The 53,626-nt window shown below is 72.3% G+C and carries 58 protein-coding genes and 2 tRNA genes (1 of these 60 running past the window's edge); 27 read left to right on the top strand and 33 right to left on the bottom strand.

The window, feature by feature from the left end:
• Positions 1 to 25: 25 nt before the first annotated feature.
• The 3 genes from ACOWU6_RS08975 to galU form a co-directional block, all read right to left on the bottom strand.
• A complete protein-coding gene (locus tag ACOWU6_RS08975) occupies positions 26 to 586 on the bottom strand; it encodes a hypothetical protein (protein ID WP_421075464.1) in 561 nt (186 codons plus the stop codon).
• 66 nt (positions 587 to 652) lie between these two features.
• Positions 653 to 1,282 carry a GNAT family N-acetyltransferase gene (locus ACOWU6_RS08970; protein ID WP_421075463.1) on the bottom strand — a complete coding sequence of 210 codons (630 nt, stop codon included), beginning with the start codon at positions 1,280 to 1,282 and terminating at the stop codon, positions 653 to 655.
• 34 nt (positions 1,283 to 1,316) lie between these two features.
• Positions 1,317 to 2,204, bottom strand: coding sequence for a UTP--glucose-1-phosphate uridylyltransferase GalU (gene galU / locus ACOWU6_RS08965; protein WP_271173541.1), 888 nt, complete (start codon positions 2,202 to 2,204; stop codon positions 1,317 to 1,319).
• Between the two features lie 77 nt (positions 2,205 to 2,281).
• Here galU and ACOWU6_RS08960 point away from each other — a divergent pair, with 77 nt between their 5' ends.
• Genes ACOWU6_RS08960 through mscL form a run of 3 tightly spaced genes read left to right on the top strand, consistent with a single transcriptional unit; the run spans position 2,282 to position 3,633 of the window.
• A complete protein-coding gene (locus ACOWU6_RS08960; protein WP_421075462.1) occupies positions 2,282 to 2,869 on the top strand; it encodes a 5-formyltetrahydrofolate cyclo-ligase in 588 nt (195 codons plus the stop codon).
• A gap of 31 nt (positions 2,870 to 2,900) precedes the next feature.
• On the top strand, positions 2,901 to 3,173 hold the full coding sequence (locus ACOWU6_RS08955) for an FmdB family zinc ribbon protein (RefSeq protein WP_282979386.1): 273 nt from the start codon (positions 2,901 to 2,903) through the stop codon (positions 3,171 to 3,173).
• 55 nt (positions 3,174 to 3,228) lie between these two features.
• Positions 3,229 to 3,633, top strand: a complete 405-nt coding sequence (gene mscL / locus ACOWU6_RS08950; protein ID WP_421075461.1) for a large conductance mechanosensitive channel protein MscL — start codon at positions 3,229 to 3,231, stop codon at positions 3,631 to 3,633.
• Positions 3,634 to 3,706: 73 nt separating this feature from the next.
• Here the strand turns inward: mscL and ACOWU6_RS08945 are convergent, their stop codons facing one another.
• Positions 3,707 to 3,904: a hypothetical protein gene (locus ACOWU6_RS08945; RefSeq protein ID WP_421075460.1), complete on the bottom strand. Its 198-nt coding sequence runs from the start codon at positions 3,902 to 3,904 to the stop codon at positions 3,707 to 3,709.
• Entirely contained in the window at positions 3,904 to 7,584 is a 3,681-nt protein-coding gene (locus ACOWU6_RS08940; RefSeq protein ID WP_421075459.1) for an AAA family ATPase, read from the bottom strand. Before ACOWU6_RS08940 ends, ACOWU6_RS08945 begins: the two co-directional genes overlap by 1 nt.
• A gap of 177 nt (positions 7,585 to 7,761) precedes the next feature.
• On the opposite strand from ACOWU6_RS08940, the gene ACOWU6_RS08935 reads away from it, so the two are divergent.
• A complete protein-coding gene (locus tag ACOWU6_RS08935) occupies positions 7,762 to 8,274 on the top strand; it encodes a methylated-DNA--[protein]-cysteine S-methyltransferase (RefSeq protein ID WP_282979389.1) in 513 nt (170 codons plus the stop codon).
• An 82-nt stretch (positions 8,275 to 8,356) separates the two neighbouring features.
• Here ACOWU6_RS08935 and ACOWU6_RS08930 read toward each other — a convergent pair whose 3' ends face one another.
• Both ACOWU6_RS08930 and ACOWU6_RS08925 read right to left on the bottom strand, forming a co-directional pair.
• Positions 8,357 to 9,964 carry a solute symporter family protein gene (locus tag ACOWU6_RS08930; protein WP_271173548.1) on the bottom strand — a complete coding sequence of 536 codons (1,608 nt, stop codon included), beginning with the start codon at positions 9,962 to 9,964 and terminating at the stop codon, positions 8,357 to 8,359.
• Positions 9,961 to 10,311, bottom strand: coding sequence for a DUF485 domain-containing protein (locus ACOWU6_RS08925; protein WP_271173549.1), 351 nt, complete (start codon positions 10,309 to 10,311; stop codon positions 9,961 to 9,963). The genes ACOWU6_RS08930 and ACOWU6_RS08925 overlap by 4 nt, the downstream gene beginning before the upstream one ends.
• 133 nt (positions 10,312 to 10,444) lie before the next feature.
• Here ACOWU6_RS08925 and ACOWU6_RS08920 point away from each other — a divergent pair, with 133 nt between their 5' ends.
• The 4 genes from ACOWU6_RS08920 (at position 10,445) to ACOWU6_RS08905 (ending at position 12,288) form a co-directional block, all read left to right on the top strand.
• A complete protein-coding gene (locus ACOWU6_RS08920; protein WP_282979390.1) occupies positions 10,445 to 11,311 on the top strand; it encodes a LuxR C-terminal-related transcriptional regulator in 867 nt (288 codons plus the stop codon).
• Positions 11,312 to 11,371: 60 nt separating this feature from the next.
• Positions 11,372 to 11,725 (top strand): histone-like nucleoid-structuring protein Lsr2, encoded by a 354-nt coding sequence (locus tag ACOWU6_RS08915; RefSeq protein ID WP_271173551.1) that lies wholly within the window; start codon positions 11,372 to 11,374, stop codon positions 11,723 to 11,725.
• Between the two features lie 132 nt (positions 11,726 to 11,857).
• A complete protein-coding gene (locus ACOWU6_RS08910) occupies positions 11,858 to 12,139 on the top strand; it encodes a Fe-S cluster assembly protein HesB (RefSeq protein ID WP_271173552.1) in 282 nt (93 codons plus the stop codon).
• 76 nt (positions 12,140 to 12,215) lie between these two features.
• Positions 12,216 to 12,288, top strand: a tRNA-Arg gene (locus tag ACOWU6_RS08905).
• Between the two features lie 5 nt (positions 12,289 to 12,293).
• On the opposite strand, the gene ACOWU6_RS08900 is transcribed toward ACOWU6_RS08905, so the two are convergent.
• From ACOWU6_RS08900 to ACOWU6_RS08890, 3 genes are all read right to left on the bottom strand, one after another.
• Positions 12,294 to 12,791 carry an HNH endonuclease gene (locus ACOWU6_RS08900; RefSeq protein WP_271173553.1) on the bottom strand — a complete coding sequence of 166 codons (498 nt, stop codon included), beginning with the start codon at positions 12,789 to 12,791 and terminating at the stop codon, positions 12,294 to 12,296.
• Between the two features lie 366 nt (positions 12,792 to 13,157).
• On the bottom strand, positions 13,158 to 14,078 hold the full coding sequence (locus ACOWU6_RS08895) for a M23 family metallopeptidase (protein WP_271173554.1): 921 nt from the start codon (positions 14,076 to 14,078) through the stop codon (positions 13,158 to 13,160).
• Between the two features lie 198 nt (positions 14,079 to 14,276).
• Positions 14,277 to 14,978 carry a metal-dependent transcriptional regulator gene (locus ACOWU6_RS08890; protein ID WP_271173555.1) on the bottom strand — a complete coding sequence of 234 codons (702 nt, stop codon included), beginning with the start codon at positions 14,976 to 14,978 and terminating at the stop codon, positions 14,277 to 14,279.
• 98 nt (positions 14,979 to 15,076) lie between these two features.
• On the opposite strand from ACOWU6_RS08890, the gene serC reads away from it, so the two are divergent.
• Complete coding sequence (gene serC, locus ACOWU6_RS08885; RefSeq protein WP_421075458.1) at positions 15,077 to 16,186, top strand: phosphoserine transaminase; 1,110 nt, start codon at positions 15,077 to 15,079, stop codon at positions 16,184 to 16,186.
• Positions 16,187 to 16,248: 62 nt separating this feature from the next.
• Here serC and ACOWU6_RS08880 read toward each other — a convergent pair whose 3' ends face one another.
• Together ACOWU6_RS08880 and ACOWU6_RS08875 are read right to left on the bottom strand one after the other, a co-directional pair.
• Positions 16,249 to 16,950 carry a DUF3027 domain-containing protein gene (locus tag ACOWU6_RS08880; RefSeq protein ID WP_421075457.1) on the bottom strand — a complete coding sequence of 234 codons (702 nt, stop codon included), beginning with the start codon at positions 16,948 to 16,950 and terminating at the stop codon, positions 16,249 to 16,251.
• Positions 16,943 to 17,326 carry a cold-shock protein gene (locus ACOWU6_RS08875; protein WP_271173558.1) on the bottom strand — a complete coding sequence of 128 codons (384 nt, stop codon included), beginning with the start codon at positions 17,324 to 17,326 and terminating at the stop codon, positions 16,943 to 16,945. Before ACOWU6_RS08875 ends, ACOWU6_RS08880 begins: the two co-directional genes overlap by 8 nt.
• A 96-nt stretch (positions 17,327 to 17,422) precedes the next feature.
• Here ACOWU6_RS08875 and ACOWU6_RS08870 point away from each other — a divergent pair, with 96 nt between their 5' ends.
• The 6 genes from ACOWU6_RS08870 (at position 17,423) to ACOWU6_RS08845 (ending at position 24,054) form a co-directional block, all read left to right on the top strand.
• Entirely contained in the window at positions 17,423 to 17,689 is a 267-nt protein-coding gene (locus tag ACOWU6_RS08870) for a multidrug ABC transporter ATPase (protein ID WP_271173559.1), read from the top strand.
• Positions 17,690 to 17,693: 4 nt separating this feature from the next.
• Positions 17,694 to 19,385 (top strand): helicase-associated domain-containing protein, encoded by a 1,692-nt coding sequence (locus tag ACOWU6_RS08865; RefSeq protein WP_421075456.1) that lies wholly within the window; start codon positions 17,694 to 17,696, stop codon positions 19,383 to 19,385.
• A 49-nt stretch (positions 19,386 to 19,434) separates the two neighbouring features.
• Positions 19,435 to 21,078, top strand: a complete 1,644-nt coding sequence (locus ACOWU6_RS08860; protein WP_421075455.1) for a DNA repair helicase XPB — start codon at positions 19,435 to 19,437, stop codon at positions 21,076 to 21,078.
• An 81-nt stretch (positions 21,079 to 21,159) separates the two neighbouring features.
• The gene (locus ACOWU6_RS08855; protein WP_271173562.1) at positions 21,160 to 21,855 is read left to right on the top strand and encodes a response regulator transcription factor; all 696 of its coding nucleotides are present in this window, start codon (positions 21,160 to 21,162) and stop codon (positions 21,853 to 21,855) included.
• Positions 21,856 to 21,916: 61 nt separating this feature from the next.
• Complete coding sequence (locus ACOWU6_RS08850; RefSeq protein WP_421075454.1) at positions 21,917 to 23,719, top strand: sensor histidine kinase; 1,803 nt, start codon at positions 21,917 to 21,919, stop codon at positions 23,717 to 23,719.
• A 47-nt stretch (positions 23,720 to 23,766) separates the two neighbouring features.
• On the top strand, positions 23,767 to 24,054 hold the full coding sequence (locus ACOWU6_RS08845) for a WXG100 family type VII secretion target (protein ID WP_421075453.1): 288 nt from the start codon (positions 23,767 to 23,769) through the stop codon (positions 24,052 to 24,054).
• An 82-nt stretch (positions 24,055 to 24,136) separates the two neighbouring features.
• On the opposite strand, the gene groL is transcribed toward ACOWU6_RS08845, so the two are convergent.
• The 5 genes from groL to ACOWU6_RS08820 all read right to left on the bottom strand — a co-directional run bounded on the left by groL (position 24,137) and on the right by ACOWU6_RS08820 (position 28,076).
• On the bottom strand, positions 24,137 to 25,756 hold the full coding sequence (gene groL / locus ACOWU6_RS08840) for a chaperonin GroEL (protein ID WP_271173565.1): 1,620 nt from the start codon (positions 25,754 to 25,756) through the stop codon (positions 24,137 to 24,139).
• Between the two features lie 179 nt (positions 25,757 to 25,935).
• Positions 25,936 to 26,139: a cold-shock protein gene (locus ACOWU6_RS08835; RefSeq protein ID WP_271173566.1), complete on the bottom strand. Its 204-nt coding sequence runs from the start codon at positions 26,137 to 26,139 to the stop codon at positions 25,936 to 25,938.
• Between the two features lie 103 nt (positions 26,140 to 26,242).
• Positions 26,243 to 26,782, bottom strand: coding sequence for a LytR C-terminal domain-containing protein (locus ACOWU6_RS08830; protein WP_282979401.1), 540 nt, complete (start codon positions 26,780 to 26,782; stop codon positions 26,243 to 26,245).
• Between the two features lie 29 nt (positions 26,783 to 26,811).
• The gene (locus tag ACOWU6_RS08825) at positions 26,812 to 27,057 is read right to left on the bottom strand and encodes a DUF3263 domain-containing protein (RefSeq protein WP_271173568.1); all 246 of its coding nucleotides are present in this window, start codon (positions 27,055 to 27,057) and stop codon (positions 26,812 to 26,814) included.
• A gap of 35 nt (positions 27,058 to 27,092) precedes the next feature.
• Positions 27,093 to 28,076 carry a DUF2332 family protein gene (locus ACOWU6_RS08820; RefSeq protein ID WP_421075452.1) on the bottom strand — a complete coding sequence of 328 codons (984 nt, stop codon included), beginning with the start codon at positions 28,074 to 28,076 and terminating at the stop codon, positions 27,093 to 27,095.
• A gap of 72 nt (positions 28,077 to 28,148) precedes the next feature.
• Between ACOWU6_RS08820 and msrB the strand changes: the two genes are divergently transcribed.
• Together msrB and ACOWU6_RS08810 are read left to right on the top strand one after the other, a co-directional pair.
• Complete coding sequence (gene msrB, locus ACOWU6_RS08815) at positions 28,149 to 28,550, top strand: peptide-methionine (R)-S-oxide reductase MsrB (RefSeq protein WP_271173570.1); 402 nt, start codon at positions 28,149 to 28,151, stop codon at positions 28,548 to 28,550.
• An 11-nt stretch (positions 28,551 to 28,561) separates the two neighbouring features.
• Positions 28,562 to 29,110: a nitroreductase family protein gene (locus ACOWU6_RS08810; protein ID WP_421075465.1), complete on the top strand. Its 549-nt coding sequence runs from the start codon at positions 28,562 to 28,564 to the stop codon at positions 29,108 to 29,110.
• A gap of 1 nt (position 29,111) precedes the next feature.
• Here the strand turns inward: ACOWU6_RS08810 and ACOWU6_RS08805 are convergent, their stop codons facing one another.
• Together ACOWU6_RS08805 and ACOWU6_RS08800 are read right to left on the bottom strand one after the other, a co-directional pair.
• Positions 29,112 to 29,405, bottom strand: a complete 294-nt coding sequence (locus tag ACOWU6_RS08805; RefSeq protein WP_271173571.1) for a DUF4287 domain-containing protein — start codon at positions 29,403 to 29,405, stop codon at positions 29,112 to 29,114.
• Entirely contained in the window at positions 29,405 to 29,737 is a 333-nt protein-coding gene (locus tag ACOWU6_RS08800) for a cupin domain-containing protein (RefSeq protein WP_282979406.1), read from the bottom strand. Before ACOWU6_RS08800 ends, ACOWU6_RS08805 begins: the two co-directional genes overlap by 1 nt.
• 65 nt (positions 29,738 to 29,802) lie before the next feature.
• Here ACOWU6_RS08800 and ACOWU6_RS08795 point away from each other — a divergent pair, with 65 nt between their 5' ends.
• The gene (locus ACOWU6_RS08795) at positions 29,803 to 30,783 is read left to right on the top strand and encodes an ArsR/SmtB family transcription factor (protein ID WP_421075451.1); all 981 of its coding nucleotides are present in this window, start codon (positions 29,803 to 29,805) and stop codon (positions 30,781 to 30,783) included.
• 4 nt (positions 30,784 to 30,787) lie between these two features.
• Here the strand turns inward: ACOWU6_RS08795 and ACOWU6_RS08790 are convergent, their stop codons facing one another.
• Both ACOWU6_RS08790 and ACOWU6_RS08785 read right to left on the bottom strand, forming a co-directional pair.
• The gene (locus tag ACOWU6_RS08790) at positions 30,788 to 31,738 is read right to left on the bottom strand and encodes a DMT family transporter (RefSeq protein WP_421075450.1); all 951 of its coding nucleotides are present in this window, start codon (positions 31,736 to 31,738) and stop codon (positions 30,788 to 30,790) included.
• Positions 31,739 to 31,838: 100 nt separating this feature from the next.
• Positions 31,839 to 32,138, bottom strand: coding sequence for a hypothetical protein (locus ACOWU6_RS08785; RefSeq protein WP_271173575.1), 300 nt, complete (start codon positions 32,136 to 32,138; stop codon positions 31,839 to 31,841).
• Between the two features lie 306 nt (positions 32,139 to 32,444).
• Between ACOWU6_RS08785 and ACOWU6_RS08780 the strand changes: the two genes are divergently transcribed.
• Positions 32,445 to 33,215: a metal-dependent hydrolase gene (locus ACOWU6_RS08780; protein ID WP_271173576.1), complete on the top strand. Its 771-nt coding sequence runs from the start codon at positions 32,445 to 32,447 to the stop codon at positions 33,213 to 33,215.
• A 77-nt stretch (positions 33,216 to 33,292) separates the two neighbouring features.
• Positions 33,293 to 36,187, top strand: a complete 2,895-nt coding sequence (locus ACOWU6_RS08775) for a glycosyl hydrolase (protein WP_421075449.1) — start codon at positions 33,293 to 33,295, stop codon at positions 36,185 to 36,187.
• Positions 36,188 to 36,247: 60 nt separating this feature from the next.
• Here the strand turns inward: ACOWU6_RS08775 and ACOWU6_RS08770 are convergent.
• Positions 36,248 to 36,323 (bottom strand) — tRNA-Thr (locus ACOWU6_RS08770).
• 53 nt (positions 36,324 to 36,376) lie between these two features.
• On the bottom strand, positions 36,377 to 37,366 hold the full coding sequence (locus tag ACOWU6_RS08765; protein ID WP_271173578.1) for a DsbA family protein: 990 nt from the start codon (positions 37,364 to 37,366) through the stop codon (positions 36,377 to 36,379).
• A 270-nt stretch (positions 37,367 to 37,636) separates the two neighbouring features.
• On the opposite strand from ACOWU6_RS08765, the gene ACOWU6_RS08760 reads away from it, so the two are divergent.
• Together ACOWU6_RS08760 and ACOWU6_RS08755 are read left to right on the top strand one after the other, a co-directional pair.
• On the top strand, positions 37,637 to 38,734 hold the full coding sequence (locus ACOWU6_RS08760; RefSeq protein ID WP_271173579.1) for an ABC transporter ATP-binding protein: 1,098 nt from the start codon (positions 37,637 to 37,639) through the stop codon (positions 38,732 to 38,734).
• Between the two features lie 78 nt (positions 38,735 to 38,812).
• Entirely contained in the window at positions 38,813 to 40,096 is a 1,284-nt protein-coding gene (locus ACOWU6_RS08755) for a DUF4032 domain-containing protein (protein ID WP_421075448.1), read from the top strand.
• 64 nt (positions 40,097 to 40,160) lie between these two features.
• Here ACOWU6_RS08755 and rlmB read toward each other — a convergent pair whose 3' ends face one another.
• Entirely contained in the window at positions 40,161 to 41,135 is a 975-nt protein-coding gene (gene rlmB, locus ACOWU6_RS08750) for a 23S rRNA (guanosine(2251)-2'-O)-methyltransferase RlmB (RefSeq protein WP_271173581.1), read from the bottom strand.
• Entirely contained in the window at positions 41,128 to 42,519 is a 1,392-nt protein-coding gene (gene cysS, locus ACOWU6_RS08745) for a cysteine--tRNA ligase (RefSeq protein ID WP_324014131.1), read from the bottom strand. Before cysS ends, rlmB begins: the two co-directional genes overlap by 8 nt.
• Positions 42,520 to 42,605: 86 nt before the next feature.
• Between cysS and ACOWU6_RS08740 the strand changes: the two genes are divergently transcribed.
• Entirely contained in the window at positions 42,606 to 43,517 is a 912-nt protein-coding gene (locus ACOWU6_RS08740; protein ID WP_336619512.1) for a DMT family transporter, read from the top strand.
• Position 43,518: 1 nt separating this feature from the next.
• Positions 43,519 to 43,980, top strand: a complete 462-nt coding sequence (locus ACOWU6_RS08735) for a GNAT family N-acetyltransferase (protein ID WP_282979420.1) — start codon at positions 43,519 to 43,521, stop codon at positions 43,978 to 43,980.
• Between the two features lie 10 nt (positions 43,981 to 43,990).
• Here the strand turns inward: ACOWU6_RS08735 and ispD are convergent, their stop codons facing one another.
• A complete protein-coding gene (gene ispD, locus ACOWU6_RS08730; protein WP_421075447.1) occupies positions 43,991 to 45,172 on the bottom strand; it encodes a 2-C-methyl-D-erythritol 4-phosphate cytidylyltransferase in 1,182 nt (393 codons plus the stop codon).
• A 76-nt stretch (positions 45,173 to 45,248) separates the two neighbouring features.
• Positions 45,249 to 45,734, bottom strand: coding sequence for a CarD family transcriptional regulator (locus tag ACOWU6_RS08725; RefSeq protein ID WP_271173585.1), 486 nt, complete (start codon positions 45,732 to 45,734; stop codon positions 45,249 to 45,251).
• Between the two features lie 174 nt (positions 45,735 to 45,908).
• Between ACOWU6_RS08725 and ACOWU6_RS08720 the strand changes: the two genes are divergently transcribed.
• Positions 45,909 to 46,436: a DNA modification methylase gene (locus ACOWU6_RS08720; protein ID WP_324014128.1), complete on the top strand. Its 528-nt coding sequence runs from the start codon at positions 45,909 to 45,911 to the stop codon at positions 46,434 to 46,436.
• Between the two features lie 71 nt (positions 46,437 to 46,507).
• Here ACOWU6_RS08720 and ACOWU6_RS08715 read toward each other — a convergent pair whose 3' ends face one another.
• Both ACOWU6_RS08715 and ACOWU6_RS08710 read right to left on the bottom strand, forming a co-directional pair.
• Positions 46,508 to 47,191: a response regulator transcription factor gene (locus ACOWU6_RS08715; protein WP_271173587.1), complete on the bottom strand. Its 684-nt coding sequence runs from the start codon at positions 47,189 to 47,191 to the stop codon at positions 46,508 to 46,510.
• Between the two features lie 28 nt (positions 47,192 to 47,219).
• Positions 47,220 to 48,410, bottom strand: coding sequence for a sensor histidine kinase (locus tag ACOWU6_RS08710; RefSeq protein WP_271173588.1), 1,191 nt, complete (start codon positions 48,408 to 48,410; stop codon positions 47,220 to 47,222).
• A 190-nt stretch (positions 48,411 to 48,600) separates the two neighbouring features.
• Here ACOWU6_RS08710 and phoU point away from each other — a divergent pair, with 190 nt between their 5' ends.
• Positions 48,601 to 49,290, top strand: coding sequence for a phosphate signaling complex protein PhoU (phoU, locus tag ACOWU6_RS08705; protein WP_271173589.1), 690 nt, complete (start codon positions 48,601 to 48,603; stop codon positions 49,288 to 49,290).
• Positions 49,291 to 49,344: 54 nt separating this feature from the next.
• Here phoU and ACOWU6_RS08700 read toward each other — a convergent pair whose 3' ends face one another.
• Positions 49,345 to 50,088, bottom strand: coding sequence for a phosphoglyceromutase (locus ACOWU6_RS08700; protein ID WP_271173590.1), 744 nt, complete (start codon positions 50,086 to 50,088; stop codon positions 49,345 to 49,347).
• A 71-nt stretch (positions 50,089 to 50,159) separates the two neighbouring features.
• Between ACOWU6_RS08700 and ACOWU6_RS08695 the strand changes: the two genes are divergently transcribed.
• The gene (locus ACOWU6_RS08695; protein WP_421075446.1) at positions 50,160 to 50,978 is read left to right on the top strand and encodes a class I SAM-dependent methyltransferase; all 819 of its coding nucleotides are present in this window, start codon (positions 50,160 to 50,162) and stop codon (positions 50,976 to 50,978) included.
• Between the two features lie 13 nt (positions 50,979 to 50,991).
• Here the strand turns inward: ACOWU6_RS08695 and ACOWU6_RS08690 are convergent, their stop codons facing one another.
• The 3 genes in view from ACOWU6_RS08690 to ACOWU6_RS08680 are tightly spaced (at most 17 nt apart) and all read right to left on the bottom strand, a layout consistent with a single transcriptional unit that may run on beyond the window.
• Entirely contained in the window at positions 50,992 to 52,116 is a 1,125-nt protein-coding gene (locus ACOWU6_RS08690) for an FUSC family protein (RefSeq protein ID WP_421075445.1), read from the bottom strand.
• A gap of 17 nt (positions 52,117 to 52,133) precedes the next feature.
• On the bottom strand, positions 52,134 to 53,231 hold the full coding sequence (locus ACOWU6_RS08685) for a YgfZ/GcvT domain-containing protein (RefSeq protein WP_421075444.1): 1,098 nt from the start codon (positions 53,229 to 53,231) through the stop codon (positions 52,134 to 52,136).
• Between the two features lie 15 nt (positions 53,232 to 53,246).
• Positions 53,247 to 53,626 carry the 3' portion of an FABP family protein gene (locus ACOWU6_RS08680; protein WP_421075443.1) on the bottom strand. 226 nt of this gene lie beyond the right edge of the window, so 380 of the gene's 606 nt are visible here — the last part of the coding sequence; its start codon lies off the right edge, out of view; its stop codon occupies positions 53,247 to 53,249.

Raw genomic sequence — 53,626 nt, 5'->3', positions numbered from 1 at the left:
CCCTCGTTCACGATCGGCTCCCAGCTCATCGAGACCCGGCTCCGCCCTGCGCGAGGGCCGCGACGCCGACGGCGATGGCCGCGAGGCCAGCGAGCAGGACGACGGTGGCGGCCATCCGCACGGCGCGACGGGCGCGCGCCTGGCGCGCGCGAAGCACCTCAGGAGCGCGGCGCGCGGCGTCGAGCTCCCGTCGGCGGCGCTCCGCCTCGAGCTCCAGCTCACGGCGCCGGCGTTCGCGACCGGCCGCGGCCTCGTCGCGCTCGCGCTCGAGGCGCGCCTGCACCTCCATCCGCTTGCGCTCGAGCTCGAGGCGGTCGCGCTCGGCGCGCAGCCGCTCGTCCTCGGCGCGCAGCTGGCGCACGAGCTTCTCCTGCGCGCGTGCCTCGCGCGCGCTCAGCTCGACGCGGATCTCGTCGGGCGTCTCGCTCGTCTCCGCGAGCACGCGCAGAGCCTGGTTGAGCCGGACCGCGTTGCGCTCGGCGGCGTTGTAGCGCATGCGCGCCTGCCAGGTCGGGAGGAGGTAGACGATCCAGAGCAGCACGGCGACCGCGATGATCACGCCGCCGCCCAGCATCTGCCCGCCCATGAAGACAAAGGTAGGCGACGACGGTGCGCGGCCCGCGCTCGCGCCCGCGTGTCGCGCGCGGAGCGGTCAGGAGGCGAGTGTGTCGCTCGGCGGGATGGCCGCGGCGTCGGTGGGCGCGCGACCGCTGACCCACCGGGCGAGAACGCCTTCCGGCACCTCCTCGCGGACGAGCGCGAAGGCGTAGTGGTCGCGCCAGTCGCCGTCGATGTGGATGTACCGACGGCGCAGCCCCTCGTACCGGAATCCGAGCTTCTGGACCACGCGCAGGCTCGGCACGTTCTCGGGCCGGATGCAGATCTCCATGCGGTGCAGACGGAGATCGGTGAAGCAGAGGTCGGTCGCGAGCGCGACGGCTGTCGGGGTGATGCCGCGGCCTGCGAAGCGCTCACTCACCCAGTAGCCGATCGTCGCGGACGAGAGGGAGCCGCGGGCGATCCCCCACACGTTGAGCTGACCGCAGACGACGCCCTCGTACTCCATGACGAGGGGCACGCCGACGCCGTCGCGGTACTGCTGCAGCAGGCGCCGGATGCCGGCGCGCATGTCGAAGGAGATGGCGCCGTCGGGGTTCGTGGCCTCCCACGGGCGCAGCCACGAGCGGTTCGCGAGCAGCTCCTGCTGGAGCGTGCGCGCGTCCCGCGGACGCACGAGTCGGATGGACACCGCGCCGTGCTCACGCCACGCCTGGGTATCCATCCGACTCCTCGGCAGATGTCTCGAGCGACCGGGCTCAGAGAGTGGTCGCGAACTCCTTGAACCAGGGTCGCAGGTCCGGGCCGAGGTCGGCGCGGTCCGCGGCGAGCTGGACGATGGCCTTGATGTAGTCGAGGCGGTCGCCCGTGTCGTAGCGGCGCCCGCGGAAGATGACGCCGTAGACCCCGGGGCCCGCTTCGTCGGCCGCGACCTCCTGCAGCGCGTCGGTCAGCTGGATCTCGCCGCCCTTGCCGGGCTCCGTGCGCTCGAGCACATCGAAGATCGCGGGGGTCAGCACATAGCGGCCGATGATCGCGAGGTTCGACGGCGCGTCCTCCTTGGCGGGCTTCTCGACGAGGCCCTTCACGCGGACGACGCCCTCGGTGTCGGTCGGCTCGACGTCGGCGCAGCCGTACATGTGGATCTGGTCGGGGTCGACCTCCATGAGGGCGATGACCTGCGCGCCGCGCTTGGCCTGCTCGTCGATCATCGTCGTGAGCAGCTCGTCGCGCTCGTCGATGAGGTCGTCGCCCAGGAGGACGGCGAACGGCGAGTCGCCCACGTGAGCCTGGGCGCGCAGCACCGCGTGACCGAGGCCCTTGGGGTCGCCCTGGCGGACGAAGTGGATGTCGGCGAGGTCGCTGGATGCCTGGACGCGCTCGAGACGGCCCGTGTCGCCCTTCTTCTCGAGGTTGCGCTCGAGCTCGGGGACCGAGTCGAAGTGGTTCGCGAGCGCGTTCTTGTTGCGCCCGATGATCATCAGCACATCGCGGATGCCGGCGGCGACAGCCTCTTCGACGACGTACTGGATCGCCGGCTTGTCGACGACCGGCAGCATCTCCTTGGGCGTGGCCTTCGTCGCCGGAAGGAAGCGCGTGCCCAGCCCGGCGGCGGGGATGACCGCCTTGATCTTCGGTGAATCCATGCTGACAGCCTAGGCGATGCCCCGTTATCCGCCTGTGATCGCCCTGCGACACGGGGCGCGTCTCCTAGGATCGGGACATGCCCGGAGAGCTCGATCAGGCCAAGCGCGCCCTGCGCGCGGAGATCCGCGAGCGCCGCCAGCTGCTCTCGCCCGCGCAGCGCGAGGCGGCGGGAGTGGGCATCCACCGCGAGCTCGACGCGCTCGTCGCGCGTCTGGGCGCGCGCTCCCTGTCCTGCTATCTGTCAGGCCCGACCGAGCCGGACACGCGCCCGTTCATCCGCTCCGCCCTCGAGCGCGGCCTCCGCGTGCTGCTGCCGATCACGCGTGCAGACGGCCTCCTGGACTGGACGGCCGCGAGCGCGGACGGCGACGAGATCGAGAGCGCGTACGGCGTTCCCGAGGCCGTCGGCGAGGTGCTCGGGCCGATCGCGGTCAACGACGTCGACCTCCTCGTCGTGCCCGCGTCGGCCGTGGACGGCGAGGGGCTCCGGATGGGCTGGGGCCGGGGCTTCTACGACAAGACGCTCGGCTCGATGGCGCACAGGCCGCCCGTATACGCGGTGATCTATGATTCCGAGTTGGTCGATCGCGTTCCGCGCGATCTCCATGATCAGTCCGTCGACGGCGTCGTGACCCCGACGCGCACCGTCGCGTTCCGCGGCTGACGACTCCGCTCCATCATCCGAACGAGGACCCATGCCCACATACGCCTACGCCTGCAAGTCCTGTGGCCACCGGTTCGACGCCGTCCAGGCCTTCAGCGACCCGTCGCTCACCGAGTGCCCCGAGTGCGGGGGCGAGCTGCGCAAGCAGTACGGCTCGATCGGCGTGACGTTCAACGGCGCGGGCTTCTACCGCACGGACTCTCGGAATACTGCGTCCTCCTCCGGCGCGGGTGCTGGATCCGCGTCCTCGTCTGCGCCATCATCGGGGTCGGGAGCCTCCGCTCCCGCCGCGGCCGGCGCCTGACGCCCCGCGGTTCGACTTCTCGCCGGCGTCGTCGGCAGATGGGGGAACCACCACCATGATCCAGGGCTTCAAGGAGTTCATCTCCCGCGGCAACGTCATCGACCTCGCGGTCGCGGTCATCATCGGCGCCGCGTTCGCCGCGATCGTCACGGCCGTCGTCGACAACCTCGTCAACCCGCTCATCGGCGCCTTCGTGCCCTCGGGCGACCTCGCCAGCTGGGTCATCCCGATCCCGGGCCTCTTCGCCACGGCGAACCTCGGCATCGGCGGCATCATCTCGGCGATCATCAACTTCCTCGCGGTGGCCGCCGTCGTGTACTTCGCGCTCGTGCTGCCGATGAACAAGCTCGCCGAGCGCCGCAAGGCCAAGCTCGGCGTCACCGAGGACGTCCCCGCTCCCACGCAGGAGGAGCTCCTCGCGGAGATCCGCGACCTGCTCGCGAAGCAGGGCTCCCGCTGACCCGCGCGCACATGACGAAGGGCGCCTCCCGTTCGGGAGGCGCCCTTCTCCGTCGGAGGGCCGGATGGCCGCGTCACCAGTGCGGCGGACGATCCCTCCGGAGCCGCTCGTCGTTCGGGCCCTTCTCCCCCGCGGCGGGGCGAGCGCCCGCGTCCGCGCCGCGCAGGGTCGCCTCCGCATCCGCGTCGGCGAGCGTGCCCTCCACGCGCGTGAGACGGGCTCGACGCGCGCCGGCGACGCGCTCGACCCGCTGACGAGGCTCGTCCGACATCAGAAGGCGAGCGGCTCGGTGTCCGGGTCGACGCGGGGCGTGTCGGCGGAGACGCCCAGCACGGCCGCGATGCGCTCGGCGACCGCGGCAGGGTCGCTGTAGAGGTCGAAGGCGTGCACGCGGACGTAGTGCCAGCCGAGCCGCCGCAGGGCGTGCGGGCGCAGCCGGAGCGACTCGCGCAGCGACGCGTCCTGCGATTCGGGGTCGCTCTCCACGACGACGGCCTTGCCGCTGCGCTGCGCGACGAGCGGGAGCATCCCGTGGTAGTCCACGTCGACGGCGACGCCCAGTCGGCGCAGCTCGCGCGCGAGCACGCGCGTGAGCGGATCCGCGTCGTCCTCGCGCCGCGCCTCGCGGCCTCGCCCGTCGATGCTCGCGAGGATGCCCATGAGGATGGCCGCGCCGTGCTCGAGGCGGCCGTCGTCGGCCGCGGGGCGGATCGACGACACGATCACCATCGAGCGCCGCGCGCGGGTCATGCCGACGGTCAGGAGCCTCTCGCCGTCCGGCGTGGAGAGGTCGCCGAAGTCGCTCAGCACGCGGCCGTGCTTGGTCACGCCGTACCCGAGCGAGAAGATCACGCGGTCGCGGCTCTCGGCGACCGACTCCTCGAGCGTGAGCACCGTGAGCGGCTCGGTCGTGTCGCGCGCGACGAAGTCCGCGACATCCGAGCGGCCCGCGAACGCGGTCGTCACAGCGGAGCGGATGCGCTCGGCGTGCCGACGGCTCGCGGTGATCACCATGAGCGACTCGTGCGGGCGGTTCACGGCGTGCTCGACGACGAGCGTCACGACGCGCTGGACCTCGGCATCGGGGCTCTCGACGGCGCCGCTCTCCGGGTCGGGCGCGCCGTAGCCGCCCTCGACGTAGTCGACCGACAGGCTGCCGCGGCCGAGATACGACCCGGCCCAGGGCAGCGACACGATCTCGCCGCCGTAGAACGCATCGTTCACGAGCTCGGCGAGGTCCTCGCCGCCCGCCCGGTAGCTGCGGGTCAGCGTCTCGACCGGGAGCACGTCGGCGAGGCGCTCGAACGCACTGGCCTGCTCGCCGCCCGCGGGAGGGCTCTCGAGCACCGCGACGGAGAAGGGCAGGGGCCGCTGCGTCACAGGATCGCCGAAGGCGACGACCTGCCGTGCGCGGCGGATGGCCGGGGCCGCCTCCGCGAGGCCGATCGCCCCGGAGTCGGCGATGAGCACGACGTCGAAGCCCGGCGCGTCGGGGATGAGGGGCACGTCGTAGGGCGACGCGATCCAGACCGGCGCGATGACGCGCGACAGGGTCGGCGCGATCGCTGCGAGCGCCTCAGCGCTCACGTCGCCGCGCGTGAGGGAACGCTTGAGGGCCTCCGCCTCGCCCGGCTCGTCGACGATGCCGATCTTCCACTGCGTCGCGAGCTGCCAGGCGAGCAGCGGGCCGGATGCCGCGGCGTGCGCCTCGTCGACGAGGCGGAAGTCGCGCTCGAGCCGGTCGACGACCGATGTGTTGGCGCCCAGCAGCGCGCGGTCGCTCTGCAGAAGGTGCTCGAGGGCCGACTGCCACCACGCGAACTCGAGCTCCTCGCCCACGCGCTCCTCGTCGACATGGCGGACCGACAGCTCGGTCAGGAGCGGCTCGAGGCCGAGGCGCGACAGCTCCGCGCGCAGCTCGGCGCGCTCGACGATGTTGTCGAAGACGTCGGAGTCGGCGGCGAGCCCGGCGAGCGTGCGCACGAGACGCTCCACGGGCATCGATGCGAGCCGCGACCCGCGCCCGAGGGCCGCGTCGAGCTCGCTCAGCTCGGCCTCCACGCGCTGCCACTCGACCTGCACATCGGCGAGTCCGAGCGGCAGCTCGGGGATCGTCCCCACGTCGACGAGCTGCTGCCACTGCTGACGCTGGTGCTGGATCCGCGACAGCGCGGCGTGCATGTCGGTGACGTGCACACCAGGGCGCAGGTACTCCTTCGAGAGGCGCTTGAGGCGCCGGCGCTGCGCGCCGGGCAGGCCCGACTCACGCCGCGGACCGAAGGCCTTGATCATGTCGCCGAGCGGGCGCTCGAACACCGACGGCGTGAACCGGTCGAGCGAGTCGCGGATCCCGTGCAGAAGCCGCAGGTACTCCCCCAGCTCGTCGATCGTCGTGAACGGGCGCATCCGCGTCTGCGAGATGAGCTCGTATCCGCGCTCGAGGAGGTTCGGCACGCTCGTGCGGTGCAGCTTGCCGGCCATCCGATGCGCCGCCCGGGCGTCGTCGGTCGACGAGAAGGAGACGCCGTACCACGGCGAGTCGTCGGGGCCCACGCGGAACTCGCCCAGGCGCGCGGCGAGCGCCAGGGTCGATGCGGCCTTCGAGCGGTCGCCCGCGAGCTGCTCGAGGGCCCGGGTGCCGAGGCGGGCGGATGTCGACGGCGGGGTCGGCAGGGCCGCGAGCCGCGTGAGGGTGCGCGTCGCCTCGAGCACCGAGATGCCGAGCCCGGCGTGCACGCGCGTGAGAGCGTGGCGGTAGTCGCGCAGCACCGAGCGGAGACGCACGAGGGCGTCGTCGATGTCGGAGACCTTGGGCTGCGTCGCCTTCTCGTTGCGGCCGATCGCGCGGATGAGGTCGCGCCGCAGGTCGGTCGGCGACACCGCGAGGGCGTCGAGCCCGATGCCCGCGAGACGATGGCGGATGCCTTCGAGGGTCGAGCGGCGCGCGCTCACGACGAGGACCCGCTTGCCGTCGCGCACGAGCGCGCCCACGGCGTTGATGATCGTCTGCGTGCCGCCCGTGCCGGGCAGGGTGTGCACCGCGAGAGACTGTCCGGCCGTGATGCGCGCCAGCACGCGCTCCTGCTCGGCATCCGCATCGAGCAGGAGCATGTCGGATGCCGGCGCGCGCTCATCGGGGTGCGGCACGGCGGGTGCCGGGCGCTGGGCGCCCAGGGCAGCGAGGTCGTCGGGGTGGCCGGCGAGCGCGTTCAGGACCGGATGGTTGAGCTCGCGCATATCGCGCGCCATGACCTCGCCGACCTCCGCGAACGTCGAGACGATGAGCCGCGGCTTGACGCTGAAGGTGTCGACGTGCGCGACGAGGCCGCGCAGGCGGTCGATCACGGGCTGGGGCTTGAACACACCCTCGTCGTAGGCGAGCTCGGCGAGCGCGTCGCCGTCGATGTCGATCCCGAAGTGATCCTGCGCGATGCGGACGAGCTCGGGGTTCACGGCGAAGCGGCCGTGGAGCTTCAGCTCGAAGTCGGAGTGATGGCGGCGGATGGCGAGCGGGCGCAGGAGGACCGGCGCGACGAACTCCTCGTCGCCGACGCGCCACGTCGCGAGGCCGACCGCGAGGCGCACGGCGTCGATGCCGCGCACGGTGCGCAGCTCGAGGTTCTTCGCCGTGATCCGCTCCGCGGCCAGGCGGGCGGTGCGCAGCGCGACCTCGTCGCGGAAGAGGTTCGACAGCAGCGTCGACCGTCCCGTGATGAACTGCGGGAGGCTGCCGGGGTGCGCCTTCGTGATCTCGATGCCCGACTCGGGCGCCGGCCGATAGCGCAGGAGCGGCGACCGTCCGCCGAGCGCCCCGGCCAGAGACCGCAGCTGCTCCCGTTCGGAGGACGCGACATGCGCGACCGACACGTCGGGGTCGGCGACGCGGAGGTCCGCGGGCGTCACGGGCACGAGCCTCGTGGTCTCCACGGCGTCGTCTTCAGCGGGCAGCACACCAGTCAGGGTAGGCGGACGCGCCTCAAAGTCACCCGCGTGCCGCGGAGTTTCGCCGGATTACCCGGGCGCACGGCCCCTGCGACGCCGTCTGCACAGGCGCTCTCCATCGGCGCGTCGGCTCCCGGCCGCTCCGCGCGAGCGCCGCACGGCCGTCCGCCCCTTCAGGATGGACGCATGACCTACCGGTACGCGATCCTCCCCACGCCCGTCGGCGACGCGGTCTCGGCGTTCTCCGACGAGGGCCTCGTCGCGCTGCGTCTCGCCGCCGAGCCCGAGTGGGCGCTCGAGTCCGTCTCCCGCGAGCTGCGCGGCGCCCTCCTTCCCGACGACGGCTCGGACGCCGCCGAGGAGCTCGCCGCGCAGCTCGAGGGCTACTTCGCGGGCGAGCGCCGGCGCTTCGACCTCGCGCTGGACTGGCGCCTCGCGACGGGCTTCACGCGAGAGGCCCTCGAGGCGGTGCGCGAGATCCCCTACGGCACCACGGCGAGCTACGGCGAGGTCGCCGCCATGGCGGGGCGCCCGCGCGCCGCCCGCGCGGTCGGCACGGCCTGCCGCACGACGCCCTACTCGCTGATCGTCCCGGTGCACCGGGTCATCCGCGCCGACGGGACGATCGGCGGCTACGGCGGCGACATCGAGCTGAAGCGCCACCTCATCGAGCTCGAGCAGGACGCGCTCGGCGCGTGAGGCCATCCGCCCGCCGCACACGGGAGCGCCGACCCGCGAGTAGGCCGCGGGTCGGCGCTCCTTCCGCCTCAGTGGACGCCGCTCAGTGCTCGACCGCCTTCTCGGCACCGAACCCGGTGAGCGAGCGCACCTCCATCTCGGCCGCGAGACGCGGGTCCTCCGCCGAGCGCGAGGTCAGCGAGCCGATCCATCCGAGGAGGAACCCGACCGGGATCGAGACGATCCCCGGGTTGCTCAAGGGCCAGATCGCGAAGTCGGCGGCGGGGAACACGCTCGTCTCGGTGCCCGAGAACACGGGCGAGAAGATGATGAGCACCAGGGCCGTGCCGAGGCCGCCGTACATGCTCCACACCGCGCCACGCGTCGTGAAGCCGCGCCAGAACAGCGAGTAGAGGATCGTCGGCAGGTTCGCCGACGCCGCGACCGCGAACGCGAGCGCCACGAGGAACGCCACGTTCTGCCCCTGCACGCCGATGCCGCCGACGATCGCCAGCGCGCCGATCACGAGCACCGTGATGCGGGCGACCCGCACCTCGCCGTCGCCCTCCACGCGCCCGTTCTTGATGACGTTCGCGTAGATGTCGTGGGCGAACGAGGTCGCGGCCGTGATCGTGAGGCCCGCGACGACCGCGAGGATCGTCGCGAACGCGACCGCGGAGATGAACCCCATCAGCACGGGGCCCCCGAGCGCCTGCGCGAGCAGCGGAGCGGCCGAGTTCACGCCGCCCGGCGCGGCCGCGATCGTCTCCGCGCCCACGAGCGCTCCCGCGCCGTAGCCGAGCACGAGCGTGAGCAGGTAGAACAGCCCGATGAGCCAGATCGCCCACACGACCGAGCGACGCGCCTCTTTCGCCGTCGGCACCGTGTAGAAGCGCATGAGCACGTGCGGCAGGCCGGCCGTGCCGAGCACGAGCGCCATCCCGAGCGACAGGAAGTCGAGCGGCTTCGCGCCGTACTGGAGGCCGGGCGCGAGGATGGCCTCGCCTGCCGACGCGTTCGCGACCGCGGCGCCGAGAAGGCCGTTGAAGTCGAACCCGTGCTGCGCGAGCACCCAGATCGCCATCGCGATGGCGCCGCCGATGAGGAGGAAGGCCTTCACGATCTGCACCCAGGTCGTGCCCTTCATCCCGCCGATGAGCACGTAGACGACCATGAGGACGCCCACGACCGCGATGACCACCGACTGGCCGACACGGTCGCCGACCCCGAGCAGAAGCGACACGAGGCCGCCCGCTCCCGACATCTGCGCGAGGAGGTAGAACAGGCACACCGCGAGGGTCGTGATCGCAGCGGCCATCCGCACGGGACGCTGCCGCAGGCGGAACGACAGCACGTCGGCCATCGTGAACTTGCCCGTGTTGCGCATGAGCTCGGCGACGAGCAGCAGCGCGACGAGCCACGCCACGAGGAAGCCGATCGAGTACAGGAACCCGTCGTACCCGTTCAGCGCGATCGCGCCGACGATGCCGAGGAACGACGCGGCGGAGAGGTAGTCCCCCGCGATCGCGAAGCCGTTCTGCGGCCCGCTGAACGAGCGCCCGCCAGCGTAGAAATCCGCCGCGGTCTTGTTGTTGCGACTCGCCCTGATGACGATGAACAGCGTGACCGCGACGAAGGCGCCGAACACGCTGATATTGAGGATCGGGTTGTTCTCCATCTGCGCCGGTGCCGCTGCCATCCATGCGCTCATGCGCCGGCCGCCTTCCGCTCGAGTTCAGACCGGATCTCGGCGGAGATCGGGTCGAGTCGGCGATTCGCGAAGGCCACGTACCCCATCGTGATCGCGAATGTCGTGACGAATTGGCCCAATCCGAAGAGCAGGCCGACGGTGATATCTCCCCACACCCTCTGCCCCATGAACTCGGGGAAGAAGCCCGCGAGGACGACGTAGAGGAAATACCAGACGAGGAAGAATGCCGCCAGCGGGAAGATGAAGCTCCGCTGGGTGCGCTTCAGTTCGCGGAAACGCGGTGAATCCTCCACCGCCGCATAGTCGATCGACGTCGTCGGGGCGACGCCGCCCGGAGAGTCAGTCATGAGGCCTCCTTGCCGCATGGTCCCTGCCGCACTGCGTGTTCGCAGAGCCGGTGTTCCGGCACGTCGCCGGTGATATCTTCGACGCTACGGAAAGCGACAGAGCGGTCGTCACCCCCGAAAGTAGGTATCCCCGGTGCAGACAGTGTTGCCGTCTCGCGGAGCCGATGAGCAGCGGCTCGTCGCGGGCGCCGTCGACGAGCTCGCTCGGCGCACGCGCTTCCCCGTCGCGTTCGGCGGACTCCTGGAGGACGGCCGCGTCGCGATGTCGGCCTTCCACGGCACGCGGACGTCGGCGCTCGACGGGCTCGCGGTGCGCCCCGAGCGCGGCCTCGGCGGGCGCGCGATCATGGAGCTGCGCCCCCGCTTCGCGAGCGACTACCGCACGGCGAAGCAGATCACGCACGACTACGACCCGTACATCCTCGGCGAGGGCATCGGCACCCTCCTCGCCGTGCCCGTCATCGTCCAGGGACGCGCACGAGGCGTGCTCTACGGCGCCGCCTGGGGCCAGTGGAACGTCGGCGGGGTCGCCGCGGCTCCCGCCGTCGAGGTCGCCGACCGGCTCGCGAGCCAGATCGCCGCGCTCGACGCGTCGCGGCGGCGACGGGAGGCCGCGGCGGAGTCGTCGGCCGTGCTCCCGCCCGCGCACCAGGAGGAGCTGCGGGAGACCTACGCCGAGCTGCGGCGCATCGCGGCCGCCGTCGATGACGGCGCCATCCGATCCCGTCTCGAGGAGGTCGAGCGTCGGCTCGCCGCGCTCTCCGGCGTGGCCGTGTCGGCACCGCGTCCGGCGGCCGAGCCGACCGTGCACCTCTCGCCGCGCGAGGTCGACGTGCTCGCCTGCGCTGCTCTCGGTGCGACGAATGCCGAGATCGCCGCTCAGCTGGGTCTTCGCGAGGGAACGGTGAAGGCCTATCTCGGCGCCGCGATGTCGAAACTCGACGCCTCGACGCGTTTGGCCGCGGTCGCGAAAGCGCGTCGCGCCGGTATTCTGCCCTGATATCCCCGGGCAGACGCGAATTGTGCTCGAATTGGCGCCTTCTGACGCTACATTCGAGATATGGCCCGAAAGATCATCCACCAGCTTGTTGACGACCTCGACGACACCGTTCTCGAGCCCGGAGAAGGCGAGACCGTCCTCTTCGCCCTTGACGGAAAGAGCTACGAGATCGACCTCTCCGCCGACAACGCGGCGGAATTCCGCGCGCAGTTCGAGCGCTACATCTCGGCCGGCCGCCGCGTCGGAAGCGGATCCGGCTCGACGAATTCGAGCGCATCGCGCGTGACCCGCCGGCGCTCCGGCCAGACCGATTACGGACCGGTTCGCGCGTGGGCGAAGGAGAACGGCTATTCCGTCTCCGAGCGCGGGCGCGTCCCCGCTGCCGTGCTCGAGGCCTACGAAGCGGCTCACTGAGCCCGCACGTCGCGGCGCCGATTCGCCGGATGCACATGTGCATCCCGTGTGAATCGGCGCCGTGTCGCGTCCGGGGGTTGCATCCCGGCGGCGTTCTCGGAATCGTGGCTGGCCCGACGGAAGGAGAGCCGAATGCTCACACTCACCGAGAACGCCCAGACCGCCGTCCGAACGATCGTCGACCAGTCGCCGGATCCCGCCACCGCGGGCCTGCGCATCGACGGCTCGAGCTCTTCCCCGCAGGGGTACACGCTCACGCTCGCGCCCTCGCCTGAGGCCGCCGACGCCGTGGTGGAGAGCGGCCCGGTTCGCGTCTTCCTCCCCCAGGAGGCGGCCGTCGAGCTCGACGACAAGGTGCTCGACGCCGAGGTGACGCCCGACGGCGTGCGCTTCGCGCTGGCCGTCCAGGCCTGAGAGCGTCGCACGGCGCCGCCCGGGAATCCCGGGCGGCGCCGTGTCCTGTCCGCACTGCCGATAAGCTGGTGCGGACGCCCCCGTAGCTCAGTGGATAGAGCGTCGGTTTCCTAAACCGTGCGTCGCTGGTTCGAGTCCAGTCGGGGGCACCGTCTCACGCCGCGAGCGCGAGGTACGGCTCCCAGCGCGGATCCGCGCGCTCGGCCCCGCGCACCGTCCAGGACGTGCTGCGCGGCGCGCCCGGCGCGAAGCGGAGCTCCCAGCCCATCTCCTGCGGAGTCCGGTCGCTCTTGACGTTGTTGCACCGCAGGCAGCACGCCACGAGGTTCTCCCACGTGTCCCGTCCCCCGCGCGAGCGCGGGAGGATGTGGTCGATCGTCGAGGCCGAGGCTCCGCAGTACCCGCAGCGGAAGCCGTCCCTGCGCAGCACGCCGCGACGCGTCACCGGCGTCCGGCGCGCCGTGGGCACGCGCACGTAGCGGGTGAGGACGATGACGGCGGGCCGGTCGAACACCGATCTCGTGCCCCACACGGGCTCCCCCTCGACGTGCTCGATGACGGTCGCCTTCTCGTTCATGACGAGGACGAGGGCTCTCTTGAACGAGACGACCGCGAGGGGCTCGTATCCCGCATTCAGCACCAGTGTTCGCATACTCGATCCCTTCGATACGACCCGGACGGCTTCCGGGCATTCGAACTGCGACCGCTCCGATCGACGGCGGGCGTGCGCGGGCACGAAAAAGGGCGCTGTCTCATGGACAGCGCCCTGGAGAGACCGCGGCTGCTCCGCGGCCCGTGTGCACACGATGCCGGAGGACGTAACGCCCGAGCGCATCCGTGGTGCGGATGCGAGGTATTCGTTCCATCGGCTCCCTCCGCCTCTCTCGGCGACAGGGTCAGGCTAGCGCACCCCGGGCGTGTCGAGGGCGAAGAGCGGGTGAACAGCCGGGGATTCCGTGGCCGGATGCGACAGAGCGCCCGGCACGCGACGTGCCGGGCGCTCTCTCGCGGGATCCGATCAGATCGGCAGGTAGCTCATCGGGTCGACGATCGCGCCGTTGATGCGGTACTCGATGTGGAGGTGGTTCGCCGTGGAGCGGCCGGTCGAGCCGACGTAGCCGATCAGCTGGCCCGCCTCGACGGTCTGCCCGACCTCGACCTGGCGGGTTCCGTAGGTCATGTGGCCGTAGAGGCTCGAGGTGCCGTCGCCGTGGTCGATCGCGACGGTGACGCCCCAGCCGCCGAGCGCCTCCTGCGAGGTGATGACCGTGCCGGACTTCACGGCGTAGATCGGGGTCATCGCGGGCGCGACCATGTCGGTGCCCTCGTGGCCCGACCCGACCGAGCGGCTCACGTAGTAGGTGCCGGCGGGCAGCGGGCAGATGCCGCCGTCGCTCACGACCGGGGGCTCGTACGTCTGCGGCTGCTGCTGCGGCTGCTGCGGCGCGGTCTGCGCCTGCTGCTCCTGCTGCTGGGCCTGCTGCTCGCGCTGCTGCTGGGCGAGGAGCTCTGCCTGCTCACGGGCGCGCTCGGCGGCCTCGGCCGCCGCGGCGGCCGCCTTGGCCTCCTCGATCTCCTCCGGGGTCGTCGCGGAGTACGCAGCGCCGCTCAGCGGGGCGGTCTCGACCGCGGCGTCCACCGCGATCGACTGGGCCTCGCGCTCGGCTGCGTCCTGCATCGAGACGGTCTCGGGCGCCGGCTGCGTCGCCGCGTACGCAGGGATGGCGACACCGGCGAGCAGGGCGAGGACGGCGGCGATCGTGCCCGCGGCTCGGACCGGCTTCACCTGGGGGGCGCCGGCACGGCGGGCGGCCCGCTCCATGCGCCGGACGTCGCTGCGCGGCATGACGACGATTCCTCGCGTCACGGGCTGCACGGCCTTCGTCGGGGTCGTCGCGTCGGCGTCGGGGGCGCCCGCGGACGTAGGGTTCTCAGCCAAGTTGTCTCCTCCGTCGCCTCGCGCCAGGGAGCGCCGACTCGTCAGAACTGGTCGGGGCACAGTCTCACTCCGTCAGAACGACGAGCCGGGGAGGCGATTTCTCACGGAGCGCCCGGGGCTCGGAGCCGCCGGGTATCGCTCAACGGTAACGGAAGATAACGGAAATGTCACGCTCCCCGTCGGGCTCCCAGCCGAGCGTCAGCCGCGATCGTCGACGAGGAAGATGTGCGACGCGATCTCCACGGGCAGCTCGAGCGCGTCCTGCGCGCCCGCGATCTGGACCAGCACGTACCCCTCGCTGTAGCGGAAGTCGCCGTGCGCACCCGGCACGACCCCGGCGTCGCGCAGCTGCTGCAGGAGCTCGGGGTCGACCTGGGCCGACTCGGCGAGCCGCCGGACCGTGCCGGAGACGGGCCCGCCGTTCTCGTCGAGGCGGCGCACGAGGCCGACCACCCCCTGATCGGCCCGCTCGACGGAGAACTCCCCGAGCTGCTCCAGCCCGGGGATCGGGTTGCCGTAGGGCGACTCGGTCGGGTAGCCGAGCAGCTCGACGAGGCGGCGCTCGACCTGCTCGCTCATGACGTGCTCCCACCGGCACGCCTCGTCGTGGACGTAGGCCCAGTCGAGGCCGATCACGTCCGACAGCAGGCGCTCCGCGAGGCGGTGCTTGCGCATCACCTCGACGGCCTTGGCCCTGCCCTCGTCGGTGAGCTGCAGACGGCGGTCCTCGGCGACGACGACGAGGCCGTCGCGCTCCATGCGGGCGACGGTCTGCGAGACGGTCGGGCCGGAGTGGCCGAGGCGCTCGGAGATGCGCGCGCGCAGGGGGATGATCTCCTCCTCCTCGAGGTCGAGGATGGTGCGGAGGTACATCTCCGTGGTGTCGATCAGGTCGGTCATCGATCCTCCGTCTGCGTCGAAGGCAATCCTAACCGGGAGCACGGACCCCGGGCGCTGGCCGCCGTGGCCGCCCGCGCACGCGCCGTAGGATGAGCAGCATGACGCTCACGATCCCCGCCGATCTCCTTCCCTCCGACGGCCGGTTCGGCTGCGGCCCCTCGAAGGTGCGTCCCGAGCAGGTCGCCGCCCTCGCCGAGGCGGGATCGTCGCTCCTCGGGACGTCGCACCGCCAGGCGCCGGTGAAGAACCTCGTCGCGAGCGTGCGCGAGCGCCTCGCGCAGCTGCTCCGCCTGCCCGACGGCTACGAGATCGTCACGGGCAACGGCGGCTCGACCGCGTTCTGGGATGCGGCCGCGTTCGGGCTCATCGAGCGCCGCGCGCAGAACCTCGTGTTCGGCGAGTTCGGCGGGAAGTTCGCGAAGGCGGCCGCCGCGCCGTGGCTCGAGGCCCCCGATGTCCGCAAGGCGGAGCCGGGCACGCGCGCCGAGTCCGAGCCGGTCGAGGGCGTCGACGTCTACGCCTGGCCGCACAACGAGACGTCCACGGGCGTGGCCGCACCGATCCGGCGCGTGTCCGGCGACGCGGGTGCGCTCACCGTGATCGATGCGACCAGCGCCGCCGGCGGCATCGACTTCGATGTCGCCGAGACCGACGTGTACTACTTCGCGCCGCAGAAGAACCTCGGCTCGGACGGCGGGCTGTGGTTCGCCGCGATGTCGCCCGCGGCGATCGAGCGCATCGAGCGCCTGCACGCCTCCGACCGCTACATCCCGGAGTTCCTCAGCCTCTGGAATGCGGTCGACAACTCGCGCAAGGAGCAGACGCTCAACACCCCTGCCCTCGCGACGCTCCATCTCCTCGACAGCCAGCTCGGCTGGATCCTGGAGAGCGGCGGCCTCGAGTGGGCTGCGGCCCGCACGGCGGAGTCGTCGCAGGCGCTGTACACGTGGGCCGAGGCGTCGTCCTCGGCGACCCCGTTCGTGGCCGACCCCGCGCACCGCTCCCCCGTCGTCGTGACGATCGACTTCGACGAGGCCGTCGACGCGGCGGCGGTCGCCAAGACGCTGCGCGCCAACGGGATCGTCGACACCGAGCCGTACCGCAAGCTCGGCCGCAACCAGCTCCGGGTCGCGACGTTCGTCTCGATCGAGCCCGAGGACGTCCGCCAGCTCACGCGCGCGATCGACTTCGTTCTCGAGAACAGCTGATCCGTCGCCGCAGACAGGAGGAGCCCCGGCCGACCGGCCGGGGCTCCTCCTGCCTCACGCGGTCAGTCCTCCGCGTCGTCGTCATCCCACGCGTCGTCGTCCTCGTCCGCGTCGTCGTCCGCGCTGCGCGCCTCGTCGTCGTCCTCGTCGTAGTCCTCGTCGGACTCGGCCGCATCGTCGTCATCGGCCGCATCGTCGTCGCCCGCGTCGAGCTCGTCGATGTCGACGCCGTCGACGTCTCCCGCGTGCAGGATCGGCGAGCCGTCCTCGTCGAAGTCGTCCTCGTCCTGGTCGAACTCGTCGCCCTCGGGCGCGAAGTCCTCGCCCTCATCGGACTCGTCGGCCGCCGCGGCCTCGGCCGCCGCGCTCTGCGCCGCCTTGTACTCCTCGAGGCGCACCGACCACGGCACCCACTCGGGCGCGAGCAGCGCTCCATCGCCCGGCAGCAGCTCCGCCTCGAGCACGGTCGGCTCGGCGTCCTCGACGACCGCGAGGGAGACGGTCCAGTGCCATCCCGGATAGCCGCTCAGGCGGTTCTCGAAGCGCAGCGAGACGACGCCGTCGCCCTCGACGGTGTAGCCCGCCGGCTCGCCGATGGTCTGCGCGGGCGTGATCTCCCGCAGCGCGGCGAGCGCGAGATCCCGAGCCTCGAGCAGGCGAGGGTCGGGCTCGACGGGCGCGGCCTCGAGGGAGGCGTCCTCGCGGGGCGCCGCGGAATCCGCGAGCGCCTCCGCGTCCGCCGCAGGCTCGGGAGCCTCAGACATCGAGCTCGTCCGCGACCTTGCGCAGCACGGCCGCGACCTTGCGCGCGTGCGACGACGAGGGGTAGCGGCCGCGACGCAGGTCGCCGCCGATGTCGTCGAGGAGCTTCACGAGGTCCTCGACGATGACGGCCATGTCGTCTGCCTTCTTGCGCGACGCCTTCGCGAGGCTCGGCGGAGCCTCGAGCACCCGCACCGAGAGCGCCTGCGGCCCCTTGCGGCCGTCGGCGATCCCGAACTCGAGCCGCGTCCCGGCCTTCACGACCGCGCCCGCGGGGAGCGCGCTCGCGTGCAGGAACACGTCGTCCTGTCCGTCGTCCGACGTGATGAAGCCGAAGCCCTTGTCCTCGTCGTAGAACCTGACCTTGCCGGTGGGCATGTGAACCTCGCTGATACCGCTGGAACGTAGAGAGAGGGATCGATCGATCCCTCTCCGCCATCCTAGTCCGGCAGGCGTACGACTATCCTGGTCAGGATGAGTGATCAGCCCAGCGCGCAGCCCGCGGTCCGCCGCGTCGACCGCATCCTCGCGTTCATGTCCCTGGGGATCGTCGTGCTGTCGATCGGCTGCTTCCTCGCCGTGATCATCGCGACCGCCTCGGGGGTCACCGACTTCAGCGGCGGCGCGTGGCCGGTCGTGTTCCTCGTGCAGATGATCGGGCCCGTGATCGCCTTCCTCCTGCTCCTCACGCTGCTCGTCATGAGCTTCGTGCGAAGGGGTCGCGCCTCGCGCCGGAGCTGAGCGGATGAGCGGCGCGGACGCACGGGTGCTGGCGGAGCGGCTGGCCGCGATGTCCGACGCGCGGCTCGGCTCGCTCCTCGCGGCCCGCCGGGTCTCCGCCCACGTCGGCTGGCGCGACTTCTTCGACGCCGCCGACGCGCTGCTCGCCCCCGAGTCGTTGACGACGGCGCTGCGTCAGCTCCCGCGCGACGTGCTCGCCGACCTCGCCAGCGGCCGTCCGATCGCCGACGAGGGCATCGCGTCCTCACTCGTCGACGGATCCGGGTCGCCGCTGCCGTCGGTCCATCGCGCGCTCGACGGCGTGGACCTCGCGCCTGCCCGCCACGACGCCCCTCAGCCCGCCGACGAGTCGGCCGCGGCTCGGGCGGCGGAGCGCGCCTTCACGACCCTCGGGGCGCTCGCTGACGTGCTCGTCGCGGCGCTCGCGACTCCGCTGTCGCGCGTCGGCGGCGGGTCGGTCGGCGCGTCCGACCGGCGCCGGCTCGTGCAGGACGAGGTCGTGCGCGACGCCGAGGAGCTCGACGACCTCGTCGCGCTCGCCGAGGCGGCCGGCCTCGTGCGTCCGGTGGATCGCGCCTGGCTCGTGGCCGACGCCGGCGAGGACTGGACGCGCGAGCCCACGCGTCGTCGCTGGGAGATCCTCGCGACGGGATGGCGCGACGCGCTGCCCGCAGGTCTGCGCACCCGCGAGGGCGGCTGGGTGCCGCCGTCGGCGTGGGTCGACGCCTATCCGCTCGACCCGGCCTGGCCCGAGCGGGCGGCCTCGGCCCTGCGTCTGGCGGCTCTGCTCGGCCTCATCGCGCCCGACGGCACGGAGACCCCGTGGGCGACGCCGTTCCGGGCGGGCGGCGCCGCCGACGCCGGCCCCCTCGCAGAGCTCCTCCCCGGTGAGGTCGACCGCGTCTTCCTGCAGAACGACCTCACCGCGATCTCCCCCGGACCGCTCGTGCCAGCGCTCGACATGCGCCTGCGCGCGATGACCGTCCGCGAGTCGCACGCGCAGGCCTCGACCTACCGCTTCACCGAGGCGTCGCTCTCGTCGGCGATCGCGGGCGGCGAGACGGCCGAGGCCATCCGCTCGTTCCTCTCCGAGCTCTCGCTCACCGGCATCCCGCAGCCGCTCGACTACCTGCTCACCCGGACCGCCGAGCGGCACGGCCTCGTGCGGGTCTCGGTCGAGCCGGGCAGCGGCCACACGATCGTGTCGAGCCGCGACCACCATCTCGTCGAGACCATCGGCGTCGACCAGGCGCTGCGCCCGCTGGGCCTCGTGCGCGAGGGCGCGCTGCTGCGGACGCGCGCTGCACGGCAGACCGTCTACTGGGCGCTCGCCGACGCGCGCTATCCCGTCGTCGCGATCGACGACGACGGCCGCACCGTCGCGCTGCACCGCCGCCGACTCGCGCCCGCTGCCGAGGAGGATGCTCCCGAGGAGCGGTACCGGGCCGTCATCGACCGGCTTCGCGCTTCGCACGGCGAGGATGCGGAGGCCGCGTGGCGCGAGCGCGAGCTCGACGCCGCCGTCCGCGCCAAGGCCGTCATCGTCGTCGAGGTCGCGATGCCCGACGGGACGACGCGCGAGCTGACGCTCGAGGCGTCGGGGATCGGCGGAGGACGGCTGCGCGGCCTCGACCGCGCGGCCGACGTCGAGCGCACCCTCCCGGTCTCGCTCATCCGCTCGGTCCGCACCGCGTGACGCACCGCCCCGGCCCCGCGGCGGCGGCCCACCGGTAGACTGGACAGCTATGTCCGACGGCCCCCTCATCGTCCAGAGCGACCGCACGGTGCTGCTCGAGGTCGCGCACCCCGACGCGGAGGCCGCGCGCCACGAGCTCGCGGTGTTCGCCGAGCTCGAGCGGGCGCCCGAGCACATCCACACGTACCGCGTGACCCGGCTGGGCCTGTGGAACGCGCGCGCGGCCGGGCACACCGCCGACGACATGCTGGAGACCCTCGACCGATGGTCGCGGTTCCCCGTCCCGCCCTCGGTGTCGACGGACATCCGCGAGACCGTGAACCGATACGGGCGCCTCGTGATCGACCGCGACGACGAGGGCCGCCTGCGCCTCGTCTCCCAGGACGAGGCGGTGATCACCGAGGTCTCGCGCAACAAGCGCATCCAGCCGCTGCTCGTCGAGCACCCGACGCCCGACTCCTACATCGTCGACGCGTGGGCGCGCGGGCACATCAAGCAGGAGCTGCTGAAGATCGGATGGCCCGCGGAGGACCGCGCGGGCTACACGCCGGGCACGCCGCACCCCATCGCCCTCACCGAGGACGGATGGGCGCTGCGCCCCTACCAGCGGCTCGCGGTCGACACCTTCCGCGAGGACGGCTCGGGCGTCGTCGTGCTGCCGTGCGGCGCCGGGAAGACCCTCGTCGGAGCGGGCGCGATGGCCGCGACCGGGACGACGACCCTCATCCTCGTGACGAACACGGTGTCGGCGCGCCAGTGGCGCGACGAGCTGCTGCGGCGCACGACGCTCACGCCCGAGGAGATCGGCGAGTACTCGGGGCAGTCCAAGGAGATCAAGCCGGTCACGATCGCGACGTACCAGATCCTCACGTCGAAGCGGAAGGGCGAGTACGCGCATCTCTCGCTCCTCGACGCCCTCGACTGGGGGCTGATCGTGTACGACGAGGTGCACCTGCTGCCCGCGCCCGTCTTCAAGCTCACCGCCGACCTGCAGGCGCGCCGACGGCTCGGGCTCACCGCGACCCTCGTGCGCGAGGACGGCAGGGAGGGCGACGTCTTCAGCCTCATCGGGCCCAAGCGGTTCGACGCGCCGTGGAAGGAGATCGAGGCGCAGGGCTACATCTCCCCCGCGGCCTGCTACGAGGTGCGGATCGACCTGCCGGCGTCGGAGCGCCTCGAGTACGCGGCCGCGGCCGACGACGAGCGCTACCGGCTGGCGGCGACGGCGCCCGCGAAGATCGACGCCGTGCGGCGCATCCTCGCGCACCACCCCGACGAGCAGGTGCTCGTGATCGGCCAGTACCTCGACCAGCTCGACGAGCTCTCCGAGGCGCTCGACGCGCCGAAGATCACGGGCGCCACGCCCGTGGACGAGCGCGAGCGGCTGTTCTCGGCGTTCCGGGATGGGTCGCTGAAGCTGCTCGTCGTGTCGAAGGTCGCGAACTTCTCCGTCGACCTGCCCGAGGCGTCGGTCGCGATCCAGGTGTCGGGGTCGTTCGGCTCCCGCCAGGAGGAGGCTCAGCGCCTGGGACGCCTCCTGCGTCCGAAGCAGACCGACCACACGGCGAGCTTCTACACGCTCATCGCGCGCGACACGGTGGATCAGGACTTCGCGCAGAACCGTCAGCGATTCCTCGCCGAGCAGGGCTACAGCTACACGATCCTCGACGCCGAGCGGCTCGCCGCCGCATAGCGTTCGCGCTCGGCGCACGGATTCCGGGCCCGACGCGCGGATTTCCAGCCCGCGCTTACCCGGCACCGACATAATGGGGTCATGACCGCACCGCGCATCCTGGTCGTCGACGACGAGCCGAACATCCGCGACCTGCTCTCGCAGAGCCTGCGATTCGCCGGATTCCAGGTTCGGACCGTGTCCAACGGAGCCCAGACCATCTCGGCCGTGCTGGAGGAGGAGCCCGATCTCATCGTGCTCGACGTCATGCTCCCCGACATGAACGGGTTCAGCGTCACCAAGCGCCTGCGCGACGCCGGATACACCGCCCCGATCATCTTCCTCACCGCCAAGGACGAGACCGAGGACAAGATCAAGGGCCTCAACGTCGGCGGCGACGACTACGTCACGAAGCCGTTCAGCCTCGACGAGATCGTCGCGCGCATCCAGGCCGTCCTGCGCCGCACGATGCAGAACGACGAGGAGGAGTCGGTCATCCGCGCGGGCGAGCTCACGATGGACCAGGACACGCACGACGTCTACGTCGGCGACGAGCAGATCGACCTGAGCCCGACGGAGTTCAAGCTCCTCCGCTACCTCATGCTCAACCCGAACCGCGTGCTGTCGAAGGCGCAGATCCTCGACCACGTGTGGGAGTACGACTTCAACGGCGACGCGGGCATCGTCGAGAGCTACATCTCGTACCTGCGCCGCAAGATCGACCCGCACACCGCGGAGTCGCTCATCCAGACCAAGCGCGGCTTCGGCTACATGCTGAAGGTCGACAAGGTCTCCTGACAGTCGGCGGGCGCGCCCCGCCTCGCGGAAAGGCCCTGCCCTGGCACGCAAGCACGACGCCGTGACCCGGTGGTGGCGACGCGTCAGCCTGCGGGCGAAGGTCACCGGCGTGACGGTGTTCGTCCTCGCCGTCGGACTCCTCATCACGGGCGTCGTGACCGTGCCCATCCTCCAGCAGAACCTGCTCGGCAGCGTGCGCAGCACGGTCCAGGAGTACGCCGACTCGAACGTCGCCGAGCGGCTCCTCACGCCGCTCACGACGGCGTCGGGCGAGCTCATGTTCGTGCCGGCCGACAACGAGCCGCGCACCGAGTACTTCGTCGCGATGTACAACCGCGAGGGCGAGCTCATCGCGACCGCGGGCGGCTCGGAGGAGGCCGCAGAGCCCGCCTTCCCGCGCCGCCTGCCCCTCGACGAGGCGTACATCCGGCGCGGCAGCATCGTCCCCCTCGACGCGGAGACCGGGCGCGGACCCGGGTTCTACGCCGCGACGACCGTGAACACGCTCCAGTCGGAGAGCTACGACCTCCCGTACGCCACGGTCGTCGCGCTCCCCCTCGCCGACGTCGACAGCTTCGTCCGCACGTACATCGCCGTCTTCACGCTCGTCGCGTTCGCGACGGTCATCGCGGCGGCGTTCCTCACCCGCGGCCTCGTGACGCTGACGTTCCGCCGCTTCGGCCAGGTCGAGGCGACCGCCATGGAGATCGCGGCGGGCGACTTCAGCCAGCGGATGACCGACATCGAGCCCAGCACCGAGATCGGCCGCCTCAAGATCGCGATCAACACGATGCTCGACCGCATCGACGGGGCGATCGACGAGCGCGACGCCACGGTGCGGCAGATGCGCCGCTTCATCGGCGACGCGAGCCACGAGCTGCGCACGCCGCTCGTGAGCGTGCGCGGCTACGCCGAGCTGTACCGGATGGGCGCGCTGCAGGGCGAGGAGGCGACGGCCAAGGCGATGGAGCGCATCGAGGCCGAGGCCAAGCGGATGGGCGTCCTCGTCGAGGACCTGCTCGCCCTCACCCGGCTCGACGACCGCCGCGAGCTCGACATCCGCCCGGTCGACCTCCGCCCGATCGCGCACGATGCCGCGCTCGACGTCCGCGCGGCCGAGCCGGGCCGCGACGTCACGGTCGTCGATCACACCTTCGAGGCGATCACGGGCGCGGTGACGCTGCCCGAACGCGCCGAGCTCGAGGCCGCGACATCCGCCTCCGAGGACGGCCGCGCGGACGGGCCCGACGCGCCGCGGCGGCGCTGGGCGCCGGGAACCGCCGCGATCGCCCGCGCGTCGGCGGCGCTGCGTCGCCGACGCCCGGCCCAGACCGGCGAGCAGCCGCTCGTCGCGCAGCTCGACATCCCCGTGCAGCCGCCCGCGAAGCCCGTCGCGCTCCCTCCGATCGTCCGCGGCGAGGAGGACAAGATCCGCCAGGTGGTGTCGAACCTGCTCGGCAATGCGCGCCGCTACAGCCCCGCCGAATCCCCCATCGTCATCGAGGTGGGCGTGGACGCCGCGGCGCGCACCGGATGGATCGCGATCGTCGACCATGGCGAGGGCGTCCCCGAGTCGATCAGGGACAAGGTCTTCCAGCGGTTCTGGCGGGCCGACACCTCGCGCGCACGGGAGACGGGAGGCAGCGGCCTGGGTCTCTCGATCGTCGCCTCGATCGTCGACTCCCTCAGCGGAACCGTCCAGGTGACCGACACCCCCGGAGGCGGCGCGACGTTCCGCGTGGCCTTCCCGCTCGCCCGGGAGGGGTCGGATGCCGGGGCGACGCCGCGTGCACAGTCCGGCATCGCCGCGGTGTCGCCGGGCGACGCTGTGGACGGCCCGGAGGGCGGCGCGCCCCGCTCCTAGCGTGAGGACCACGCCGATCTCCGGCGGTCACACGAGAAGGAGCACCCATGCCGATCTTCGCCGTCGACAGCGACGCCCTCGTCGCGCAGTCCGCCAACGTCCGTGCCACGGGCGACCGCATCCAGGCCGATTCCGACACCATGCTCGCGCAGCTGCTCGAGCTGCAGGCGGTGTGGCAGGGATCGGCCGCCGCGGGCTTCCAGAGCGTCATGGACCAGTGGCGGGCGGCTCAGCTCGCCATCCAGGAGTCCCTCGCGTCGATCGGGCAGGCGCTCAACGTCGCGGGGATGCAGTACGCCGAGGCGGAGCAGGCCAGCGCCGGCATGTTCCGCTGAGCCCGCGTCCCGGTACGCAGAAGGGCCCCTCCGCAAGGAGGGGCCCTTCGTGTCGTTCAGCGCGACGAGCGCGCGGCGCGGATCAGAAGTCCATGCCGCCGCTGGGGTCGGCAGGAGCGGCCGCGGCCTTCTCCGGCTTGTCCGCCACGACCGCCTCGGTCGTGAGGAACAGGCCGGCGATCGACGCGGCGTTCTGCAGAGCCGAGCGCGTGACCTTGGCGGGGTCGATGATGCCGGCCTCGAAGAGGTCGACGTACTCGCCCGTGGCCGCGTTGAGGCCCTGGCCGACCGGGAGCTCGGCGACGCGGTTCGCGACGACGCCCGGCTCGAGGCCCGCGTTGAGCGCGATCTGCTTGAGCGGAGCCTCGATGGCGATCTTCACGATGTTCGCGCCGGTCGCCTCGTCGCCCGTGAGCTCGAGACCGTCGAACGCGACCTGGCCCGCCTGGATGAGCGCGACGCCACCACCGGGGACGATGCCCTCCTCGACGGCCGCCTTCGCGTTGCGGACGGCGTCCTCGATGCGGTGCTTGCGCTCCTTGAGCTCGACCTCGGTGGCCGCGCCCGCCTTGATGACGGCGACGCCGCCGGCGAGCTTGGCGAGGCGCTCCTGCAGCTTCTCGCGGTCGTAGTCGCTGTCGGTGTTCTCGATCTCGCGGCGGATCTGGGTCACGCGACCCTCGATCTGCGCGGCGTCACCGGCACCCTCGACGATCGTCGTCTCGTCCTTGGTGATGATGACCTTGCGCGCACGGCCGAGGAGCTCGAGGTCGGTGTTCTCGAGCTTGAGGCCGACCTCCTCCGTGATGACCTGGCCGCCCGTGAGGATCGCGATGTCCTGCAGCTGCGCCTTGCGGCGGTCGCCGAAGCCGGGGGCCTTGACGGCGACCGACTTGAAGATGCCGCGGATCTTGTTGAGCACGAGCGTCGCGAGAGCCTCGCCCTCGACGTCCTCGGCGATGATGACGAGCTCCTTGCCCGCCTGGATCACCTTGTCGACGACGGGCAGAAGGTCCTTGATGTTCGAGATCTTCTGGTTCGCGATGAGGATGTACGGGTCCTCGAAGACGGCCTCCTGGCGCTCCGGGTCCGTCACGAAGTAGGGGTTGAGGTAGCCCTTGTCGAAGCGCATGCCCTCCGTCAGCTCGAGCTCGGTGCCGAAGGCCTGGGCCTCCTCGACCGTGACGACGCCCTCCTTGCCGACCTTGTCGATCGCCTCGGCGATGAGCTCGCCGATCGAGGTGTCCGCAGCCGAGATCGACGCCGTCGCGGCGATCTGCTCCTTCGACTCGATCTCCTTCGCGGTGGAGAGGAGCTGGTCGGTGACCGCCTTGACGGCCTTCTCGATGCCGCGCTTGAGGCTGATCGGGTCGGCGCCCGCGGCGACGTTGCGGAGGCCCTCGCGGACGAGCGCCTGGGCGAGGACGGTGGCCGTGGTCGTGCCGTCACCGGCGACGTCGTCGGTCTTCTTCGCGACCTCCTTGACGAGCTCGGCGCCGATCTTCTCGTACGGGTCGTCGAGCTCGATCTCCTTCGCGATGGAGACGCCGTCGTTCGTGATCGTGGGAGCGCCCCACTTCTTCTCGAGCACGACGTTGCGACCACGCGGGCCGAGCGTCACCTTGACGGCGTCGGCCAGCGTGTTGAGGCCGCGCTCGAGGCCGCGACGGGCCTCTTCGTCGAAAGCGATGATCTTTGCCATGTGTTTGTCGTCCCTCCCGGACGTAGGCGTATGGGTTTAGCACTCTCTTGACGGGAGTGCTAAACGCCATTTTGGCACTCGACCCCATCGAGTGCAAGCCGGGAGGCGTCACCCGCCGACACACGCGCAGCCGCCCCGCGACCGGGGTCGCGGGGCGGCTGCGGAGAAGGCGGGAGCGCTCAGACGGGGCGGACCGCCTCGGCCTGGGGGCCCTTCTGCCCGGTGCCCACCGTGAACTCGACGGCCTGGCCCTCCTCGAGCACGCGGAAGCCGGTCATCTCGATGTTCGAATAGTGCACGAAGACGTCCTGGCCGCCGTCGGCGACGGTGATGAACCCGTAGCCCTTCTCGGCGTTGAACCACTTCACGGTGCCCTGGGTCATGGCGATCACTCCTGTTGCGGGATGGAACTGGAGCGATCGTATCCGCGTGATTCCGCGGCAGAACGTCGATCAGGCGACGTTTGACACGGTCGTCTCGTGACGTTTACGCGCCGGAAACACGGTCGAGTCCGACGACCACCGTGAGCTGTCGGCCGTCGCCGCTCTGGTACGCGTCGCTCTGCACCACCTCGGTCGCGCCGATGGCCTCCGCGACGCCGCGCGCCGCCGGCTCATCCTCGGGGCTCGCGTAGAAGACGGTCGTCTTCTCGAAGTCCGTCTCGTCCGAATCGGTGGGGGTCACGGCCCCCTCGGGGAAGCCCGCGTCGACGAGCTGCTCCGCGACCTCGTCGTCGAGTCCCTCTGTCGCCGTGCCGTTGAGGACGAGCACCGAGTACGACGTGTCGACGACGGGCGCCGTCGTCGCCGCCGGCGCCGGCGTGTTCTCGGGCGCCGGGAGCGCGCCCTGCTGCGAGAGGACGAGGAAGCCGAGGATCCCCGCGATCACGAGCACGATCGTCGCGACGATCGCCCACAGCAGCACGGCGGGTCCGCTCATGCCCGGGTTCTCCGCGCGGTGGGCGCCGACGCGCCCCGTCTCGCGCGGGATGTCGTCGAAGCGGTCCCGGGGGTAGGTGCTCGGCATCCCTCGATGCTATCCGCGGACGTCGTGGATCAGCTGGTGACGCGGAGGCGCGCCGCCTCGCGCTCGTCGCGCAGTCGGCGGAGGCGCTTGACGAGGAGCGGATCCGCGGCGAGCGCGGCCTCGGTGTCGATCAGCCGCCCGAGCAGCTGGTAGTACCGCGCCGGGGTCATCGCGAGCTCCGCGCGGATAGCCTCCTCCTTGGCGCCGCCGTGGGCGCCCCACGCCGCCTCGAAGGCGAGGATGGCGCGCTCGCGTTCCGACAGGGAGGTGGACATGCTCCGAGCGTATGGCGCGCGGCGCCGCTCGGCCGTCAGGCGCGCCAGCGGACGCGGGCCCCGAGCGGATCCGCCGCGGCGAGCACGCGGCCGTCGAGAGCGAGCGCGAAGCCACCGGGCCATTCCGCCTCGTCGACCGGCTCGGTCCATCCGCTGTGGAGCCCCGGCGCGTCGAGCGTGATCCAGCGAGCCCCGAGTGCCCGGATGGCGTCGATGAGCGCCTCACGGCGGGCACGCGGGAGGTACGGGAGCACGCCCGGCGTCGACACGACGAGCGTCGCCTCCGATGGCGCGTCCGCGGCGAGCGCGCGGAGGGCCTCGGGATCGCCGGCATCGCCTGCGATGAGAAGAGGCGGATCGGCCGCCGCGATGTCGAGCGCCCGCGCGATCCGCTCGCGCCGCCCCTCCTCGCCCGGCCACACGAGCATCTCGAGCCAGGCGCGGTCGCGCGGGTCGCGCGGATCGCGCGGCTGCAGATCGCTGCCCGCGCGCCAGACGACCTCCGGCAGCCGCAGCTCCGGCAGCGGGCCATCCCAGGTCGAGGCCAGTACGACTCCGGACGCCCCGTCGACGGGGTCGAGGTGCACGTGTCGGCCGGTCGCCGCATACCGGTAGGAGTAGCGGTCGGGGTAGAGGCACAGGCCTCCCGATGCACCGAGCTCGAGGAGGGCGATCGGGCCGTCGACGAGCGAGAGCGCGGGCAGGAGCGCCGCGCAGCGCAGCGGCTCGTTCGTCTGCAGGCCGCGGATGGCGCACTCGGCGACGATGTCGTCGGCCCGCGCGCGCACGAAGCGCGCCCAGTCGGCGGCGTCGGCGTCGTCCGCCGCGCCGAGCAGGCGCGTCACGGCGAACACGAGCGGCGGCTGGCGGTGCGCCGCCGGGATGCGGGCGAGCACGGCGGCGACCGCCCCGTCCTCGGCGGCCCTCGCCGCCCAGTCGCCGTAGACGCGAGACCGTCCCGGCGCCTCCTCCGCGGCGAACCGGGCGAAGCGTTCGGCGACCTGCGCGACCTCGTCCATCCCCGCCATTCTGCCGTCTCCCGGCGCCCCTCCTCCGGCCCCTGCCGTCCTGCGCGGCGGTAGAATCGGGGCATGTCGTACAGGGTCGAGAAGTCCGAGGCGGAGTGGCGTGCAGAGCTGACGCCTGAGCAGTACGCGGTGCTGCGCGAAGCCGGAACCGAGCGGCCGTGGACCGGCGAGCTGCTCGACGAGGAGCGCGCGGGCCTGTACACGTGCGCCGCATGCGGCGCCGAGCTCTTCCAGAGCGGCACGAAGTTCGACTCGCACTGCGGATGGCCGAGCTTCTACGAGTCGGTGCGCCCCGAGGCCGTCGAGCTGCTCGAGGACACGAGCCACGGCATGGTGCGGACAGAGGTCCGCTGCGCGAACTGCGGCTCGCACCTCGGACACGTCTTCCCGGACGGATTCGGCACGCCCACCGGCGACCGCTACTGCATGAACTCGCTCTCGCTGAACTTCACGCCCGAGGCGTGAGCGCTCCGCGCATGGGCTCCGCTCTCGAGGCCGCCCGCGCGCGGCGCTCATCGTCCAAGGTCACCGACGAGGCTCCCACGCGCGAGGAGCTGCTGCCGCTCGTGGCGGCGGCCGGTCGCGTCGCCGACCACTCGAACCTCACCCCGTGGCGGCTCATCGAGCTGCGCGGCGACGACCGTCTGCGGCTCGGCCGCGCGATCGGCGAGGCGACAGGCGACGGACCTTCGACGAAGCCGCTGCGCGCTCCCCTGCTCATCGCGATCGTGTCGAGCCCCCGCCCGTCCGAGAAGGTGCCGGAGTGGGAGCAGGAGGCCGTCGCGTCGGGCGTGGCCCACCTGCTGAGCCTGCTCCTCGACGAGGCCGGCTGGGGTGTGATGTGGCGCACGGGCGCCTTCGTGCGCTCCCCCGCGGTCGCGAAGGCGCACGGCCTCACCCGCCGCGAGAAGCTCCTCGGCTGGCTGTACGTCGGCGGACGCCCTCCGCGCGACCGCGAGGGGTTCCGGCCCGGTGTCGACCCGGACCGGATCCTCGGCAGGATGCCGGGCGGTGAGCGCTCCTAGGTCACCAGCCCGCGGGCCGGGTGTCCTTGCCGTCGAGCCACAGCCGGTCCGACGCGTCGCTGTGGGCGGTCCCGCTGCCGACGTGCTTGGCGTCGATGCGGTCGCCCTTGGTGATGACGTGCACGAGCGCCATCGCGTGGCCGCGGCCGAGGCCGTAGTCGGCGGCGAGCCACTCGATGATCGGGCCCGCCTTGGTCCCGGGGCCGAAGCCGCGCTCGGCGGCGAGGTCGACGAAGGCGCGCGGCGTGACGCCGGTCTTCGTCTCGATGTTGTCGAGGTACGCCTGGAAGGACATCAGAGGAACTCCTGGATCATCGTGTCGGATGCGTGGATGCAGAGGATGCGCAGAGGTCCATCGCCCGAGTTGACGAAGCCGTGCCACACGCCGGCTCCGACCGTCGCGGTGTCGCCCGCGTGGGCGACGATCGTCTCCTCGCCCATCGTGATCGTGGCCTCGCCCGCGAGGACATGCCAGGTCTCCGAGTAGGGATGGCGGTGCAGCCCGGGCCCCTGACCCGGCTCGTTGTCGACATGGAAGAACGACACCGCCGCGCCGTGCTCCCGCCCCTCGAAGCGCAGCGTCCTGCTGCCCGGCATGCGGATCTCATCCGCCGTCACGATGCCCATGAGCGGCTCCTCTCTCTCACGACGCGACTCTCGCAGGCTCGGTTCGGCGAGGATAAGGTTTCGACGTGCATCGAAAGCTCGTCGAGTTCCGTCTGCGCCCGGACGACGTGTCGGCCATCCGATTCGGCGTCTCCCCGGGGCACGAGCTCGTGCACGCGGTGCGCTCGCTCGCCCGCCCCGCGGAGAACCCGCTCCAGTGGGGATGGCTGCGCCAGGCCCGCGACGTCGTTCCGCGCCCCGCCTTCGAGCTGCTGCGGACCGTGGTCGGAGCAGACGGCTACGTCCCCGACTTCCTCACCTCTGAGCCGTCGTGGGATCTCGACCCTGCCGAGGAGGCGGCGCGCCGCCGCCGGGCTCCGCTGCGGGGGATGCAGGTCGACCTCCGCAAGCGCGTCGACCGCAGCGCGGGACGCGAGCGGACGGCGCTCCTCCGACTTCTCGACGACCCGAACCGCGCGCGAGCGGCGATCGCCGACGCCGCCGACGCCGTGTGGGATGCCGTGCTCGCGCCATCCTGGTCGCAGCTGGAGCGCCTCCTGCGGGCTGACATCGTGGCACGGACGCGGGTCGTCACGACGGCCGGCATCGGCGCGATGGCGACAGCGCTCCACCCGGCCGTGGACTGGTCGGCCGACTCCGTGCGCGTCGAGCTCACGCGCCACGAGGAGACCGTCGACTGCACGGGGCGCGGCCTCGTGCTCGTGCCGTCGGTGTTCGCGCGGCGGTGCTCGGTGATCACCGAGCCGCCGGCGCAGCCGACGCTGTTCTACCCCGCGCTCGGCGTCGCCGAGGACTGGCATCGCGAGGGGGTCGCGCACGCGGCCGCACTCGGCCGGCTTCTCGGCGAGGGGCGGCTCTCGGTGCTCCTGGCACTGCGGGAGCCGCTCTCGACGAGTGCCGTCGCCACGGCGACCGGGCTCGCGATCGCGACGGCATCGCATCACCTCAGCGCGCTGCGCGGGGCGAGGCTCATCACGTCGCGGCGATCCGGACAGCGCATGCTCCATGCGCGCACGCCGCTGGGCGAGGCTCTCCTCGCTGGCTGACCGGTCAGCGGCGCCCGGCGCGCACGGTCGCGACGACCACGCCGCCCGCGGCGAGCGCCACCGTGAGCGCGCGCTGCCACAGCGCGGGCGGCGCGGCGGGCGGCCAGAGGACGTCGAGGACGACGGATGCGCCGAGCATGCCGAGCACGGACCCGAGCGTCATGAGCAGGACCCCCGTGCGGGGAGTGAGCGCCGCCGAGATGAAGATGTACGCGACGCCGAGCGCTCCGCCGAGGTAGAGCCACGGCTCGCGCGGCGCGGATGCGGGCGCACCCGCCGTCGCGAGGTGCCAGACGGCGGCGACGGCGAGCACGGCCGTCCCGCCGATGAAGTTGACGAGCGTCGCCGCGAACGCGGAGCCGACGGCCTGGCGCAGCCGCCCGTTCGTCGCCGTCTGCCACGCGACGCCCGCCCCGACGAGGAACGGCAGGACGAGCATCCACAGCGGGGCCCGCGCCACGGCGTCTCCGGTCAGGGATACGACGACCGCCGAGAGCACGAGGGCGGCGCCCGCGACGCGCGGCAGCGTCACGGCGCTCACGCCCGCGGGGCTGTAGCCGATGCGGTCGAGCACGAGTCCGTGCACGGTCTGGCCTGCGACCATGCCGACCGAGAACATGGCCACGCCGATGACGGCGACCGTGAAGCTCTGCGTCGCGACGCTGAACGCCCCTGCGGCTCCGCCCACGAGCATCCACCAGGGCACGCGGCGCTCGCGCAGGGCCGATCGGAGCGCACGGACGCCGGCGCGGCCGCTCGGGAGGAGCGGCGCGAGCACGAGCAGGATGACGAGGCCCGACCCGAACGAGATGAGGGCCGCGACGAGCGCGGCGTCGAGCGCGACGCCGAGCTGTCCGTTGACGCGCGCCTGGATGGCCGTGAGGGCGCCCACGAGGACGGCGCCGCCGACGCCGATCGCGATCGCGAGCCGGTGCTTCGGCGCTCCGCGGTCCATCGCGCCTCCCCCTGCTCGTGCGACCTCGGCCATCCTACGGCGGCACCGCGCATCCGAATCCCGGCACAGCTCAGGAGCGGCAGCCCCCGGCGGCGCGCGGTCAGGCGATCGCGCGCCGTGAGAGTCGGCGCGGGCGAGGCGTGCGGGGAGGGTGCGCGGCCTTGAGGATGGGCTTCACGTCGCGGGCGCGCTCCTCGAGCGCCGCGAGGGCGGTCGCGAGCGAGGCGAACTCGCCGATCGCGACGCCGTGGCGGTCGTGCGCGAGGTGGCGCCGGCCGTCGACCGTGACGAAGCCCGCGAACTCGCCGGCATGCGTCGCGACGAAGACGTCGTCTGCCGCCTGCTTCCAGGCAAGCGGCTCGTCGGTATGGTGAGGGTCGTCCAGGTGGGTGATGGTCATGTCGTGCTCTTCTCGTCTGAGTGCGGGCGGCCGCGTGGGCATGCCCGCGATGCGGCGGCTCCGGGCGATCGCCGCTCGCATCTGTGCGAGGGGATCCGTGGATGGCCCTGAGCCGGTGAGCTGCGGCGATCGGCCGTGAGAGGCGGCGGACATCGCACTGCAAGCTCCGTCCAGTCTACCTGCAGCGGGCGGAGAAGGCCATCCGCGTGTCGCCGCGCCCGGCGATGTCGGCGCACGCGCATAGCCTGAACGTCGTCCCGACGTCGTGACGCGCCACGCCCTTCGACCTCCAAGGAGACCCCCGACATGATGGGGACCTCGCACGCCGCCAGCGGCGCCGCCGCCTGGATCGCGCTCACCGCCACGACGCTACCCGCCCTGGGAGCGCACGAGCTCGCGCCCGCCGCGGTGCTGCTCGGCGCGCCCATCGCGGCGGGCGCCGCCCTCCTGCCCGACGCGGATCATCACAGCGCGACGATCGCCCACTCCGTGCCCATCGCCGGGAGACTCGCGGCAGGTGTCGTCGGCGCCGTGTCGGGCGGGCACCGCAAGGGCATGCACTCGCTGCTCGCCGTGCTCGGCGTCATCGTCGGCATGCGCTTCCTCGGGGAGGTCGTCTGGCACCCGGACGGCTCGGCCGAGCCCTACCACCTGGGCGTCGCGATCGCGGTCGCGGCGTGCACCGCCTTCGCGCTCAAGGTGCTGCGGATCGCGCGACGGTGGCCCCTCGCGTGGGCGGGCGGCGCGGCGCTCGGCGCGGCGGCCGGCTTCCTCGCCCCCGCGCAGACCTCCTGGCTCCCCTGGTGCGTCGGGGTCGGATACCTCGCGCACCTCGCCGGCGACCTCCTCACGACCGGGGGCATCCCGCTGCTGTGGCCCATCCGCGTGCGGGCTCCCCGGTGGGCGCGGCGCACGCCGCTCCTCCGCCGGGTGTGGCTGCGCGGCGGAGGCATCGCGGTGCCGGTCCTCGGCGACACGGGATCCTGGCGCGAGCAGGCGCTCTTCGCCGCGCTCAGCTGCTACGCCCTGTGGGGTGTCGCGGCCGAGGCGACCGCTGTCCTCGCGGGAGGGATGTGAGGACGTTTGTTGACATGCGTAACTAAGTCGCGGTAGGACTTCTGTGGGCACCGACGCCCACCTGAGGAGGTTCGCCGATGAACAGCACCCCCGCGCCCGCCTGGGCGCAGCCATCCCGTCGCGTCCGACCGCGACGACGCGGCAGGCGCGCAACGGTCGCCGTCGCGCTTGCGCTCGGCCTCGCGGCTCCGCTCGCCGTGACTCCGGTCGCGCACGCCGCCCCCGTCGCGGCCGAGGTCGACCTGGTCGACCCGGACGCGACTCCCGAGACGCGCTCGCTCTTCGCGTACCTGCGCGACATCGACGCAGAGGGCGTCCTGTTCGGGCACCAGGAGGACCTGTACTTCGGGGAGTCCTTCCCCACGCAGGACGGCACGTCCTCCGACTCCCTCACCGCGACGGGCGACCATCCGGCCGTCATCGGATTCGACACGCTCGAGACCGCGGGCATGCCGCTCGCCGAACGCGAGGCGAAGGCGCAGCAGCTGGCCGCGAACATCCGCCAGGCGCACGACGTCGGGGCGATCAGCACTCTCACGATCCACATGGAGAACCTCGCGACCGGCGGCGACTTCTACGACACCTCGGGCGACGCCCTGCGCGCCGTCCTCCCCGGCGGAGCGCAGCACGATGCGCTCCGCGCGTATCTCGATCGCATCGCCGTGACCGCGCATGCCGCCGTCGCCGCCGACGGCACGGCCATCCCGATCGTGTTCCGCCCCTGGCACGAGAACGCGGGGTCCTGGTTCTGGTGGGGCGCGGCGTTCGGCCTGCCCGGCGAGTACGCCGAGCTGTTCCGGTTCACGGTCGAGTACCTGCGCGACGTGAAGGACGTGCACAACCTCCTGTACGCGTTCTCGCCCGGGGGCGGGTTCGGCGGCGACGAGGACCTGTACCTGCGCACGTACCCCGGCGACGACTTCGTGGACGTGCTCGGCTACGACGTCTACGACAGCTCGGGCGCCGCGCAGAGCTTCCTGGACGGGCTCGTCGCCGACCTCGGCATGATGGGCCGCCTCGCGCAGGCGCGCGGCAAGATCAGCGCGCTGACGGAGTTCGGCATCTCGGGCGGCGTGCGCCCCGACGGCGAGAACGCGAACCCCACCTGGTTCACCGATGTGCTCGACGCGATCATGTCGGATCCCGACGCGGCGCGGACCGCCTACATGATGACGTGGGCGAACTACGGCGGCGACTCGACGCCGTACTTCCCCGTCGAGGGCGAGATGCTGCCGGACTTCCAGGCCTACCACGACGACCCGCGCACGTTCTTCGCCGACGACCTCGCGGGCGTCTACGACGCCGAGACCGCGTCCGTCGCCTCGGCCGCTGCGCACCTCGCGTCGCCCGCCGACGGCGCGCGCGTGGTGGCCGGGCCTGTCGAGCTGCGCGCATCGGTGACGGGTCACGCGGCCGATCGCGTGACGGTCACGACCGATGCGGGAGACGTGATCGAGCTCGCGGCCCCGGCTGACGGCGGGATGTGGTGGACCGGGGCGTGGGATGTCGTCCCCGAGCAGCTCGACAACACGTCGCACGGGCTGACCCTGCGCGTGTTCGCGGGCGGCGCCGAGGTGGAGACCACGGCGTCGACCGTCGTCCTCGGTCCCGAGCCGGTCCTGCCGCTCGGCGTCGTCGACGACTTCGAGTCCTACGACGCGGACGCCGCCCTGCAGAGCAGGTGGGTGCCCCAGAACGCGAACGTCCTCGAGCTCGCCCGCGCGGCCGAGGGCGACGCGGTCGGAGGCGGAGAGGCCGCGATGCGGCTGTCGTACTCCTTCGCGACGCAGTCGTACACGGGAGTGGGCCGGCCGGTCTCGGGCGACTGGTCGTCGTTCTGGGACTTCGAGGCGTGGATCGACCCCGACGCGTCCGGCAACCGGCTCGTCCTCCAGCTCGTCGCCGACGGCGTCGCCTTCGAGGCCTATCCCTCCCTCGCCGGCGACGACCCCTACCTCGCCACCATCCCCTTCGCCGACTGGCGCCCCGCTCCCTGGGACACCGCCAACGCCGACCGCCGCCTCACGCCCGAGGCCCTCGCCCACGTATCGCAGTTCAGCGTGTTCGTCAACGCAGCCGACGCAGGCGCCGTCGAGGGCTCCATCGTCGTCGACGAGCTCCGCGCGGTCGAGGGCACGCCCCCGCCGCCGGTCTACGTCGACGTCGAACGCGACGACCCCGACTACGCCGCGATCGCGTGGCTGCACGACGAGGTCGTCGATCTCGGCGACGCGAACGGCCGCTTCCACCCCACGCGCCCCGTGACGCGTGCGGAGGCGACGCACGCACTCGCGGCGTACCGGGAGGATGCCCCGGCGGTCGACGGCACGGCGAAGGCTCCCGTCGAGCGCGCCGAGCTCGCCCACGCGCTGTGGGAGCTCGCGGGCGCGCCGACGCCCGCGGAGCCCGCGGACTTCGACGATGTGCCGCCGGCCCATCCGTCGGCCGAGGCGATCGCGTGGGTCACGCAGAACGGCATCGTCGAGCCCGCCGGTGACGGCCGCTTCGGGATGCGCGGTCCCGTGACGCGGGCGGAGCTCGCCCGCGCCTTGCGGGCCTTCGACGCGGCCCCGGGCACGGAGCCGCCGACCACCCTGTTCGACTTCGCGGACGGACGGCAGGGTTGGGCCGCGAACGGGGCCATCGACGCCGCGGACGGACGCCTCACGGTCGACCTCGCGGAGAGCGGATGGATCTGGGCGACCGGCTCGTGGGACCTCTCCGGCCGCTCGACGCTCGTCATCGACGTCGCGGAGACGACCGGCACGTCGATCGGCCTCGCGCTGCAGGTCGGCCCCTCGTGGAGCTGGTGCGAACTGCCCGCCGGCGACCCTGTCTCCGGCGGCGCGTCGGTCGCGATCGACCTCGGCGCGCTGTCATCCGAGTGCCGCGGTCAGCTCGGCGACGTCCGCGGCGTCAACCTGCGCCTCGACGCGGGGCAGCACGCGATCGACGCCATCCGCGTGCGCTGAACGTGGCTCGCGCCCGGGCCATCCGCTGATCGAGCGGATGGCCCGGGCGCGGCCGCGTGATGGTGCCGGCTGCCAGGTTCGAACTGACGACCCCCTGTTTACAAGACAGGTGCTCTACCAACTGAGCTAAGCCGGCGCGGGTCCCCGAGGGGACCTGGAAAGCATACCGTCGCGCGGCGACGGGATCCGCTACTCCGCGGGGGTCTCGGTCGGCTCAGGCTCCGCGGTCTCGCTCGGCGCGGGCTCGGGCTCCTCTGTCGCCTCGGGCTCCTCGGCGGGAGTCGGCGTCGGCGAGGCCGTCGAGTAGTAGGCCTCGCTCGAGACGGTGAGCACGAACTGCGCGAACTCGGCCGGGTCGTCGAGCTGCCCCTGATACGGACGGCCGTTCACGAGGATCATCGGCGCGCCGGTCAGGCGCACGTCCTCGGTGTCGGGGAGCGGCTCCTCGAGGACGCGCTGGGTCGTCTCGCTCGCCCAGGTCACGAAGTCCTCGTTCTCGATGCACTCGCGCACGGCCTTCGTGTCGTCGACGCCGACGGCGGCCGCGAGCGCGGCGAGCTCCTTGTCGGTGTACCCCTCGCTGTCGACCGAGGGCTGCTCGACGAGCAGCTCGTGGTTGAAGGCGAGCGCCGACTCGGGCGCGTGCGTGCGCACGCAGGCGACCGCGCCCGCTGCGCGCAGGGAGTACTTCGAGCCGTTCGACTTGGCCGTGAGCAGGGCCACGGGGTGGTACGAGAGGTCAGCCGCGCCCTGGGCGACCCACTCCGCGAGCTGGGACGAGTTCGTCTGCTCGAACTGCGCGGACCCCTCGGACAGGTAGTCGACATACACGCGGATGCTGACGGCGGACGCCGAGCTCGCGCGCTCCGCCTCGGGCGCAGCGGGCTCGGTGGCCTCGAGCGAGCTCGTCACCATGGGCGACAGGTCATCGGAGTCGGCGACGACGATGCCGTCGTCCTCGAGGTTCTCCGGTGTCAGGGTCGGGCGGTTGAGGGCGGGAACGACGACGCTCGTCACCGCGAACGCGATCGCGGCGACGCCCGCGACGATCACGAGGGTGATCCCGCCTCGACGCAGCATCTTCGCGCGCGTCTGCTTCGCCTTGACCTTCTGCGCCTTCTCCCGCACAGCATCGCGTCGCTCGCTGCCCGGGGGAACGATCGGGTTCTCGTTCGTCATCGCCTGCTCGCACTCCCCTTCGCCGCCACGGGTACCGGCGGTCGACCTCGAAGAGGCTAGAGCGTGTCACTGGGAAATGCCCCGGCAGACACGGCAGATCCGCCGTCTCCGCGCCCGCGCCATCCGCTCATCAGCAAACGATTTCCCCACGCGCGCGGATTCGATGGCATACTGAGCCGAGACCCGACGAGGGGTCTACGGCGGTTCGCACCGTCGGTTCCATTCACTACGGATCGTCCGGCACGTACCTGCCGGTGAAGGAGAAGAACCATGGCCAGTGTCACTTTCGACGACGCCACCCGCCTCTACCCGGGCGGAACCCGTCCCGCGGTCGACAAGCTGAACCTGGAGATCGGCGACGGCGAGTTCCTCGTTCTCGTCGGCCCCTCGGGCTGCGGAAAGTCCACCTCGCTGCGCATGCTCGCGGGCCTCGAAGAGGTCAACGACGGCCGCATCCTCATCGGCGACCGCGACGTCACCGACGTGCCGCCGAAGGACCGCGACATCGCGATGGTGTTTCAGAACTACGCGCTCTACCCGCACATGACGGTCGCCGAGAACATGGGCTTCGCGCTCAAGATCGCCGGCGTGAGCAAGGACGAGCGCGCCAAGCGCGTTCTCGAGGCCGCCAAGCTCCTCGACCTCGAGCAGTACCTCAACCGCAAGCCGAAGGCCCTGTCGGGTGGTCAGCGTCAGCGCGTCGCGATGGGCCGCGCCATCGTCCGCGAGCCCCAGGTGTTCCTCATGGACGAGCCGCTGTCGAACCTCGACGCCAAGCTCCGCGTGCAGACCCGCACGCAGATCGCGTCGCTCCAGCGTCGCCTCGGCGTCACCACGGTCTACGTCACGCACGACCAGACCGAGGCGCTCACGATGGGCGACCGCATCGCGGTCCTCAAGGACGGCCTCCTCCAGCAGGTGGGCACGCCGCGCGACCTGTACGAGAAGCCGAACAACGTCTTCGTGGCCGGCTTCATCGGCTCGCCCGCGATGAACCTGTTCCCCGCGGAGATCGCCGAGGGCGGCATCCGCTTCGGCACGAAGGTCGTGGGCGTCGACGCGTCGGCGCTCAACAAGGCGCACGGCTCCAAGGTGACGGCGGGCGTCCGCCCCGAGGACTTCATCGTCGGCCCCGCCGGCAGCGAGGGCCTCGCGGTCAAGGTCGACCTCGTCGAGGAGCTCGGCGCCGACGGCTACCTGTACGGCCACGTCGAGGGCTCGGACGCGCAGATCGTCGCGCGCGTCGATGGCCGCCGCCACCCGATGGCTGGCGACACCGTCTCGCTCCTGCCGACGCCCGACCACATCCACGTCTTCGACGTGGAGACCGGCGAGCGCCTGCTCGACAAGGCGATCGTCTCGGCGTAACGCTGTCACCGCGCGACGGCGCGGGCGAACCTCCGGGTTCGTCCGCGCCGTCGCCGTTTCTGGGGGAAGATCTTCTCTATGGCCGATTCGCTCCGCATCACCGCCGCCGAGATCGACCCGCAGCTGCTCACGCTGCCCTGGCGGACGAAGCTCGCCGAGTGGCCCAGCAGCGCGATCGTGAAGCTCCCGAAGGGCATCTCGCGGCACATCGTCCGCTTCAGCGAGCTGTCGGGGATGGTCATCGCCGTCAAGGAGACGACGGCGCACATGGCCCAGCGCGAGTACGAGCTCCTCGGTACGCTGCAGCGCCTCGAGGTCCCGTGCGTGCGCCGCGTCGCGGTCATCGACGGGCGCACCGACGAGCAGGGCAACCCGCTCCCCGCGGCCCTCGTGACCGCGCATCTGAAGTTCTCGATGCCGTACCGCGCGCTGTTCACGCAGACGCTGCGCCCCGACACCGCCACGCGCCTCGTGGATGCGCTCGCCCTCCTCCTCGTGCGCGTGCACAAGGTCGGCTTCCGCTGGGGCGACGTCTCGCTGTCGAACACGCTCTTCCGCCGCGACGCCGGCGCGTTCGCCGCGTACCTCGTCGACGCCGAGACCGGCGATCTCTATGAGGGCGGGCTGACGGATGGCCAGCGCGAGCACGACATCGACATCGCGCGCACGAACATCGCCGGCGAGATCATGGACCTCGAGGCCGGCGGACGCGTCGAGATCGGCGTCGACGCCGTCGAGGTCGCCGATCAGCTCGTCGCGACCTACCGCGAGCTGTGGTCGGCGCTCACGGAGGCCGAGTCGTTCGCCCTGACCGAGACCTGGCGGATCACCGAGCGCGTGCAGCGGCTCAACGAGCTCGGCTTCGACATCGACGAGATGACGATCCAGACCGACCCCGACGGCACGCGCGTCTCGATCCAGCCGAAGGTCGTCGACGCGGGGCACCACCGTCGCCGCCTGCTGCGTCTCACGGGCCTCGACGCCGAGGAGAACCAGGCCCGCCGTCTCCTCAACGACCTCGACGAGTACCGCTCGCGGATCTCGCGCTCGTCCGACGAGGAGGTCGCCGCGCACGAGTGGGTGACGCGCGTCTTCGAGCCGGTCGTCCGGGCCATCCCCTATGAGATGCGCGCGAAGCTCGAGCCCGCCGAGGTGTTCCACCAGGTGCTCGAGCACCGCTGGCATCTCTCGCAGGCGCGCGGTGCATCCGTGCCGCTCGCCGAGACGCTCACGAGCTACATCCGCGACGTGCTGCGGCACCGGCGCGACGAGGCCACGATCATGGGCCCCCTCACGGAGACGCTCACCGAGCCCCTCGCGACGGCCTCGGGAGAGGCGCGCGACTGGCGCGACCTGGTCTGACCGAACGGGGCAGGGCCCGCAGGCGCCTGCCCCGTTTCGCGGCGAACCCGCGCTGTCGCGCGGGTTACGCCTGGGCGCCGCGGATCGTCGAGACCTGGTAGAGCGCGACGGATGCCGCGATGCCCGCGTTGAGCGACTCGGTCACGTCGGAGATCGGGATGGACACGACCTGGTCGCACGTCTCCGTCACGAGGCGCGAGAGGCCCTTGCCCTCGCTGCCGACGACGATGACGACCGGGCGGTCGGCGAGCTCGATCGAGGGCAGCGACACGTCGCCGTCGCCGTCGAGGCCGAGCACGAAGACGCCCTGCTTCTTGAACTCCTTGAGCGTGGTCGTGAGGTTCGGCGCGATCGCCACGGGGATGCGCGCGGCGGCGCCCGCGCTCGTCTTCCACGCCGCCGAGTTCACGCTGGCCGAGCGGCGCTGCGGCACGATGACGCCGTGGCCGCCGAACGCGCCGGTCGAGCGGATGATCGCGCCCAGGTTGCGCGGGTCGGTGATGCCGTCGAGCGCGACGAACAGCGGAGTCGCGCCCGTGTCGACGACCTGCTCGAGGAGGTCCTGGGGGTGCGCGTACTCGTACGGCGGCACCTTGAGCGCGACGCCCTGGTGGACGCCGTCGAAGCCGGCCATGCGGTCGAGCTCGGGGCGGGTGACCTCGAGCACGGGGATCTCGCGGTTCCGGGCGATCGCGAGCATCTCCTTGACGCGGTCGTCCATCTCGACGCGCTGCGCGATGTAGAGCGCGGTCGCGGGGATCTTCGCGCGCAGGGCCTCGAGCACGCTGTTGCGCCCGGTCACGTTCTCGGTGTCGTCCTTCGGGCGCGACGAGCGCTGCTGCGGCTTCTGCGCGCTCCCGCCGCGCTTGGCGGCGAGGCGCTCGGCGGCCTGCTTGCGCTTGTGCGCGACGTGGTACGGCCGGTCCTCGGCCTTCGGGGTCGGGCCCTTGCCCTCGAGCGACCGGCGGTTCTTGCCGCCCGTGCCCTTCGTGGGGCCCTTCTTGCCCTTCGCGGCGCCGGGTCGTCCAGGCTTAGCCATTGATGCTCCAAGTGGTTCCGTGTGCGGTGTCTTCGAGGGCGATGCCCGCCGCGGCGAATGCATCGCGGATGCGGTCGGCGCTCGCCCAGTCCTTCGCCGCACGCGCCTCGGCGCGCTGCGCGATGAGCTGCTCGACGAGGGCGGAGAGGGACTCTGCCGTCGGGCCGTCTCCGGAGCTCCGCGCGAGCGCGCCGAACGGATCCAGGCCCAGGACGTCCATCATGGCGGACACGGCTGAGAACGCGCCCCGCGCCGCCGCCTCATCGCCCGCATCGAGCGCGGTGTTGCCCGCGCGGACGGTCTCGTGCACGACCGCGAGCGCCTGCGGGACGCCGAGGTCGTCGTCCATCGCGTCCGCGAAGGCGCCGGGGATCTCGGCCGCCTCGGGGCGCGGATGCACCCGCAGGAACCGCTCGAGGAAGCCGCGGATGCGCGCGAGCGCCGCCTCCGCCTCGCGCCACGACGCGTCGGTCAGGTCGAGGCTCGAGCGGTAGTGGGCTGCCGCGAGCGCGTAGCGGACCACGAGCGGATCCTCGGCCGCGAGCACGTCGGCCGCGAGCGTGAAGTTGCCGAGCGACTTCGACATCTTCTGCCCGTCGACCGTGACGAGGCCGTTGTGCACCCAGTAGCTCGCGAACGCGTCTCCGGCGGCGGTCGACTGCGCGAGCTCGTTCTCGTGGTGCGGGAAGCGCAGGTCGAGCCCGCCTCCGTGGATGTCGAAAGCCGGTCCGAGGTAGCGGCGCGACATCGCCGAGCACTCGATGTGCCATCCGGGGCGCCCCTCGCCCCACGGCGACGCCCACACCGCGCTGCGCGGCTCGTCGGGCTTGGCGCCCTTCCAGAGCGCGAAGTCGTGCGGATCGCGCTTGCCGCGCGGATCCGCGTCGGCCGCGTCCTCCATCGCGTCGACCGACTGGCGTGTGAGGGCGCCGTACGCGCGCCACGACCGCACGTCGAAGTAGACGTCGCCCGCTGACGCATACGCATGACCCCGCTCGATGAGCTCCTGGATGAGCTCCTGCATCTGCGGGATGGATGCGGTCGCGCGCGGCTCGTAGGTCGGGGGCAGGATGCCGATGGCCGCGTAGGCGGCGGTGAACTCCTGCTCCATGCGGTAGGCCAGCGCCCACCACGGCTCGGCCTCGGTCGCGTTGGCGAGCACCTTGTCGTCGATGTCGGTCACGTTCCGCACGAACGTCACGCGCGGGTAGCGGTGCGCGAGCCATCGCCTCAGCAGGTCGAAGGCGAGGGCGCCCCGCAGGTGCCCGATGTGCGGGCCGGACTGCACCGTCGGGCCGCACACGTACATCGTCACGTTCTCCGGGTCGAGAGGCGCGAAGTCGCGCAGCGTCTGAGCGCGGGTGTCGTACAGCCGGAGAGTCACCCCCTCAGACTACTGGCCGCCGTCCGCCCCGCCCCGGCGGCCCGCGTCACACGGACGTCATCCGGAGCGTGTAGAACCGAAGGGTGATGTCCGTCCTCGCCGTGCTCGCCGCGGCCGTCCTGTTCGGGACGACGGGGACGGCGCAGGCCCTCGGCCCCGACGGCACGACGCCCCTCGCGGTGGGAGCCGTCCGCGTCGCGGTCGGCGGTCTCGCCCTCGCCGCACTCGCGGCGGTCGCCGGCGCGTGGGCGCGACGCACGGGCGGCGTCCGGTCTCCGCGGCCCGAGGCGCGCCCGCTGCTCCTCATGGCGATCGCGGGCGTGTGCCTGTTCGCGTACCAGCCGCTGTTCTTCCTCGGCGCCTCGGTGAACGGCGTCGCGGTCGGCACGGTCATCGCCCTCGGCTCCTCCCCCGTGCTCGCCGGCGCGATCGAGGGAGCGCTCACGCGCCGCGCGCCGGGGCGCACCTGGATGGTCGCGACCCTCATCGCGACCGGCGGCGTGGCCCTGCTCGCCCTGGGCGGTCAGGAGGGCGCGGCGACCGCGCCCCTCGGCGTGGCCGCCTCTGTCGGAGCCGGCGCGTCCTTCGCCGTGTTCGCCGTCGCGCAACGGCGCCTTCTCGACGGCGGCTGGCAGCCCCTCACCGTGATGGGCGTCGCGGGTGGCGTCGCGGCCGTGCTCGCCGCCGCACTGCTGCCCTTTCAGGACCTGGCATGGCTCGCCCGCCCTGACGGCGCCGCGATGGCGCTGTGGCTCGGCCTCGGCGCGACGACGCTCGCCTATGCCTCGTTCACGTGGGGCCTGCGACGTGTGCCCGCGCCGACCGCCGCGACCCTCACGCTCGCGGAGCCGCTGACGGCCGCGCTGCTCGGCGTGATCGTGCTCGGCGAGCGCCTCGCGCCGCTGGGCATCGCGGGGCTCGCGGCCCTCGCCATCGGACTCGTCCTGCTCGCCAGGGGCGCGCGGCGCCCCATCCGCCCCTACGCCCTGGAGGCCTGACATGACCATCGACATCCGCGTCGACGACCTGACCCACCCCGCGACCCAGGCGCTCGCGGCCATCCACCTCGCGGGCATGCACGCCGGCACACCCGCCGAGAGCGTCCACGCGCTCGATCTCGACGGGCTGCGGCATCCGTCGGTCACGCTGTGGTCGGCGTGGATCGACGATCAGATCGCCGGGATCGGCGCGCTCAAGCGCCTCGACGACGAGCGCGGCGAGCTCAAGTCGTTCCGCACCGCCGAGACGCACCTGGGCCGCGGCGTCGCCCGCGCCGTTCTGCGGCACATCATCGCCGAGGCGCGAATGCGCGGGATGGCGTCGCTGTGGCTCGAGACCGGCAGCGACGCCGCGTTCGCCCCGGCGCGCGGCCTGTATGCGAGCGAGGGCTTCGTCGAATGCGGGCCGTTCGACGACTACGTCCTCGACCCGCTCTCGACCTTCATGACGCGCACGCTCTGACGCGCGCGGCTCACGCGCGGTGCACGAGGGCGACCGCGAACGCCTGCACGCCCTCCGCGGCGCCCGTGAACCCGAGGCCGTCCGTCGTCGTCGCCGACACCGTCACGGGCGCGCCGCCGAGCGCGGCGGACAGTGCCGCCTCGGCCTCCGCTCGCCGCGGCGCGAAGCGCGGCCGTGCGGCCTGCACCTGCACCGAGACGTTGCCGATGGTCCACCCCTCGGCCGCCAGGTAGGCGCGGGTGTCCTCGAGGAACGCGGCGGCGTGCGCGCCGGCGAACTCGGGGCGGTCGGTCCCGAAGCGCGAGCCGATGTCGCCGAGGCCTGCAGCGGAGAGCAGCGCGTCGACGATCGCGTGCGCGACGGCATCCCCGTCGGAGTGGCCGGACAGGGCGGGCTCGCCCGGCCACTCGAGGCCCGCGAGCCAGAGCGCGCCCTCGCCGCCGAATGCGTGCACGTCCGTCCCGACGCCGATGCGGGGCAGGGCGGGGCCGGCCGGGGCCGGGCTGATGAGAGTCCGCGCGCGCTGCAGGTCGGCCGGCGTCGTGATCTTGAACGCGCGCGCGTCGCCCTCGACCGACGCGATCGGATGGCCGGCGGCCGCGACGAGGGCCGAGTCGTCGGTGTGCTCCTCGCCCGCCACACGGTAGGCCGTCTCGAGGATGTCGCGTCGGAAGCCCTGCGGCGTCTGCGCGGACGCGAGCTCCGAGCGGTCGACGACCCCCGTGATCAGCTCGCCGTCGACTCGCTTGATGGTGTCGACGACCGGGAGAACGGGCACGACGCCCCATCCGGTCCGCTCGACGGCGTCGACGACCCGGTCGATGAGCTCGGCCGGCGCGAGCGCGCGCGCCGCGTCGTGCACGAGCACGATCTCGACGTCGGGCCAGACCGCGGCGAGACCCGCCGCGACGGACTGCTGGCGGGTGCTCCCGCCCGCCACGACCGAGACGAGCTCACGGCGCGCGCCTGCTGCCTCCTGCGCGTCGGTCAGCGCCTCGCCGACCCGCTCCTCTGGCGCGACGACGACGACCTGCGCGGGCCGCGCGGCGAAGACGCGGTCCAGGCAGTGCCGGAGGATCGTGTGGTCGTCGATCCCGACGAAGGCCTTGGGCGCGCCGGCGCCGAGGCGCGTGCCGGATCCGGCGGCGACGACGATGACGGCGACACGGGGCGACGGCGTGACGGTGCTCACACCCCCACGGTACCCGCCGGACGCGGAACGGCCCGGCTCACCTCAGGTGAACCGGACCGTTTCGATCGATCGCGCGTCAGCTGCTCGCGAGGACCTCGTCGAGGAGCTCTGCGGCCTTCTCCTCTTCGACCTTCTCCGCGAGCGCGAGCTCGGAGACGAGGATCTGGCGGGCCTTGGCGAGCATCCGCTTCTCGCCGGCGGAGAGCCCGCGGTCCTGGTCGCGGCGCCACAGGTCGCGCACGACCTCGCTGACCTTGATGACGTCGCCCGAGGCGAGCTTCTCAAGGTTCGCCTTGTAGCGGCGCGACCAGTTCGTCGGCTCCTCGGTGAACGGGGCGCGCAGCACCTCGAACACCTTGTCCAGCCCCTCCTGGCCGATGACGTCGCGCACGCCGACGAGGTCGACGTTCTCTGCGGGGACCTCGATGACGAGGTCGCCCTGCGTGACGTTCAGCTTGAGGTAGATCTTCTCCTCGCCCTTGATGACGCGAGTCTTGACTTCGGTGATCGTCGCCGCCCCGTGATGGGGGTACACGACCGTCTCGCCAACCTCAAAAAGCATAGAATTGTGTCCTTTCGGCGATCTCAAGGATATCACAGCTCGCGATGCACTAAGGTTCGCGCGGCATCGGCCCGCATGCCACGCCATCCGCGTGATCACGGGCCCGCACGCCATCCCTTTAGAATGGCGTGGGAGCGTCTGCCGACGGGCGACGCCGCAGCATCTGGAGGATCCGTGAACACGCGCGCACTCGCGTCCGCCGCCCTTGCCGGCCTCGTCATCCTGGGAGCCACGGGCTGCCAGGCCATCACGTCGCAGGCGACGACGATCAAGTACTCCGCGTCGGACGGCGTGAACGTCCCCGATGCCGAGGGCGCGCCCGTCGAGATCCGCAACGCGGTCATCATCGCCGACGAGGACGGCGACCAGGGCAACCTCGCCGCCGCGCTCGTCAACCGCACCGACAGCGCCGCGACCCTCACGCTCGAGTGGGGCGACGAGCGCGAGACGGTGCGGATCCCGGCCGAGAGCGTCGTGAGCCTCGGCACCGAGGAGACCGAGCCGCTGCTGCTCGACGCGATCGACTCCCCCGCGGGCTCGACGCTCCCCGTCTACTTCCAGTCCGGCGACGCCGAGGGCGTCCTCACCGAGGTCCCGGTGCTCGACGGCTGCCTCGAGCAGTTCGCCGACCTCGTGCCCGGCGGCGGCGCGAGCGACTGCGAGAAGGAAGCCCCCGCCGAGCACGGCGAAGAGGGCCACTGACCCGACGCCCGATGGCGTGAAGAAGGGCCGAGCGGAGATCCTCCCGCTCGGCCCTTCTTCGCGTCCTGGGGTCAGCCCTCGAAGCGGTAGCCGAGGCCGCGCACGGTCACGAGCATGACCGGCTCGCTGGGCACCTTCTCGATGCGCGAGCGGATGCGCTTGATGTGCACGTCGAGCGTCTTCGTGTCGCCGAAGTAGTCGCTGCCCCACACGCGGTCGATGAGCTGGCCGCGCGTGAGCACACGGCCCGCGTTGCGCATGAGCACCTCGAGCAGCTCGAACTCCTTGAGCGGCATGTTGATCTGCTCCCCGTCGACCGACACCGTGTGGCGGTCGATGTCGAGCGTCACGCGGCCGCCCTCGAGCACGCGCTCGTCGAGGTCGGCCTCCGCCTGCAGCGAGCGGCGCATGACCGCCCGCATGCGCGCGAGCAGCTCGCGCGCCGAGTACGGCTTCGTGACGTAGTCGTCGGCGCCGAGCTCGAGCCCGACGACGATGTCCACCTCGGAGTCCTTGGCCGTCAGCATGATGATCGGCACGGCCGACGTCGTGCGCACCTGGCGGCAGACCTCGGTGCCCGGCATCCCGGGGAGCATGAGGTCGAGCAGGATGACGTCGGGCTCCTGGTCCCGGAACGCCGCGAGCGCGGCGTCTCCGTCCTCGGCGATCTCGACCTCGTAGCCCTCGCGCCGCAGCAGGTAGGCGAGCGGGTCGGCGAGGTCGGGTTCGTCCTCCACGAGCAGAACACGCGTCATTCGTTCTCTTTCCTTCCGTGGCGCCTCGTCACGCGGCGTCGACCGCGCGGGCGCCCTTCCTCTTGCGTTTCGCGGACTCGGCGCCGACGAGCGGGGCCTCCGTGCGCGGGAGCCTGATGGTGAACGTCGACCCGCGATCGGGCTGCGACCAGAGCCGCACCTCGCCGCCGTGCCGATTCACCGCGTGCTTCACGATCGAGAGGCCGAGACCGGTGCCTCCCGTGCGGCGCGAGCGCGCCTGGTCGGCGCGGTAGAAGCGCTCGAACACGCGCTGCTGGTCGGCCTCCGCGATGCCGATGCCCTGGTCGGTCACGGCGATCTCGACGGCCTCCGCGGTTCCGCGCACGCCGATGCCCACGCGCGAGCCGCGCGGGGAGTACGCGATGGCGTTCGCGACGAGGTTGCCGAGCGCTTCGACGAGGATGGTCGCCGAGCCGCGCACGAAGAGCCCGCGGTCGCCGCCGCGCACGAGCGCGACATCCGCCGACTCGGCCTGCACCTGGTACTGCTCGAGGGCAGCGGCGACGACCTCGTCGATCGCGACGTCGCCGACCTCGGTGAGCTCGTCCGCGGCCTGCAGCTTGGACAGGTTCATGATGCGCCCCGTGAGCTGGCCGAGGCGCTGCGCCTCCGCCGACATCCGCGCGGCGAAGCGGCGCACCTGCTCAGGATCATCGGAGGCCGACTCCATCGCCTCGGCGAGGAGGCCGATCGCCCCGACCGGCGTCTTCAGCTCGTGGCTCGTGTTCGCGATGAAGTCCTGCCGCATCTGCTGCAGGCGCTCCTGCTCCGAGATGTCGCGCACGATGAGCAGCGTGAGCCGGTCGGCGATCGTCGTCGCGCGCGCGACGACGAGGCGGGTGTCGTCGGAGATCCGGCCGCGGCGGATGCGCAGCGTCTGCGACTCGGTCGAGGAGCCGAGCCCGCGTGCGGCCTTCACGAGCTCGCGGAGCTCGGGCTGCTCGAGCCCCTGCCCCGGAGTCAAGCCGAGCCACGTCGCCGATGCCGAGACCGAGACGACGGCGCCCGAGGAGTCGATCACGGCCGTCGCGTCGTCGATCGCGTCGAGCGCGGCCGTGAGCGCCGGCGGAAGCGCAAGGCTCTGCTCGCGCAGCGCCCGCTCCCTGGCGCGGAACGCGAGCACCACGATCAGGGTCACGCCGACGCCGAGGATGATCCCTGCGGCGAGCGCGAGCAGCGCGAGCTGCGTGGAGTCCATGTCTCCAGAGTAGAGTGCAGCCGAGAGCCCCTCTGGACGAATGGGCTCGTCGGGGCGCCGCCCCGACGCACTGTTCACCGACCGGGCACCGGCCGTTCACCTTCGCGCATGACAATCGCGAGGCGCACAGGCCAGTGTGAGAAGCCGCCGCTGCGCGGCCGAGACCCGAAACCGACGAAAGGTTCGCCAGATGCGCGAAGTCTTCCACCAGGCCCTCGAGGACATCCAGAACCGGCTGGTCGAGATCGCCGAGCTGGTCACGGTGGCCATCGACAAGGCCACCATCGCCTTCGAGAACGGCGACGTCGCCCTCGCCGAGGAGGTCATCGCCGATGACGTCCGCATCGACGAGCTGGCCCTCTCGGTCGACGAGCTCGCGATCGACACGCTCGCGATGCAGCAACCCGTCGCCCGCGACCTCCGCATCATCGTGAGCGCGCTGCGCACGAGCGCGTCGCTCGAGCGCATGGGCGACCTCGCCGAGCACATCGCGCAGCTCGCCCGCTCCCGCTTCCCCGAGCGCGCCATCCCCAAGGGCCTCAAGAGCACGTTCGTGAAGATGGGCAAGCTCGACGTCGAGGTCGCGCGCACGCTCGTCGAGCTCCTGCGCACGCAGGACCTCGCCTACGCCGCGCAGATCCGCGACGCCGACGACGTCATCGACGAGCTCCACGCGACCGTCTACGAGAAGGTGCTCAGCGAGGCGTTCGCGGGCGACGCGAGCCACGTCATCGACGCCGCTCTCGCGAGCCGCTACCACGAGCGCTTCGGCGACCACGCGGTCTCGATCGCGAAGAAGATCGTCTACCTCGCCACGGGCGACTGGACCGGCTCCGCCGACCCCGAGATCGAGGTCGTGGACCGCACGCCGGGCGTCTGACCCGAGAACGACGAAGCGCCCCGCCGGTCGGCGGGGCGCTTCGTCGTTCTCGCGCTACTTCTTGCCCTGGGCGGCGACCGCTGCGGCGCCGGCCGCTGCGGCCTCCGGGTCGAGGTAGCGGCTCGGGCCGGTCGGCTTCATGTCGTCGTCGAGCTCGTACACGAGCGGGATGCCCGTCGGGATGTTCAGGCCAGCGATGTCGTCGTCGCTGATGCCGTCGAGGTGCTTCACGAGCGCGCGCAGCGAGTTGCCGTGCGCCGTGACGAGCACGGTCTTGCCGGCTGCGAGGTCGGGCACGATCTCCGACTCCCAGTACGGCAGCAGGCGGTCGATGACGATCTTGAGCGACTCGGTGCCGGGGATCTCGCCGTCGATCCCGGCGTAGCGCGGGTCGTGCGTCTGGGCGTACTCGTCCTCGGGGTCGATGACGGGCGGCGGCACGTCGAACGAGCGACGCCACTCCATGAACTTCTCCTCGCCGAACTCGGCGAGCGTCTGCGCCTTGTCCTTGCCCTGCAGAGCGCCGTAGTGGCGCTCGTTCAGGCGCCACGAGCGCTTGACGGGGATCCAGAGGCGGTCGGCCGCGTCGAGCGCGATGTTCGCCGTCTGGATGGCACGGCTCAGCACGGAGGTGTGGAGGATGTCGGGCAGCACGCCCTGCTCCTTCAGCAGCTCGCCGCCGCGCTGGGCCTCGGCCTTCCCCTGCTCCGTGAGCCGCACGTCGACCCATCCGGTGAAGAGGTTCTTCTCGTTCCAGTCGCTCTGCCCGTGGCGGAGCAGGATCAGGGTGTGCGTCATACCTGACATGCTACCGAGGCGGCGCGAGGCCCGATGCCGCGGCCCCCGTGCGTTCACGCGAGAATGGAGGCATGCCGACGACCGAGGGCCGCCCGACCCGCGGCACGACCGGCACGAACCGGCTGCGCCGCGTCGACCGCTGGATCGCGCAGCACCCCGCGCTCCTCGGCGCGGGCGACCCGCTCGTCGTGGATCTCGGCTTCGGCGCGAGCGGCGTGACGGCGCTCGAGCTCGCCGCGCGCCTGCGTCGCGCACGCGCGGATGTCGAGGTGCGCGGTCTCGAGATCGACCTCGAGCGGGTCGAGCGCGCGCGGGCGCAGCTGGCCGACGTCCGCTCGGGGCGCACCGTGTTCGCGCCCGACATCGCGGTCTCGTTCGCACGCGGTGGATTCGAGATCCCGACGGAGGGCGGGCGGCGGCCTGCCGTCGTGCGCGCGTTCAACGTGCTGCGGCAGTACGACGAGCACGAGGTCGCTGCGGCGTGGCGCCGGATGGCCGAGCGCCTCGCGCCCGGCGGCGTCCTCATCGAGGGCACATGCGACGAGCTCGGCCGCGTCTGCGCGTGGGTCGACGTCGCGCCGACCGGAGAGGCCGTCCGCTTCACGGTCTCGCTGCGGCTCGCCGATCTCGAGCGCCCCGGCATCGTCGCCGAGCGGCTGCCGAAGGCGCTCATCCACCGCAATGTGCCCGGAGAGCGCGTGCACGCGTTCCTGCAGGCGCTCGACGGCGAATGGGAGCGCGCAGCGCACCTCTCCCCCTTCGGCCCCGTGCAGCGCTGGATCGCGACGGTCGAGGCGATGCGCCGCGGCGGATGGGATGTCGTCGGCACCCGGCGGCGGTGGCGGCTCGGGGAGCTCACGGTCCCCTGGGCGGCCGTCGCGCCCGCCTGAGGGCGCGACGCGATCAGATGCGCGGGATGGCCGCTGCCGCTTCGGCGTGGGTGAGACCGCTCGCGACGAGCAGGTCGACCGCGAACGGGCGCAGCGCCGCGAGCAGCGCGAGCTCGCCCTGCGACGCGTCGGGCATCATCGCCGCGGGATCGAGCCGCCGCGCGATCGCGAGGAGCGCCTCTCGCGCCGCGGGCTCGGCGGAGATGTCCTCGAGCGCGTGCGCGACGACGCCCGCCGCGCGCTGGAGCTCGGCGAGCGGCTCGGCGATCGCCGGGCGCGGCTCGCCGTCGCGCACGACGTAGGCCGCGCGCCGCGCGACGACGCGCAGATTCCGGGCGGCGAGGTCGACGCTCTGCAGGACGCGCGCGTGGCGGGCGAGCTCGATCCGGCGCGAGCGCAGGAACGGCGAGAGCGCCGAGACCGCCTGCGCCGACTCGAGCGACGTGCGCCAGGCGTCGACATCGCCCTGCAGTCCGCGCGCCTTCTCGAGCCCGCGATCCGCCCGCACGGCGTCGCCGCGTCGGAGCCCCTGGACGACGCGCCCCATCGCCGCGTCGAGTGCCGCGAACAGCACGCGGGCATCGCGCAGCTCGGTGCTCATCGGGTTGCGCGGCAGCAGCGCGGTCATGACGATCGCGAGCGCCCCGCCGATCGCCCCGTCCGCGAGCCGGAGGAACGGCAGCGGCCCAGCCGGCAGCACCATCGCGATCGCGGACTGGATGGCCGCCGCGACGGCGAACTGCGGAGAGGGCATGAGGAAGCGCGCGACGAGGAGCGTGACGGCGAGCGTGAGCGCGAGCTGCCACGGCCCGGAGCCGAAGACGAGGCGGAGCAGCTCGGAGATGAGGATGCCCGTGAGCATGCCCAGCACCGTCTCGACGACCTTGCGCGGCCGCGCGTCGCGCGCGAGGCCGAGGGAGGAGATCGACACCGTCGCCGCGAGCAGGGGCGCCTCGTGGCCGAAGAGATAGTGCGCGAGGAGGAAGGCGCCCGTGGCCGCGATGACGATCTGGGCGATCGCCGCCCCCGAGTCGCGCACGCGCTCGAGCCCCGGCCGCAGGGAGAGGCGGCGCCGCCATGTGACGGGGATCGCCGCGGTCAGCGGCGAGGTCTCAGGGGCGTCACGCGGCTCGGGCACGTTCCGACGCTACGCCGTCACTGCGCGAGCGGGCGGCGCGACAGGCGCGTGATGCGCGGCACCTCCGCGGTCGCGCCCGCGTCGCCCGGCACGATGACCTCCTGTGCCGCGGCGACCCGCACGCCGTCGGCCTCGACCGCGAGCGTCTCCCCCTCGGGGATGCGGCGGGCGACGATCGCGAGCGCGATCGGGCCCAGCTCGTGATGCCACGCCGACGACGTGACGTGCCCGGCCTCGGCCTCGCCCGCGAGCACGCGCGCACCCCGCTCGGGGAGCACGCTGTCGCTGCCGTCGAGATGCAGCATCACCAGTCGACGCGGCGGATGGCCGAGGTTGTGCACCTTCGCCACGGTCTCCTGGCCGCGATAGCAGCCCTTCGCGAGGTGCACCGCCGACCGCAGCCAGTCGCTCTCGTGCGGCAGCGCCCGCTCGTCGACCTCGGCGGCCCATCGCGGGCGCCAGGCGGCGATCCGCAGGGCCTCCGCGGCGAGCAGCCCGGCGACCGGGAGCGCTGCGGCATCCGCCCACGCGCTCTCCTCGAGGATGGCCTCGGCCCACGCGTGCGCGGCGCCCGGATGCTCCTCGGTGCGCGCGTACTGCCATCCGCCCGCGCTCACCCCCGTCCAGGGGTCCTGCCAGACCAGCGCGACGCCGTTCGGCCGAGCGGCGGCGTCGGCGAGCGCGTGCTCAGCGCCGCCGCCGCGCACGAAGCCGGCCACGCGGAGGTCGGGGCGCAGGGCCACCTCGACCTGCGCGCGGAAGCGCATCATGCCGAGCCACTTCGCGAGTCCGGCGGCATCCGCCGCGTCGGCGATGAGCCATGCGGTCGCGCCGTCGTCGATCACCGCCGCCGCGTGCTCGACGTGGCCCTGCGGGTCGAGAACGAGCAGCTCGGTGCTCACGCCGGGCGCGAGGCGCGCGACGGCCTGCGACGTGATGGAGTCGAGCCACGTCAGCCGCTCGGGCCCCGAGACCGCCACGACGGCACGGTCGCCGCGCGGGACGATCGCCTCCCCCTGGGCGAGGGCGCGCTGCTCCCGCGTGGGGTCGCCGAAATGGGCGACGCCGTCATCCGAGAGCACGGCCCCGGGGATCTGGGCGAAGGGATCGGTCATGCTCCCATTCTCCGGCTAGTCGGTGCGGGCGAGGCGCGCGGAGGCGTGCGACCCGAGCTCGCGGCCCAGCGCCGCGATGTCCCACGCCCACAGGAGGTGTCCGTCGACGAGGCCGTACATCCGCGTCGCGGCGGCGTAGTGCTTCGCGCCGGCGGTGCGGACGACCGCGTCCGTCGCGATGTCGATGCGGGGCCCCTTGACCTGACCGAGGTAGAGCTCGCTCACGCCGTCCGCGTGCACGAGGTTGACCTCGATCTCGAAGCCGCCGCCCGCTGTGCGCAGGCGCTCGACGTCGTCGGCCGTCCGAGTCGGCTCCGTCTCGAGCGCAGGGAGAAGGCCGGGCCCCGGCGTCGCAGCGGTCGCCGGACGCGAGAGGCGCCAGAAGCCGGTCTCGG

This window comes from Microbacterium sp. SA156, from assembly GCF_049065455.1.
Lineage (GTDB): Bacteria > Actinomycetota > Actinomycetes > Actinomycetales > Microbacteriaceae > Microbacterium > Microbacterium barkeri.
The sequence above is the reverse complement of the archived record's forward strand: the minus strand, read 5'-3'. Positions and strand labels throughout refer to the sequence as shown.

Coding starts and splice junctions, on each gene's coding strand:
- ACOWU6_RS08825 (WP_271173568.1), bottom strand. CDS start 27,057: ATGTCCACCTCCCTGTCGGAACGCGAGCGCGCCATCCTCGCCTTCGAG.
- ACOWU6_RS08765 (WP_271173578.1), bottom strand. CDS start 37,366: ATGACGAACGAGAACCCGATCGTTCCCCCGGGCAGCGAGCGACGCGAT.
- ACOWU6_RS08835 (WP_271173566.1), bottom strand. CDS start 26,139: ATGACCCAGGGCACCGTGAAGTGGTTCAACGCCGAGAAGGGCTACGGG.
- ACOWU6_RS08790 (WP_421075450.1), bottom strand. CDS start 31,738: ATGGACCGCGGAGCGCCGAAGCACCGGCTCGCGATCGCGATCGGCGTC.
- ACOWU6_RS08855 (WP_271173562.1), top strand. CDS start 21,160: ATGACCGCACCGCGCATCCTGGTCGTCGACGACGAGCCGAACATCCGC.
- ACOWU6_RS08810 (WP_421075465.1), top strand. CDS start 28,562: ATGGGCTCCGCTCTCGAGGCCGCCCGCGCGCGGCGCTCATCGTCCAAG.
- ACOWU6_RS08715 (WP_271173587.1), bottom strand. CDS start 47,191: ATGACGCGTGTTCTGCTCGTGGAGGACGAACCCGACCTCGCCGACCCG.
- ACOWU6_RS08755 (WP_421075448.1), top strand. CDS start 38,813: ATGGCCGATTCGCTCCGCATCACCGCCGCCGAGATCGACCCGCAGCTG.
- ACOWU6_RS08830 (WP_282979401.1), bottom strand. CDS start 26,782: ATGCCGAGCACCTACCCCCGGGACCGCTTCGACGACATCCCGCGCGAG.
- ACOWU6_RS08970 (WP_421075463.1), bottom strand. CDS start 1,282: ATGGATACCCAGGCGTGGCGTGAGCACGGCGCGGTGTCCATCCGACTC.
- ACOWU6_RS08725 (WP_271173585.1), bottom strand. CDS start 45,734: ATGCTTTTTGAGGTTGGCGAGACGGTCGTGTACCCCCATCACGGGGCG.
- ACOWU6_RS08880 (WP_421075457.1), bottom strand. CDS start 16,950: ATGTCTGAGGCTCCCGAGCCTGCGGCGGACGCGGAGGCGCTCGCGGAT.
- ACOWU6_RS08800 (WP_282979406.1), bottom strand. CDS start 29,737: ATGGGCATCGTGACGGCGGATGAGATCCGCATGCCGGGCAGCAGGACG.
- ACOWU6_RS08860 (WP_421075455.1), top strand. CDS start 19,435: ATGTCCGACGGCCCCCTCATCGTCCAGAGCGACCGCACGGTGCTGCTC.
- ACOWU6_RS08915 (WP_271173551.1), top strand. CDS start 11,372: ATGGCCCGAAAGATCATCCACCAGCTTGTTGACGACCTCGACGACACC.
- groL (WP_271173565.1), bottom strand. CDS start 25,756: ATGGCAAAGATCATCGCTTTCGACGAAGAGGCCCGTCGCGGCCTCGAG.
- ACOWU6_RS08740 (WP_336619512.1), top strand. CDS start 42,606: ATGTCCGTCCTCGCCGTGCTCGCCGCGGCCGTCCTGTTCGGGACGACG.
- ACOWU6_RS08760 (WP_271173579.1), top strand. CDS start 37,637: ATGGCCAGTGTCACTTTCGACGACGCCACCCGCCTCTACCCGGGCGGA.
- ACOWU6_RS08785 (WP_271173575.1), bottom strand. CDS start 32,138: ATGACCATCACCCACCTGGACGACCCTCACCATACCGACGAGCCGCTT.
- ACOWU6_RS08685 (WP_421075444.1), bottom strand. CDS start 53,231: ATGACCGATCCCTTCGCCCAGATCCCCGGGGCCGTGCTCTCGGATGAC.
- ACOWU6_RS08910 (WP_271173552.1), top strand. CDS start 11,858: ATGCTCACACTCACCGAGAACGCCCAGACCGCCGTCCGAACGATCGTC.
- msrB (WP_271173570.1), top strand. CDS start 28,149: ATGTCGTACAGGGTCGAGAAGTCCGAGGCGGAGTGGCGTGCAGAGCTG.
- ACOWU6_RS08865 (WP_421075456.1), top strand. CDS start 17,694: ATGAGCGGCGCGGACGCACGGGTGCTGGCGGAGCGGCTGGCCGCGATG.
- serC (WP_421075458.1), top strand. CDS start 15,077: ATGACGCTCACGATCCCCGCCGATCTCCTTCCCTCCGACGGCCGGTTC.
- ACOWU6_RS08845 (WP_421075453.1), top strand. CDS start 23,767: ATGCCGATCTTCGCCGTCGACAGCGACGCCCTCGTCGCGCAGTCCGCC.
- ACOWU6_RS08925 (WP_271173549.1), bottom strand. CDS start 10,311: ATGACTGACTCTCCGGGCGGCGTCGCCCCGACGACGTCGATCGACTAT.
- mscL (WP_421075461.1), top strand. CDS start 3,229: ATGATCCAGGGCTTCAAGGAGTTCATCTCCCGCGGCAACGTCATCGAC.
- ACOWU6_RS08935 (WP_282979389.1), top strand. CDS start 7,762: ATGACCTACCGGTACGCGATCCTCCCCACGCCCGTCGGCGACGCGGTC.
- ACOWU6_RS08775 (WP_421075449.1), top strand. CDS start 33,293: ATGAACAGCACCCCCGCGCCCGCCTGGGCGCAGCCATCCCGTCGCGTC.
- ACOWU6_RS08945 (WP_421075460.1), bottom strand. CDS start 3,904: ATGTCGGACGAGCCTCGTCAGCGGGTCGAGCGCGTCGCCGGCGCGCGT.
- ACOWU6_RS08735 (WP_282979420.1), top strand. CDS start 43,519: ATGACCATCGACATCCGCGTCGACGACCTGACCCACCCCGCGACCCAG.
- rlmB (WP_271173581.1), bottom strand. CDS start 41,135: ATGGCTAAGCCTGGACGACCCGGCGCCGCGAAGGGCAAGAAGGGCCCC.
- ACOWU6_RS08780 (WP_271173576.1), top strand. CDS start 32,445: ATGATGGGGACCTCGCACGCCGCCAGCGGCGCCGCCGCCTGGATCGCG.
- ACOWU6_RS08930 (WP_271173548.1), bottom strand. CDS start 9,964: ATGAGCGCATGGATGGCAGCGGCACCGGCGCAGATGGAGAACAACCCG.
- ACOWU6_RS08700 (WP_271173590.1), bottom strand. CDS start 50,088: ATGACGCACACCCTGATCCTGCTCCGCCACGGGCAGAGCGACTGGAAC.
- ACOWU6_RS08960 (WP_421075462.1), top strand. CDS start 2,282: ATGCCCGGAGAGCTCGATCAGGCCAAGCGCGCCCTGCGCGCGGAGATC.
- ACOWU6_RS08875 (WP_271173558.1), bottom strand. CDS start 17,326: ATGCCCACCGGCAAGGTCAGGTTCTACGACGAGGACAAGGGCTTCGGC.
- ACOWU6_RS08955 (WP_282979386.1), top strand. CDS start 2,901: ATGCCCACATACGCCTACGCCTGCAAGTCCTGTGGCCACCGGTTCGAC.
- ACOWU6_RS08870 (WP_271173559.1), top strand. CDS start 17,423: ATGAGTGATCAGCCCAGCGCGCAGCCCGCGGTCCGCCGCGTCGACCGC.
- ACOWU6_RS08975 (WP_421075464.1), bottom strand. CDS start 586: ATGGGCGGGCAGATGCTGGGCGGCGGCGTGATCATCGCGGTCGCCGTG.
- ACOWU6_RS08805 (WP_271173571.1), bottom strand. CDS start 29,405: ATGTCCTTCCAGGCGTACCTCGACAACATCGAGACGAAGACCGGCGTC.
- galU (WP_271173541.1), bottom strand. CDS start 2,204: ATGGATTCACCGAAGATCAAGGCGGTCATCCCCGCCGCCGGGCTGGGC.
- ACOWU6_RS08710 (WP_271173588.1), bottom strand. CDS start 48,410: ATGGACTCCACGCAGCTCGCGCTGCTCGCGCTCGCCGCAGGGATCATC.
- ACOWU6_RS08695 (WP_421075446.1), top strand. CDS start 50,160: ATGCCGACGACCGAGGGCCGCCCGACCCGCGGCACGACCGGCACGAAC.
- ACOWU6_RS08890 (WP_271173555.1), bottom strand. CDS start 14,978: ATGACCGACCTGATCGACACCACGGAGATGTACCTCCGCACCATCCTC.
- phoU (WP_271173589.1), top strand. CDS start 48,601: ATGCGCGAAGTCTTCCACCAGGCCCTCGAGGACATCCAGAACCGGCTG.
- ACOWU6_RS08900 (WP_271173553.1), bottom strand. CDS start 12,791: ATGCGAACACTGGTGCTGAATGCGGGATACGAGCCCCTCGCGGTCGTC.
- ACOWU6_RS08820 (WP_421075452.1), bottom strand. CDS start 28,076: ATGGACGAGGTCGCGCAGGTCGCCGAACGCTTCGCCCGGTTCGCCGCG.